This window comes from Larkinella rosea (assembly GCF_003858635.1).
Classification (GTDB): Bacteria; Bacteroidota; Bacteroidia; order Cytophagales; family Spirosomataceae; genus Larkinella; species Larkinella rosea.
This window is the reverse complement of the sequence record NZ_RQJO01000008.1, coordinates 173014-230684: the sequence shown is the minus strand read 5'-3', so window position 1 is coordinate 230684 and position 57671 is coordinate 173014. Positions and strand designations below refer to the sequence as shown.

At 51.6% G+C, this 57671-nt stretch carries 45 protein-coding genes and 1 pseudogene (2 of these 46 only partly in view); 20 read left to right on the top strand and 26 right to left on the bottom strand.

All coding sequences use genetic code 11. The features are described 5' to 3' along the window. Nucleotides 1–896, top strand: the 3' portion of a protein-coding gene (locus EHT25_RS09795; RefSeq protein ID WP_124873925.1) for a DUF3078 domain-containing protein. The gene continues 1 nt to the left of window position 1, outside the view; 896 of the gene's 897 nt are visible here — the last part of the coding sequence; its start codon straddles the left edge of the window (only 2 of its three bases are visible, at nt 1–2); its stop codon occupies nt 894–896. 25 nt (nt 897–921) lie between these two features. Here EHT25_RS09795 and EHT25_RS09790 read toward each other — a convergent pair whose 3' ends face one another. After that, nucleotides 922–2778, bottom strand: coding sequence for a tetratricopeptide repeat-containing sensor histidine kinase (locus EHT25_RS09790; protein ID WP_124873923.1), 1857 nt, complete (start codon nt 2776–2778; stop codon nt 922–924). Between the two features lie 38 nt (nt 2779–2816). Continuing rightward, complete coding sequence (locus EHT25_RS09785) at nt 2817–3599, bottom strand: LytR/AlgR family response regulator transcription factor (RefSeq protein WP_124873921.1); 783 nt, start codon at nt 3597–3599, stop codon at nt 2817–2819. Between the two features lie 210 nt (nt 3600–3809). On the opposite strand from EHT25_RS09785, the gene EHT25_RS09780 reads away from it, so the two are divergent. Further along, on the top strand, nt 3810–4187 hold the full coding sequence (locus tag EHT25_RS09780) for a LytR/AlgR family response regulator transcription factor (RefSeq protein WP_124873919.1): 378 nt from the start codon (nt 3810–3812) through the stop codon (nt 4185–4187). A gap of 85 nt (nt 4188–4272) precedes the next feature. Further along, nucleotides 4273–4629, top strand: coding sequence for a LytTR family transcriptional regulator DNA-binding domain-containing protein (locus tag EHT25_RS09775; RefSeq protein ID WP_124873917.1), 357 nt, complete (start codon nt 4273–4275; stop codon nt 4627–4629). 75 nt (nt 4630–4704) lie between these two features. Here EHT25_RS09775 and EHT25_RS09770 read toward each other — a convergent pair whose 3' ends face one another. Continuing rightward, nucleotides 4705–5643: a DUF8428 domain-containing protein gene (locus tag EHT25_RS09770; protein WP_124873915.1), complete on the bottom strand. Its 939-nt coding sequence runs from the start codon at nt 5641–5643 to the stop codon at nt 4705–4707. Nucleotides 5644–5937: 294 nt separating this feature from the next. On the opposite strand from EHT25_RS09770, the gene EHT25_RS09765 reads away from it, so the two are divergent. Together EHT25_RS09765 and EHT25_RS09760 are read left to right on the top strand one after the other, a co-directional pair. After that, nucleotides 5938–6792 carry an Fpg/Nei family DNA glycosylase gene (locus EHT25_RS09765; protein ID WP_124873913.1) on the top strand — a complete coding sequence of 285 codons (855 nt, stop codon included), beginning with the start codon at nt 5938–5940 and terminating at the stop codon, nt 6790–6792. Nucleotides 6793–6900: 108 nt separating this feature from the next. After that, entirely contained in the window at nt 6901–8091 is a 1191-nt protein-coding gene (locus tag EHT25_RS09760) for an acyltransferase family protein (protein WP_374756156.1), read from the top strand. Nucleotides 8092–8171: 80 nt separating this feature from the next. Here EHT25_RS09760 and EHT25_RS09755 read toward each other — a convergent pair whose 3' ends face one another. The 5 genes from EHT25_RS09755 to EHT25_RS09735 all read right to left on the bottom strand — a co-directional run bounded on the left by EHT25_RS09755 (nt 8172) and on the right by EHT25_RS09735 (nt 16146). Further along, nucleotides 8172–8957, bottom strand: a complete 786-nt coding sequence (locus EHT25_RS09755) for an SDR family NAD(P)-dependent oxidoreductase (protein ID WP_124873911.1) — start codon at nt 8955–8957, stop codon at nt 8172–8174. Between the two features lie 27 nt (nt 8958–8984). After that, on the bottom strand, nt 8985–9866 hold the full coding sequence (locus tag EHT25_RS09750) for a phytanoyl-CoA dioxygenase family protein (RefSeq protein ID WP_124873909.1): 882 nt from the start codon (nt 9864–9866) through the stop codon (nt 8985–8987). A gap of 457 nt (nt 9867–10323) precedes the next feature. Beyond that, a complete protein-coding gene (locus tag EHT25_RS09745) occupies nt 10324–11058 on the bottom strand; it encodes a DUF3823 domain-containing protein (protein WP_124873907.1) in 735 nt (244 codons plus the stop codon). Nucleotides 11059–11071: 13 nt separating this feature from the next. Then, nucleotides 11072–12862 carry a RagB/SusD family nutrient uptake outer membrane protein gene (locus EHT25_RS09740; RefSeq protein WP_124873905.1) on the bottom strand — a complete coding sequence of 597 codons (1791 nt, stop codon included), beginning with the start codon at nt 12860–12862 and terminating at the stop codon, nt 11072–11074. Nucleotides 12863–12870: 8 nt separating this feature from the next. Beyond that, nucleotides 12871–16146: a SusC/RagA family TonB-linked outer membrane protein gene (locus EHT25_RS09735; RefSeq protein WP_185731325.1), complete on the bottom strand. Its 3276-nt coding sequence runs from the start codon at nt 16144–16146 to the stop codon at nt 12871–12873. A 233-nt stretch (nt 16147–16379) separates the two neighbouring features. On the opposite strand from EHT25_RS09735, the gene EHT25_RS09730 reads away from it, so the two are divergent. The 5 genes from EHT25_RS09730 (at nt 16380) to EHT25_RS09710 (ending at nt 26355) form a co-directional block, all read left to right on the top strand. After that, nucleotides 16380–19040, top strand: coding sequence for a Kelch repeat-containing protein (locus EHT25_RS09730; protein WP_124873901.1), 2661 nt, complete (start codon nt 16380–16382; stop codon nt 19038–19040). Between the two features lie 650 nt (nt 19041–19690). Then, complete coding sequence (locus tag EHT25_RS09725; protein WP_124873899.1) at nt 19691–20125, top strand: rRNA adenine methyltransferase; 435 nt, start codon at nt 19691–19693, stop codon at nt 20123–20125. 112 nt (nt 20126–20237) lie between these two features. Continuing rightward, nucleotides 20238–22712 carry a glycoside hydrolase family 95 protein gene (locus EHT25_RS09720; RefSeq protein WP_124873897.1) on the top strand — a complete coding sequence of 825 codons (2475 nt, stop codon included), beginning with the start codon at nt 20238–20240 and terminating at the stop codon, nt 22710–22712. A gap of 27 nt (nt 22713–22739) precedes the next feature. Then, nucleotides 22740–24980: a DUF7133 domain-containing protein gene (locus EHT25_RS09715; RefSeq protein WP_124873895.1), complete on the top strand. Its 2241-nt coding sequence runs from the start codon at nt 22740–22742 to the stop codon at nt 24978–24980. Nucleotides 24981–25068: 88 nt separating this feature from the next. Beyond that, entirely contained in the window at nt 25069–26355 is a 1287-nt protein-coding gene (locus EHT25_RS09710) for a glycoside hydrolase family 99 protein (protein ID WP_124873893.1), read from the top strand. An 8-nt stretch (nt 26356–26363) separates the two neighbouring features. On the opposite strand, the gene EHT25_RS09705 is transcribed toward EHT25_RS09710, so the two are convergent. The 3 genes and pseudogenes from EHT25_RS09705 to EHT25_RS09695 form a co-directional block, all read right to left on the bottom strand. Further along, a complete protein-coding gene (locus EHT25_RS09705; RefSeq protein ID WP_124873891.1) occupies nt 26364–27056 on the bottom strand; it encodes a class I SAM-dependent methyltransferase in 693 nt (230 codons plus the stop codon). 176 nt (nt 27057–27232) lie between these two features. Continuing rightward, nucleotides 27233–27748, bottom strand: coding sequence for a hypothetical protein (locus EHT25_RS09700; RefSeq protein ID WP_124873889.1), 516 nt, complete (start codon nt 27746–27748; stop codon nt 27233–27235). 3 nt (nt 27749–27751) lie between these two features. Next, nucleotides 27752–29008 (bottom strand): annotated as a pseudogene (locus tag EHT25_RS09695) (TCR/Tet family MFS transporter); the annotation flags it as partial. Between the two features lie 66 nt (nt 29009–29074). On the opposite strand from EHT25_RS09695, the gene EHT25_RS09690 reads away from it, so the two are divergent. Further along, nucleotides 29075–29941 (top strand): aldose 1-epimerase family protein, encoded by an 867-nt coding sequence (locus tag EHT25_RS09690; RefSeq protein ID WP_124873885.1) that lies wholly within the window; start codon nt 29075–29077, stop codon nt 29939–29941. 86 nt (nt 29942–30027) lie between these two features. Here the strand turns inward: EHT25_RS09690 and EHT25_RS09685 are convergent, their stop codons facing one another. From EHT25_RS09685 to EHT25_RS09675, 3 genes are all read right to left on the bottom strand, one after another. Further along, a complete protein-coding gene (locus EHT25_RS09685) occupies nt 30028–30867 on the bottom strand; it encodes an OmpA/MotB family protein (RefSeq protein WP_124873883.1) in 840 nt (279 codons plus the stop codon). A 133-nt stretch (nt 30868–31000) separates the two neighbouring features. Beyond that, nucleotides 31001–32197, bottom strand: a complete 1197-nt coding sequence (lhgD, locus tag EHT25_RS09680; RefSeq protein ID WP_124873881.1) for an L-2-hydroxyglutarate dehydrogenase — start codon at nt 32195–32197, stop codon at nt 31001–31003. Between the two features lie 4 nt (nt 32198–32201). After that, complete coding sequence (locus EHT25_RS09675) at nt 32202–33401, bottom strand: anhydro-N-acetylmuramic acid kinase (protein WP_124873879.1); 1200 nt, start codon at nt 33399–33401, stop codon at nt 32202–32204. Between the two features lie 80 nt (nt 33402–33481). Here EHT25_RS09675 and EHT25_RS09670 point away from each other — a divergent pair, with 80 nt between their 5' ends. The 3 genes from EHT25_RS09670 (at nt 33482) to EHT25_RS09660 (ending at nt 36734) form a co-directional block, all read left to right on the top strand. Further along, on the top strand, nt 33482–34363 hold the full coding sequence (locus EHT25_RS09670; protein ID WP_124873877.1) for a fructosamine kinase family protein: 882 nt from the start codon (nt 33482–33484) through the stop codon (nt 34361–34363). Between the two features lie 129 nt (nt 34364–34492). Then, entirely contained in the window at nt 34493–35890 is a 1398-nt protein-coding gene (locus EHT25_RS09665) for a DEAD/DEAH box helicase (RefSeq protein WP_124873875.1), read from the top strand. Nucleotides 35891–35960: 70 nt separating this feature from the next. Continuing rightward, nucleotides 35961–36734 carry a tetratricopeptide repeat protein gene (locus EHT25_RS09660; protein WP_124873873.1) on the top strand — a complete coding sequence of 258 codons (774 nt, stop codon included), beginning with the start codon at nt 35961–35963 and terminating at the stop codon, nt 36732–36734. A gap of 67 nt (nt 36735–36801) precedes the next feature. Here EHT25_RS09660 and EHT25_RS09655 read toward each other — a convergent pair whose 3' ends face one another. The 6 genes from EHT25_RS09655 to EHT25_RS09630 form a co-directional block, all read right to left on the bottom strand. Beyond that, complete coding sequence (locus EHT25_RS09655; protein ID WP_124873871.1) at nt 36802–37500, bottom strand: DUF2306 domain-containing protein; 699 nt, start codon at nt 37498–37500, stop codon at nt 36802–36804. Between the two features lie 150 nt (nt 37501–37650). Beyond that, nucleotides 37651–38550 carry a LytR/AlgR family response regulator transcription factor gene (locus EHT25_RS09650; protein ID WP_124873869.1) on the bottom strand — a complete coding sequence of 300 codons (900 nt, stop codon included), beginning with the start codon at nt 38548–38550 and terminating at the stop codon, nt 37651–37653. Between the two features lie 54 nt (nt 38551–38604). Continuing rightward, nucleotides 38605–39225, bottom strand: a complete 621-nt coding sequence (locus EHT25_RS09645; RefSeq protein WP_124873867.1) for a rhomboid family intramembrane serine protease — start codon at nt 39223–39225, stop codon at nt 38605–38607. 42 nt (nt 39226–39267) lie between these two features. Beyond that, entirely contained in the window at nt 39268–40251 is a 984-nt protein-coding gene (locus EHT25_RS09640; protein ID WP_124873865.1) for a polyprenyl synthetase family protein, read from the bottom strand. Nucleotides 40252–40292: 41 nt separating this feature from the next. Further along, nucleotides 40293–41219: a tRNA (adenosine(37)-N6)-dimethylallyltransferase MiaA gene (gene miaA, locus EHT25_RS09635; protein ID WP_124873863.1), complete on the bottom strand. Its 927-nt coding sequence runs from the start codon at nt 41217–41219 to the stop codon at nt 40293–40295. 104 nt (nt 41220–41323) lie between these two features. Next, nucleotides 41324–42073, bottom strand: a complete 750-nt coding sequence (locus tag EHT25_RS09630) for a hypothetical protein (protein ID WP_124873861.1) — start codon at nt 42071–42073, stop codon at nt 41324–41326. Nucleotides 42074–42386: 313 nt separating this feature from the next. Between EHT25_RS09630 and EHT25_RS09625 the strand changes: the two genes are divergently transcribed. The 5 genes from EHT25_RS09625 to EHT25_RS09605 are packed head-to-tail and all read left to right on the top strand — an operon-like array spanning nt 42387 to nt 50643. Further along, nucleotides 42387–43124 (top strand): hypothetical protein, encoded by a 738-nt coding sequence (locus EHT25_RS09625; RefSeq protein ID WP_124873859.1) that lies wholly within the window; start codon nt 42387–42389, stop codon nt 43122–43124. Next, nucleotides 43121–45895: a TonB-dependent receptor gene (locus tag EHT25_RS09620; RefSeq protein ID WP_124873857.1), complete on the top strand. Its 2775-nt coding sequence runs from the start codon at nt 43121–43123 to the stop codon at nt 45893–45895. Before EHT25_RS09625 ends, EHT25_RS09620 begins: the two co-directional genes overlap by 4 nt. 5 nt (nt 45896–45900) lie before the next feature. Beyond that, the gene (locus EHT25_RS09615; RefSeq protein ID WP_124873855.1) at nt 45901–47043 is read left to right on the top strand and encodes a DUF4249 domain-containing protein; all 1143 of its coding nucleotides are present in this window, start codon (nt 45901–45903) and stop codon (nt 47041–47043) included. Between the two features lie 37 nt (nt 47044–47080). Further along, the gene (locus EHT25_RS09610) at nt 47081–48235 is read left to right on the top strand and encodes a DUF4249 domain-containing protein (protein WP_221622263.1); all 1155 of its coding nucleotides are present in this window, start codon (nt 47081–47083) and stop codon (nt 48233–48235) included. Between the two features lie 23 nt (nt 48236–48258). After that, the gene (locus EHT25_RS09605) at nt 48259–50643 is read left to right on the top strand and encodes a hypothetical protein (RefSeq protein WP_229311489.1); all 2385 of its coding nucleotides are present in this window, start codon (nt 48259–48261) and stop codon (nt 50641–50643) included. Here the strand turns inward: EHT25_RS09605 and EHT25_RS09600 are convergent. Beyond that, nucleotides 50636–51454 carry a hypothetical protein gene (locus EHT25_RS09600; protein WP_124873849.1) on the bottom strand — a complete coding sequence of 273 codons (819 nt, stop codon included), beginning with the start codon at nt 51452–51454 and terminating at the stop codon, nt 50636–50638. The genes EHT25_RS09605 and EHT25_RS09600 overlap by 8 nt on opposite strands. Beyond that, nucleotides 51454–51996 carry a hypothetical protein gene (locus EHT25_RS09595; RefSeq protein ID WP_124873847.1) on the bottom strand — a complete coding sequence of 181 codons (543 nt, stop codon included), beginning with the start codon at nt 51994–51996 and terminating at the stop codon, nt 51454–51456. The genes EHT25_RS09600 and EHT25_RS09595 overlap by 1 nt, the downstream gene beginning before the upstream one ends. Before the next feature lie 125 nt (nt 51997–52121). Between EHT25_RS09595 and EHT25_RS09590 the strand changes: the two genes are divergently transcribed. Then, complete coding sequence (locus EHT25_RS09590) at nt 52122–53750, top strand: CehA/McbA family metallohydrolase (RefSeq protein ID WP_124873845.1); 1629 nt, start codon at nt 52122–52124, stop codon at nt 53748–53750. 76 nt (nt 53751–53826) lie between these two features. On the opposite strand, the gene EHT25_RS09585 is transcribed toward EHT25_RS09590, so the two are convergent. The 4 genes from EHT25_RS09585 to EHT25_RS09570 form a co-directional block, all read right to left on the bottom strand. Continuing rightward, a complete protein-coding gene (locus EHT25_RS09585; RefSeq protein WP_124873843.1) occupies nt 53827–54393 on the bottom strand; it encodes an NADPH-dependent FMN reductase in 567 nt (188 codons plus the stop codon). 45 nt (nt 54394–54438) lie between these two features. Continuing rightward, nucleotides 54439–54876 (bottom strand): nucleoside deaminase, encoded by a 438-nt coding sequence (locus EHT25_RS09580; RefSeq protein ID WP_124873841.1) that lies wholly within the window; start codon nt 54874–54876, stop codon nt 54439–54441. Between the two features lie 43 nt (nt 54877–54919). Beyond that, complete coding sequence (gene rnr, locus EHT25_RS09575; RefSeq protein WP_124873839.1) at nt 54920–57298, bottom strand: ribonuclease R; 2379 nt, start codon at nt 57296–57298, stop codon at nt 54920–54922. Between the two features lie 141 nt (nt 57299–57439). Then, nucleotides 57440–57671, bottom strand: the 3' portion of a protein-coding gene (locus tag EHT25_RS09570; RefSeq protein ID WP_124873837.1) for a ribonuclease H-like domain-containing protein. 500 nt of this gene lie beyond the right edge of the window; 232 of the gene's 732 nt are visible here — the last part of the coding sequence; its start codon lies off the right edge, out of view; it ends in the stop codon at nt 57440–57442.

The window sequence follows — 57671 nt, the reverse complement described above, 5'->3', positions numbered from 1 at the left end:
TGAAAAAATCGGCGTTTATCCTGTTTTTCATTTGCGGGAGTATTTTGTCAATGGCCCAAAAACCAACCCGGCTCGACTCCATTAAGGTTGTCCCACTCGATACAGTTTACTGGAAACGCACAGCTCAGTTTGGTATTAACCTCAACCAGGGTTCGTTTAGCAGCAACTGGAAAGGCGGTGGGGTTAACTCCGTTGCGCTGGGTGCTTTTTTGAACGCCAAGTCGGACTACATGCAGCGACGTTTTAACTGGACCAGCGAAATACAGTTGCAGTATGGAATGCTGAAAAATCAGGGGCAGGGCGCTCGCAAAAGTGTCGACCGGATTTTTCTGGACACCAAGGTGGGGCATCGCTTAAACCCGGTTTGGCTTGCTTTTGGGAACCTCAACTTTCAGTCGCAGTTTGCAACCGGCTACCGGTATGAGACCCTGACCAGCGGAGGAGAACGATCCGTGTTGATTTCTAACTTTTTCGCACCCGCTTACCTGACCGAGTCGGTAGGTCTGGAATACAAACCGACAACATATTTTAACCTGCAATTTGGCCTGGGGACAATTCGGCAAACGTTCGTAACCGACGACTCGATTTCGATCGGCGAACCGACGCGCTATGGGGTAGAGCCCGGTAAAACCGTACGGAATGAATTTGCTTTCCAGCTCATCGCCAATTTGGACAAGAACATCGCCGAAAATCTGAACCTCAAAGCGCGTTACCAGCTTTTTGCCAACTACGCCACCCTGAACGCTATCGACCACCGGCTCGATGTGTCGTTGACCGCCAAAATCAACAAGTACGTCAATGTCAATTTAACCGGCATTTTGCTTTACGATAAAGATCAGGACAACGCAATTCAGTACAGCCAGGGGCTGGCAATCGGTTTCCTGTATTCATTCTAAGCGAAAATCGCCCGGTTTTGCCCGGTCAGGCAGCTTCCGAAAGGTACAAAGGCGGGATGACGAGTCGATAGCAGGTGCCGTTTCTGTTGCTGACTTCCAGCTGGCCGCCCGTCTGTTCGCTGAGTGACTTGATCAGCCGCTGCCCGAACGAATTATTGGGTCGCTCCCACCGCTGTAGATCGATGCCGGAGCCGTTATCCTGTACTTCAAGCGTCAGTCTAGGACGGACCACGTTCGGGTCTTCGGTATAATCGGCCGACAGCCGAATGCGGAGAAAGGGCCGCGAAACGTTTTCGTAGGCATATTTGAAGGCATTGGTCAGAATTTCATTTAGAATAAGTCCCAGTAAAATCGATAAATCGACATCGAGTTCCTCCTGCTCGATGAGCAATTCCCGATCAAACGAATTTTTATCGTACCCATAGGCAATTAGCAGACCGTTGAAAAGATCCGTGATGTATTCGCGGATGTTGATAGACGACACATTGTCGGTCATATAAAGCCGCTGGTGAATCAGCGCCATCGCTTCGACGCGCTGCTGCCCGGCCCGAACGGCCTGCACGGCGCTTTCGTCTTCGAGCCGTTTCGACTGCAACCGCAGCAGACTGGATACGATGGCCAGATTGTTTTTGACGCGGTGATTTAACTCCCGCAACAGGTTTTTCAACTGCCTGGATTGTTCGGTAATTTTCTCGTTGCTTTCCGATATCACGCGATTACTCTTCGTCAGCCGACCGTTTGTCTTTTGGATGGTGCGGTATTGCCAGAGCAAAATTCCCAAAAGAGCCACCACAATTGTCAGACCTCCACTTAGCCAGGCCAATTGCTGCGCTTTCCGGCTATTTTCTTCGTCGAGCTTCCGGATTTGATTCTCTTTTTCCCGCGCCTGATAACGGCTTTCGGCCATGATCAACTGGCGGTTTTTTTCAGCATTTAGGGTGCTGTCGTGGTATACGGCTTTCCGGCGGGAATACGCCAGCGCCTGATCGTATTTTCCCCGTTTTTCGTAGATACGGGTTAAAATGTCAAAGATTTCTTCTTTGATTTTATGCTGCTCCGGACCGGTTTCAGCCCATTTCAGGGCTAATTTGGCATAATCCTCAGCCTCATCCAGGCGATCGAGGAAGATGAGCGTATTGGGAAGATTTACGTAAACGTACCCTTTCAGGTATTCGTCCTTATTTTTTTCGGCGTACTCAAGGCATTCGCGGTAAATCTTCTCCGACTCTTTATATAACCCGGCATTTTTGAACTCAATGGCCCGATTGAAATAAATCCACATGTAATCTTCCCCGTTGGCTTTGTAAATCTCAACCGCTTTTTTATTGTAATCCAGCGCTTTATCTGAATTATGGCGGGAGTCTTCCAGATTGGCGAGTTCGGAATAGACGTCGGCTTTCAAAACGTCCAGCTTATTTTGCTCGGCCATTTTAAGCGCCAAACCGTAATAATATTCTGCCTGTTTCAAGTCATTGACCAAAAAATAAGTCTGTCCGATTCGACTCATGATGTTAACCCGCTGCTTCACGGCAGGAATGCCCTTGAGGTAATCGAGCGCTTTTTGAAAGTAATTCAGTGCCTGCGCAAAATTACCCTGGTCAATTTCAAGGCGCCCGAACGTGATGTACACCCGGCTAATGTATTTCTCATTTTTTGCATTTTCGGCAATGGAAAGGGCCTCATTCAATGCCTGTTGTGAATCGCCAACCCGGCCTCTGCGCGTCATTTCGTCGGCAAAATCCTGGTATTCAGCAATTCGGATTGTGTCTGGTTTATGAGCCAGCTGTGCCTTCAGGCTGTCAAAAGCGGTGAGTGCGGTCAGTTGGGCGTAGGTAGATTGCCGTACAAGGAAACTTGCCCAGAGAAGAAAAAGCCATTTCATGAATCGCAAAATAACGCCAGGCGCCAAAACCGGTTTGGTTACCAGATCTGAAATTGTTGAATAAACGCGTGCTTGTATTGTCGGCCCAGCGGAACAACATGCTTGCCCACCGTTATCTCACGGTCGGTAAATCCTTCCACTTTTTTGATATGAACCGCAAAAGACCGGTGTACCCGGGTCAGTTGCATTTCACTTAAACGTTCCAGCAATGTGCTGATTGTTAACCGGATCGCGTATTTCCGGTCATTGGTAACGATCGTCGTGTAAGCACCGTCAGCTTCCAGAATCAGGATGTCTTCCAGCAAAATTTTAACAAACTGATAGTTGTGTTTTATAAAAATAAGATTGTCGATGCGCAGGATGGTTTCCCGCGAAGGAGCATCTTTTTCCAGAATACTGTTAATGTCGGCGGGTTCCTCAGGAGGCACCGGATCAGTCTTATGACTAAAATTATGGAGCGCTAATTCCATCGCAATCCGAAGATTGCTGATGATGATCGGCTTGGTTAAATAAGCCGCCGGAAGGGTTTGTTTGGCGCGATCGAGCGTGGCTTTATCAGACAAAGCAGTGGTATAAATAACCGGAACAGGACGGATTGCCTGAATCTGCCCAATCGTTTCGATACCGTCCCAGTCGCCTTTCAACTGAATATCGCACACCACCAGATCAACGCGCTGGGTTTTGAATAATTCCAATGCTTTGCGCCCACTACCGGCAATACCGACGACATAATAGCCTTCGTCTTCGAGGGTATCGGACAAATCCATGGCGAGAACAGCCTCGTCTTCAATGACTAAAATGTGGATTTGATCCCTTTCCATACCATTACTAACAGATTGGTAAATTACCAGTTAATAACTAATATAAAAAGGTATACATATTCTTTTTATTCCCTTACCAAAAACCGTCGTTCGAATACCAAGATCGGTCGTTAGTAACCATTTCATAATATCTTTTTTGTAAATGAGGCATATTTATACAATTATTCAATAAGTGCCTGTATTTGTATCCCTTACCCAGAAATTGAGTGTATGTTAATTCCTACTTCCACATCAACGGGGTCAACAGCCTCTGATTCAGCACTGCAACTGTATTTCCGGGGTTCCCGGCAGCACGTATTTCAAACTTCGGACTTAGTCTGTTTGCAGGGAGACGGTAACTATACCTGGTTACATTGGCGCAATCGCCCGTCCATTATCATGCCCAAAACACTGAAGCAACTGGCCATCAAACTGCCCGCCGACGACTTCATCCGGGTACACCGTAACAGCATCGTAAACTGCCAGTATGTCGACCGATTGGAACGCTTAAAAACCGGTCTGGGCGCCATTCATTTGACCAACGGAACCGTAGTGCCGGTCTCCCGACGTCGCTGGGAGGAAATTTCAGAGTTATTAAGTAATGCATGAAACGTGAATAAACGGACATTAGGCCTTTTCTTATCCGAAGGTTAATGCGCAGGATGTAACTATTTCTCTGTCAGAATCGTATCCCATGTTAACTCGTAAGAAACCTATCTGTAACGAATCCATTGACCTGCAAAGTATATTTTACCTTCATTGTGAAAGATCGCAGACGTGGGTTATTAGTTTTGATAACGATTCCCTTCAGTGCGTCCCCGTTACGGAGTCGCTGAATACCTGGGAAAAACAATTGCCTCATTTCTGGCGCATCAACGAAAGCTATCTGATCAATCCAGCCATCATCTACCGGTTTTATCCGGCCGAAATACCCCACTTTCCACTGCCGCTGGTCGAACTGATTTCCGGTCGTGTACTGGCCGTTAGTCGTCAGAAAACGAAGACGATTCTCCAGAAATGGAATCGCGTACAAAAATCATTGATTTCCTAACCAAGCCATTTATAGCATAAAAAAGGCGCGATACCGTTGGGTATCGCGCCTTTTTTATGGTGTGTTTCCAGTGTCTTACTTGATGGCAAACGAACCTTCGCCGATCCGGAAGCCTTCCGAGTAAAACTCAATCGTGTATTTACCCGCTTTGTAGGGAACCGTACCCCGGTTATAGGTTAGTTCAACGTTCTGGTTGTTGTTCGTAAACGGAACGGTTTGCTTCACGGTATAGATCTGCTCCTGCCCATTAACCTGGAACGTACCTGAGCCATTGGCCATGTCGGAAACAACAGCACCCGACGGGTCAAGCACCCGGACAAATACTTCTTTTTCTTCCTGCTTCGTTAGCGGGTTTTCGGGCAGCATGTAAACCACTTTCAGTTTATCAACCCGTTTTGCTTTTACTTCATCTTCCGTAGCATCACGTTGTTTGCCTTTCGCGTTCAGCGCAAATACACGAACATTCTGAGCTTTCAGCGCGGCTGCCCGAGTTACTTTGTCCGACAAATCTTTATTGACGGTTGAAATAGTGGAAACCGAATCCTGCAGAGATTGCTTTTCGGTTTGCAGCGTCGTGTTAGCGTCTGTCAGCGACTGGTTGTTCGTAACCAACACCTGATTTTCGTTTTTCAACTGTGCAATCAGGGTATCTTTTTCGACCAGATAAGCTTCGTATTGCTTGATTTTAGCTTCATACTTCGCGATTGAAATGCGTTGCCCTTTCCGGAGACTTGCTTTGTCACGCTCCAGGTCTGCTTTCACACGCTCTAAATCAGTGATATCACCACCCAGTTTTTTTACTTCAGCAATTTTAGCGTCCAGAGCCGTTGAGATCGAATCCAATCGGGTTCGGGTAGTTGCTAACTCCTCTACGCGGGTGGCAATCGTTGCTTCCTGATTTTTACCCACTTCTTTCTGTTCGTATAACAGATAACTGGACACACCGGCCAGAATGGTCATAATAACTAAGGCTGCGACGAGCGCTCCGTTTGCTTTTGGCTTATTGTTTTCCATAACTACTTTGTGCGGTTTGAAATGAATTAGACAGAATTAACTAGAAATAAACAAGTAAATTATTGTCATTCAATCATGTTAGGGTTAAAAAAAGACAAATTAAACCGAATATATTGTAACCATAACGGGAGGTTCTATGAGGTTAGTGTATCGGAAAATAATTTTTACAAAAACCCGACTTTTAGAATTCTGCCACCTGGGTTGCCGCCTGCTCCATTATTTATAACCAGTTTTGGGCAAAAAATGTTATATAAAATACTAAAATACCTGTAAAAAGTCCCTAATTCCCAACTTATGCCCGAATTACCCGAAGTCGAAATTTACCGCCGTTATCTCGAAGCTTCCTCCCTGGAGCAACCCATCGACGCCATCGAAGTAGAGGATCCGAAACTACTGACAACCGATTTTACTACACTCCACGAAACCCTCGTCGGTCGCTGGTTTACCGGTACGCAACGGATTGGCAAAAACCTCTTCGTGCTGACCGACGGGCCGGGCGAATCAATCAAACCGGTTATTCTCCACATGCATTTTGGCATGACGGGCGATCTGGACTATTACCATTCATCACTCGATCGGCCCAGGTATGCCCGCATCGTTTTTCACTTCCGAAACGGCTTCAATTTGGGTTTCATCTGCCCGCGAAAATTCGAGCGAATTGGCTTAATCGATAACATAGATACTTATTTAAAACGAAAAAAGATTGGCAAAGACGGGCTGGAGATTAGTTTTTCTGAGCTAACGGGCCAACTCCGGCGTAAAAAAGCCCAAATAAAACCGGTTTTGATGGACCAGAGCACCGTGGCCGGTTTGGGCAACTGGATTGTCGATGAAGTACTTTTTCAGGCTCAAATTCATCCCGAAAACCGCACCGAACAACTGACCGACGCAGCGATTCGCCGAATTCACGAAGCCATCCAACTGGTGTTGACCACCGCCATCCGCCACGAAGCCGCCTACCGTGATTTTCCACCCGGTTTCCTGATCCATGTCCGGGAGTGGGACAATTCGCCATACGACGACGTGGAAGCGCACAAATTCTGCCCCCGCTGCGGAACCCGGATCGAGAAAATCGAGGTCGGCGGCCGAACAACGTATTTCTGCCCGAACGATCAACGTATCCACGGACCGGCAGGCACTCCCGTTTAGTCCTTGTTTTTTGGTAACGTCTCCGTATTTCATTAAAAAACACGGACTAAAGTCCGTGGGTACGTCAGAAAAATTGCTTTTCTTGCGGTTTCCTAATCCTGAACCACCTTGGCTACCGTACTACCTGAATTTCGTGCCGGTCGACTGATGTCGATGGACGCGTACCGCGGCTTTGTTATGTTTTTAATGGCCGCCGAAATCCTTCACTACGGCCGAATCTCGGAAGCGCTGCCCGAAAGCGCATTCTGGCGCTTTATGGACCATCATCAGAGCCACGTCGAATGGTTTGGCTGTACGCTCCACGATTTGATTCAACCGTCGTTTTCGTTTCTGGTTGGCGTTGCACTCCCCTATTCCATTGCCAGCCAACAGGCCAAAGAAAAATCGTTTAGCCAGTTGTTCGCCAAAACACTCCGGCGCTCGCTGATCCTGATTCTACTTGGTATTTTCCTGCGGTCGGTGGGCCGTGAACAAATCAATTTCACCTTTGAAGACACGCTGACGCAAATCGGGCTCGGATATCCCTTTCTGTTTTTACTGGGCTTTCGCCCCACCCGAACGGTTTGGATCGCGCTGGGAGCCATTCTGGTCGGCTACTGGCTCGCCTTTGTGCTCTATCCGCTCCCCGGCCCCGGTTTTTCGTACGAAGCGGTGGGCGTTCCGGCCGACTGGCCGTATCACAAAACCGGTATTGCGGCTCATTTCAATAAAAACAGCAACCTGGCCTGGGCGTTCGACACCTGGTTTCTGAATCTGTTTCCACGCGCCAAAACGTTCCTTTTCAACGGTGGAGGCTATGCAACCCTGAGTTTTATTCCAACGTTGGGAACGATGGTGCTGGGCCTGCAGGCCGGGCGCTGGTTGCGGGCGGGTTTGCCATATACCGAACTCCTGAAGCGGTTTTTGATTGCTGGGGCAATCGGGCTGGCTGCGGGCTGGCTGTTAACGATCACCGGCATCAGTCCGTCGATCAAGCGAATCTGGACACCCGGCTGGGTATTGTTCAGCGGTGGCTGGTGTTTTTTCCTGTTATCGTTCTTCTACTATATAATAGATGTGCGGCAATGGCGCGGCTGGGCGTTTCCGTTCGTAGTCATCGGAATGAATTCCATTGCTATTTACTGCCTGGTTCACCTGATCGACCATTTCATCATCAACTTCCTCAAGACGATTTTGGGGCAACACGTGTTCGAACAATTCGGGCCGTATGAACCCCTCGCCAGCGGAGGGGCTGCCCTGCTGATTTTCTGGCTGATTCTATACTGGATGTATAAGAAGAAAATTTTTATTCGGGTATAAGATCGGTTTATGGTAGTCGGTTTTCCGTTTTCGGTGGCTAGCGCAAGAAGACTAACGCGTCAGCTACCGAAAACCGTAAACTAATTATCCTTCGGCTCGTAAATATCGCCGACTACTTTTTCGATAAACGCTTTGGGGATTACCCGCGGGAGAAAAGCGCCCACCTGGTTGATAAAACCGGGAATGATTTCCGAATCACCCCGAAATACCCCCTTTACGGCAATTTTAGCGACGGCTTCCGGACTCATGTTGACCTTCGCTGCGGTTTTCCTGATCGACTCCCCCATGCGGGCGCGATTCACAAAGTCGGTATCGGTGCTTCCCGGGCTCAGGCAACTGACGGACAGATTGGAATTTCGGAGTTCGTGGCGCAGTCCGCGCGTGAAAGAAACCACAAACGCTTTCGAAGCTGCGTAAATCGACACATACGGAACAGTCTGGTAAGCCGTGGTACTGCCCACGTTCAGTAAATACGCCTTCGACTGCTGTTTCAGAATCGGAATAAACGCGTACGAAATTTCGACCAGTGCCTTGATATTGACATTAATCAATTCCAGCTGTTCGGCAATCGGAATCTGCTCGAACGAACCGTTCAGACCAAAACCGGCGTTGTTGACCACCACCGTCAAGTCCTTCCGAAACTGTTCATACCACGATTGAATCGTCTGCGCTACCTCCGGTTGCGACAAATCGAGCGTCAGCGTGTACGTAAAAATACCGTATTGTTCCTCCAGACGGCGGGCCGTCCGAAGGAGTTCGTATTCGTCGATGTCGATCAGAAACAGATCGTATTTGCGTTGGGCCAGCTCACCGGCAATAGCGCGTCCGATGCCTTTGGCAGCACCCGTTATCAAAGCAGAAGGCATAATTTTTCAGGTTGTATGGAGGAGAACTTAGCCCAGCAAACGACTCCAACTCAGGTTTCTCAGAGCAAACCGGTCGCTGTGTTCGGCCTGAGCCGCATCCCGTTTTTGTTTCAAACCGGCCAATTTATGGTAAAAAGGCGTTGGACTATCCGCATTTTTCGGCTGATAAGCGCCCGTAATAAACGGAATGTACATCACCCGGCGACGGCTCTGCGCCCCAACGACGGGCGATTGCTGAACCCGGTGCCACAATCGCCCGTCGTGAATCGTTAAATCACCCGCTTCGATGTTAAAGCCAACCTCGGCCGGGTCGGGTTCGTTATCGATGAAGTATTTCTTCTTGAAGAACAGGCCAATCAGGCCCTGCGTATGAGTGCCCGCCAGAACGCGCAAACCGCCATTTTCGATCGGGCAATCGTCCAGATGCAAACCAACGTTCAGCATCGGCTGAATGCGCGAACCCATAAACAGATCGCGCGGGCTGTCGGTATGCCAGCCCAGTTGCTTGAACTGACTAAAGGGCGAGTTGACGTAATGATTGACTACCAAACCGTCTTTTTCGTTTTCGCCAATCCGGCCTTCGTAAGGGCCGAGTAGTTCCAGTAAAACCGGAAAGCGCGGATCTTTCAAAAATTCGCTCAGCACTTTGCTGTACTGTGACGTGAAGGCCAGCCGCTGAATCAAGGTGCGACCGGTTTCGTCGAATCCGAATTTCAGCGGAATGCCGTTTACTTTTTTGACGTCAGTAGTTAGAAATTCCTTTTGCACGTTCTGAATTTCCCGCAGAAACAGCGCGACAGTCTCTTTTTCGACAAACTGTTTAAATTGAATAATCCCGTGTTTTTGGAAGAATACGCGTTGTTCGTCGGTCAGGTTGTTTTCGAAATGAAATGGGGCAAACGATTTCATAAGCCAATAGCGTTACTGGTTGTTAAACTCGTATCAGGAAGTGAAAATTGTGGGGTATACAATACCGGGCGTGCCGACCCTCCCGGCCGAAACGTCATAAGTCCCTGAAAAAGGAATGGGAAGAATAGAAGGTATGCCTTAGCGGCAACAACAGCAGCAACAAAGAGGAGCAATCAGACGGAGATCGAACAGAATCATAGTCGATGGAATTAATATCTATCCGTTGGATAAACTGATTTTGTGGATACAAAGGAAAACCGTTTCTTCGGCAATGTCAATAGTATACTTAAACTATTTATTCTATTAATTAAATAGTTTAAAATAACATACTGATTAGGAGATACTTATATGGTGATAGAAAGTATAGAATATAAAACCTGCTTATCTGTTTGATAAAAAATACCCCTGACCTTTGTTGATCAGGGGTATAACGGGTTTAGGAAAAATCAAACTTGGCTTACCGCACCGTAGCTTTCACAACCGGGCTGTAATTGTATTTGGCAACGGCGGTTGTACGAACCCCGACCCGGAAATAATACTCCCCCTTCGGCAAATGCGTCTCGGACCATTTGAACGTAAACGTCCGGGGAGCGCCCACAATGCTGGCATCGGTTACGCTGCTCGCAATATCCTGCCGCCAGAGATTGATAAAATACCCCGACGCATTGGAGCTAATACTTTCATCGACTTTCGAATAATTGTTGATCATGAAAATGATCTGGGATATTTTGGTCGTCGTATTGGCCGCCGGTTTTGTTATCGTATACGTAAATGTACTATCGGTTACATTAGCCGTAACCCGATAGAACGGCGTCACCTTGAAATTTACTTCCTTGCGATCACCGTTGCCAAGGTCGACCATCACCGAATCGGCGGGTTGGTACAGAAAAGCGCCGTCGCGCGGGAGGGCTTTGTACGTACCCGCAAAAAACTGCGTGGCCGAAAATTCGCCGTTGGCTTTCAGTTCAATATCGGTGGTGCCGGGATTTGGATACTTCACCTTGTCCCACTGAATAAACCGCACCGTGCCACCACCGGGCTGCCGGAGTTCGAGCGGCTGACCGTTTTCGGCATCCGTAATTTTTCCGTAAACGCCCGCATCCGGGGCCACAAAATTATCCCAGTTCTTGCAGCCACTGAGGGCACCAATCAGCAGAATGGGAAGGAGAAATGCTAATTTGATCGATTTCATACGTATACGGTTTTTAGTAACCTGGGTTTCCGTTTCCTAATAATGAGCCCGCTTTGCTACGTTCAGACGAAGGGATTTGGAAGTAGTAGTCTTTGAGCTGGTAGGTTTTGCCACCGCCGTTTGGTGTTCTTTCAAAGACGTAATCTTTGGCGTTCGCGTCGTAATAGATGTAAAGTCCGCTCGGAATCCAGCCGCTGAATTCGGTGGTAAGGGTGCGCCATCTTCTCAAATCCCAGAAGGTGCGGTTTTCGAAAGCCAGTTCTACATTGCGTTCGTTCCGGATTTTGCTACGGTCGATGGTTGTCAGTTTGGCAATGCCCGCGCGGGTACGCAATTGATTGACGGCATCGAGGGCTTCGGCGGCCGGTTTTCCCAGTTCAAACGAAGCCTCCGCAAAATTGAGCAGCACTTCGCCCAGGCGCATGTCCAGCCAGTCGGTTTCCGAACTCCAGTCCACGCATAAATTGGCGGGCCGGGCCGGATCAAGCCACTTTTTCAGCCAGAACACGCTCGCGCCGTTGTTGGAGTTCCCGGTCGCGCGCACCGAATTGGCGGTCGGATTGGCTACAATCTGTTTCTTATCGATGTCGAAATACTGATTGAGCGCCGTGCCGTTGTATTTTACCCCATTGTAAATCACCCCCCGCTGGCCGGTAATCTCGACACCTTTGAATGAACTGCCCGTCGAAATGACCGAACCGAAAAACCGGGGATCTTTATTTTTGAAAACATCCTGCGGATTGGCGTAATGGACGTAGGCTCCGGGCGTCCCGATGTTCAGCGTTCCGGGTGTCCCATCCATGTACTCAAACCGCTCAACCATATCCAGCGTTGGCGTCAGGCGGTTGGCGTAACCGATCGGCGAGCGAATGGCTTCCGGCAACGCCATCAGATCCTGCGAGTGCGTCCGGCGGGTCGATTCATAATCCCAGCCTTTGCAGAAAATAGCTTCTGAATTACCCTGTAATTCAAAAAACAGCATCTGAAAATTCAGCGCTTTATCAGTCGGGTATTTATTGAAAAGGCTGTATTTCCCGCCGTCAATAATCGCCTTTGACGCATCGTAAGCCGCTTGCAGATAAGGTGTTGCCTTCGACGGATCGATGCCCACCAAACCGTCCAGCTGAACCGTTCCGAATTTGGCGATGGAACCGGCATGCAGCATCGAACGCGAAAGCAGCGCCAGCGCCACGTACTTGTTGGCGCGTCCATACACACTGGAAACCGGTAGGTTAGCCACGGCAAAATCCAGATCGGATTTCACCAGATCCCAGACTTCAGCTTCTTTGCTGCGCGGCAGGTTCAGGGATTGCGTATTGCTGTCGTCGACCTGTTGGGGTTCCAGCAAAATCGGCACTCCACCCCAGTATTTGACCAGTTCCTGGTAATAATACGCCCGTACAAACCGGGCTTCGGCGACGTACGCGTTTTTGGTGGCTTCGGGGAGGGCTACCGTCGCAATTTCCTTGATAAACGTGTTCACGTTCCGAACCGCCCGGTAGAGTTTCCCCCAGTTTTCGTCGTTGTTGGCGGCATTGGTCGAGTTGGTGGTTTCCCAGGTCCAGTTGGCGGTGTACCCATCGCCGTTGGCCGGAAATTCGCCAAACCGCCCGTTGCAGAAGCTGAAATCCTCAATGGGCAAGTCCTTGTATAAAGTAGCGAAGTAGGCTTCCACGGCCTCCGGACTGTTGTACACCTGTTCGGCGGTCAACAGGTCAACCGGTTTTTTATCCAGAAAACTATCGTTGCAGGCCGACAAACCGACCGTCAACAGCAAGGCAAGGTATGTTTTGATATTCTTCATTTTGGATTTCAAAAAGAAAGTTGGAGACCCAGGTTTACGTTCATGGTCAGCGGATAGTTGTAACTGTACAGCCGGTCATCCGTGTATTCCGGGTCCACGAAGTCGAGTCCTTTCGAAAAAGTAAACAGGTTGTAACCGTTTCCGAAGACGCGTAATCCTTTGATGTGGGCTTTGCTCAACAGCGTTTTCGGCAGACTGTAACCGACTTCCAGGCTTTTCACACGCAGGTACGTGGCATCGAACCGCCAGAATTCGTTGCTTTTGTAGTTCTGCCGCTGGCCGGTCGACGGATATTTCCCCGGAATCCACTCACTGGTGGCATCCACGATATCGGAGCGGTGCCAGCGGTCATTGAAGGCGCTGATCGGGTTGGCCGTAGCAAAATAGAACGGTCGCGACAATTGATCCTGATAGGCTACCTGATACATGGTGGCGCCCTGCAACAGCATCGAAATGTCGAAGCCTTTCCACGAAACGGTAATGTTTGTACCGAAATAAATGGCCGGTTTGCTCTGTCCGCGCCCGATGACGGTTTCGTCGAGGTTGTTGATGATCCCGTCGCCGTTCAGGTCCACGTACCGAATGTCACCGGGCAGGATCGTGCGGTTTCCGGCGCCGTCCATAATGGGCCAGTTCCGGATTTCCTCGAGGCTCGTAAATTGTCCATCGGTTTTGTAACCCCACACCACGTCGTTGAACCGTCCGGCGTTGCGGTTTCGCCAGAAATCATAGTCGCTGTTGGCGGGCGTTTCTTCACGGTAACGGTATTGTGTCCGGGCGTAACTCATGTTGGCCGAAATCGAGTAATTAATATCCCGGAACTTGTTACGGTGGCCCAGAACAAGCTCAAAGCCCTGCGTACGATCCTGATTCAGATTGACTTGCGGCAGGTTGACGCCGTACGTCGCCGGAATGGTCGAGATGCGGTCGCCTAATAAACCGTCGCGATCCCGGCGGAACACATCGGCTTCGAACGTCAGCAAATTGTTCCAGAGTGAGCCTTCCAGACCAAAATTGGTGGTCGTCGAGGTATACCAGGTAATGTTCGGGTTCGCCGAGTTTTTGAAACCCAGCCCGCCTACGAAGGTCGTTCCAAACTGATAACCGCTGCTCGGATATGTATAACCGGTCAGGAACTGGAACGACGCGCCCGCAATGCCATCGTCGCCCAGCACACCGTACGACCCGCGCAGTTTCAGATTGGAAACGAAGGGCAGGTTGTTGCGAACAAAGACCTCTTCGGAAAGCCGCCAGCCCGCCGAGAAATACGGGAAAAAGCCCCAGCGGCTGTTTTTCGGAAAACTCGATGAGCCGTCGTAGCGAAAACCGGCTTCGATCAGGTACTTTCCGGCGTAATCGTAATTCACTTTGCCGACGTAACTCATGTTGGCGCTCGAACTGTACCCGGATCCAATGGCATCGGTTTTGCGGCTCCCGGCTGCGAGCTGATCAACGGCGTCGATGATAAACTGCGTGGAAGCGTTGTTGCTGTTGTTCACCCGGTCGATCTGCTCGTACAGGCCCAGAGCACCGATATTGTGTTTTCCGAAGCTGTTCTGGTAATTGAACGACAACTGGAGATCGTTGCGTTTTCCCTGCCCAAACGCTTCGCTGATGCGTGAGGGAGCTAAATGCAAATACGGTTTTTGGTAATACGTCTGCGTGGCCGCGTCGAACAGGTATTCGTACTGGTTGTATTTTTTGGTGAATTGCTTCCGGAAATTGTAATTCACATCGTACGCATACTGCGCCTTAACGCTCAGCCCCTTCACGAACGGAACCACGTATCCCAACTGAAAAGTGGAGGTCAGGAATTTTTCGTCGTTCCGGTTATAGCCGCTGTAGGCTTCCGAAAAATCGGCAACGGGATGGCTCAGCGCACTGAGCGGTTGCCGCAGGTAAGCCGGGTCGTTGTTGGAATAGAGCGGTTCGGTGGGGTCCCACTGCCAAGTGTTTTTCAGCAAAGACCACATGGCCTGGCTCGGCTCCCGGCTGATCGAGTTGATCAACGCGATGTTCGCGCCCATCGTCAGCCCTTTGGTCAGTTCAGCGTCGACATTGAGCCGGAGGTTGTATTTTTTCCCCATCAAAATATCGGAATTGAACAAACCGCCCTCGCCAAAAAAACCGGCGGAGGCAAAATACCGCAGCTTTTCCGTCCCGCCGTTGATGGTCAGGTTGTGCTGCTGCTGCGACGCCCGATCGCGCAAAACCGCCTTCAAAAAATCGGTGCTTGTGGCCTTGCCGCTCTCAAAATCGGCCAGTTGTGCGGCCGAATACTTGGGTGGTGTTAGCTCAGCGCGGTTGCTGATGTTGTTGTTGACCTGCTGTTCGTTGTACAGGGTAGCGTATTGAAAAGCGTTTGACAAAGCCGGGTAGCGGGTGATAATCTGCTGCCCCACGTGCGTCGTGTAATTGACCTGCACCTTGCCCTGGCTGCCTTTCTTGGTCGTTACCAGCACCACGCCGTTGGCCGCTTTGACGCCATAAATGGCTGCCGTCGCATCTTTCAGGATCGAAACGCTTTCGATTTCGTTCGGGTCCAGCCGATCAAAACCGGCCTTGTCCCGTTGCACGCCATCCACGATGATCAGCGGTCCGCCGGTCTGGTTGCCATTGATGTCGTTCGGATCGGTGTAACTAAATCCGCGAATATCGATTTGGGAGTCGTATTTACCGGGCTGGCTCGACAACTGCACCACCCGAACGCCCGGCGCCCGGCCAGTCAGCGTGTTGGTTACGTCGTTGTTGGAGTTGATCACCAGCTCTTTACTGGCAACGGTCGCAATGGCACCGGTGACGTTTACTTTTCGCTGCGTGCCGTAACCGACCACTACGACTTCGCCCAGCGCCTGCGCGTCTTCCTTCAGCGTCACGTCAAGCGAACTGCGGTTTTCGACACTCACTTCGTAGGAAAGGTAGCCGACAAACGAATAGACCAGTGTGGTGGGTCCGTTCGGGATGCTGAGCGAATAAACCCCTTTTTCGTTGGTGGTTGTTCCGCGCGTGGTGCCTTTGATGACGATGTTCACGCCCGGCAAAACCGCCCCTTTTTCGTCGGAAACTTTCCCCGTAACCGTGCGGTCCTGCAATTTGCCTGCCGTTGCACCGGTTTGCGAATAAGCCGGTTTGATCACCGAAACCGGTGGCAGATTGGCCCGGTGGGCCAGCAGTTCCTGCGCCTGAGCGGGCAGCGTTGCCGACAAGCCGCTGAGCAGGAACACCCGCGCAAGGTGCCCGAAAGGCCCGCACACGGTTTTTAAGTCAGATAAATTTTTTTGCATAAACCCTGATTTTGTTGGATTAAACATGGGGCGAAGAACGCCGTCAGGGCTTAAAAAAATCTTAATAATTGCTTAATTAAGAGGGCTTCTATCTGCGTTTTATCAATTTTATTATGGTTTTTTTCTAATTTACTTCAGCGGGTTGAGCACTTCGCTGGCTTTGACAGAAGGGGAATATTGGATAACTTAGGGGCATTGGGAACGCCATTCGTCCCGAAAAAATAAGCCGTACAATGAAAGGCGACGCTCAAATAGTCAACCAATACCGACTGGCGGGCGGGACAACCCGAATAATGGAGGGCTTTAACCGATCACGATCCAGCTTTTTACGACGTTCCTTCTTTTTTACGGTAATCGCCCTGCTGTCGGCGACGGTTTCGCTTCGGGCTCAGTCCTACGGGTTGCGGTTTGTGGGTCAGGAAGAAATGCAGGACAACCGGACGTCGCTGGATCTGGCACCCGAAAAACCACTGTGCCTCGACGGCAATCTTGAACTGTCATTTGATCTATCGCTGACGGGCGGCTACAAAACGTATTTCGGCTACATTTTCCGGATGATTCAGGACGATGCGCAGAACCTCGATCTGCTTTACGACCAGAAATCACTGAATTTTAAAATGATTATTGGCGAGCGGTTTTCGCAATCCGTGATTAAAATCGACTCGGCGCATTTATACCACCACTGGAATCACTTTAAACTTCAACTGGATTTGAAAAGCCAGGCGATGCGCGTTTATGTGAACGACAGGCTGGTGATCACGGATAAAATCCATTTTAAAGAGCGGAGTTGTTTTAAATTGTTTTTCGGTGGAAATGAATTTAATCGATTCAAATCGAAAGACGTGCCGCCGATGAATCTGAAAGATATAATCCTGTCTGAAAATGACGAACCGGTTTACCACTGGCCGTTGAACGAAGTCGGGGGAATAACCGCTAAAGATGATATTTCCGGCCGAATTGCTACCGTTAAAAATCCGGTCTGGATCAAATCGCTGCACAACGAATGGAAATTAACGGACCAATTATCGCTGAAAGGCCGGACGAGCGTCGCCTTTGATCCAAAGTCCGAAACCGTGTACGTGATTGGCTCGAATGCGTTGTATCAATACGCCGTTCGCAACCGACAAGGCTCGGTGCAATTGCACAAAAACCCACCCCAGAGCTTCTTTCTGGGCAGCCAAGCCATTTACAATCCGTATACTGCCCGCCTGTACGACTATTTTGTAGACCAGAAAGCGGTTTCAGTGTATGACCCGGTTTCGCGCAGCTGGACCGCCGAAACCATTACGCCCAGTCCTATCAAGGTAACGGAATACTGGCACGCCAATCAGTTTATTTCCAGCACTGATTCTGCATTGTATATTCTGGGTGGCTACGGCCAGTTAACATATAAAAACCGCATTCATCGGTATCGGTTTGCGACCAGGCAATGGGAAACCGTTCCGACAATTGATAACGTATACACACCTCGTTACCTTGCCGCTTTGGGTGTCAATCCTTCTGCTGATACGGCTTATCTGATCGGCGGTTATGGCAGTCTGACGGGCGAACAAATGCTCAATCCCAAGAGTAATTACGATCTTCTGGAATACCGGGTGAAGGACAATACATTCCGGAAAATCTACGAATTAAACGTTCCAAAATCGGATTTTGCGTTTGCTAATTCCCTCGTGATCGATCCGAAAGCGAAGGTTTTTTATGGACTTATTTTCCCTAATCAGCAGTTTAAATCGCAACTCCAATTGATTCGCGGCTCGTTGTCAGAACCAAGGTATGAGTTGGTGGGCCATTCCATTCCGTACCAATTCCACGATATTCACTCGTATTCGGACCTGTATTATTGCCCGATTAGCCAGAAGCTGATTGCGGTGGTGCTCTATCGCAATGAACCGAACAACACGACGGACGTAAAGCTGTATTCGATTTCGTTTCCGCCGAATACGCTGGAGACGCATTCGGTTCCGGATCAGCAATCGTCGGTTAACTACGGCTTACTGGGATTGGCGTTTTTGGGTGTAGGCGTGCTCGTATTTCTGTATTACCGTAAAAATAAAAACCGCCGGGGTGGAAGCCGAAAGAAGGCCGAAATGGCCGTCGGACTTCCCGAAGAAAAACCGCTGCCAACGCCGGAAAATCGCCCGGCAGCCCGCGCTTTGCAAACCGAGCCAACGCCGAAAGCGAGCATTTTCTTTTTCGGTAATTTTCAGGTGCTCGACCACGACGGCTGCGACATCACCAAGTCGTTTACGCCCCTGCTGAAAGAGCTTTTTCTGCTGCTGGCGCTCAACAGCATCGACAAGCAGCGCGGGGTTCCGTCCGAAAAACTCAACGAAATTCTGTGGCCCGACAAGTCCGGGCGCGACGCGGGCAATAACCGCTCGGTCAATATCGCCAAACTGCGCACTATTCTGGATAAAGTCGGTTTTTGTTCACTCTCCAAAGAGTCGGGTTACTGGAAAGTGGAGTTCGATTTCAGTCAGCTTTACGTCGATTACGAGCGCTACATGGCGATTATCAACCACAAATCTGCCCTGACGAAACAAACCATTTTCGAGCTGGGCGAAATCACCAAGCGAGGTTCTTTTTTACTGAATACCGAATACTACTGGCTGGACGATTTCAAAGCCGACAGTTCCAACAAAATCATTAATACGTTCCTGCAATACGCGGAAAAACTGAACATTAGTGACGATCCGGAATTTCTGATCGAACTCACCAACTTCATTTTTTATTACGATCCCGTCAACGAAGACGCCATTATTCTAAAGTGTAAGGCGCTGTCGCTCATGGGCAAACACACACTGGCCAAGAACACGTTCGAGAAATTTACCCGCGACTACAAAGCCATTTACGGCGAAGAATACGAGCAGCCTTTCTCGGCCATTATCGACTAGGACAGTTCAACGGTTTTGGGGCTTTTTTTTGTATTCCGGGTAAAACACCCGAATCTCCCTAAGCCCAAAATTTCTTACTATCTTTTGCTGAAATCTGCCGATTTTCCAGCCCGTTAAGTATTTATTAAGATTTTCTTAAGATGGCTACACGTAATTTGTACCCGATAAATCCAGAAAAATATCGGATTTTTCAAAACGATTCCAACCCCTTTTTTCATGCCTATTCCTGGGCTGATCAAGTCGTTGAACCGGAACGTATTTCTGTCTCGACAAGATCGAGTATCTGTTCAACCCGCTTATGGCCAAGGGCGTAATTGTACGTTCTGGCAAAAAACAACGCAACGACGGAGATCGAAATCTGGATTTGCGCCAACCTGAACAAGATCATCTGGCGGGGCGTCAATTACTGGGAAAGCGAGGACCGACGGCTGTTTTTTGTCTCAACAATACACCGTGTTTGCGTTGCCGGAAAAGTGACAGGAACACAGATTAGACGGAGTTTGTGCCGCAACTGATTCATAACCGCTCCGGAATAATCAATAGCTGGTTGGTTTTGGTCTGTAATTATAGTTTCGTAAAGAGCATAATCGTCTATATATCAAATGATTAAACCAAAATTTAAACCTTAAACGTTTTCTTAACTGACATCCATGCCGTTCGATCCCGACAATAAAATCGTGCAATTGTGTGCGGAAGGAATGAATCACGAGGGCGAGCCTGAAAAAGCATGTCAATTCTTTCAGCGGGCCTGGGCAGAAGCCATTACTCCTTTTGAAAAGTTTGTTGCCGCCCATTACGTGGCCCGTCAGCAACCGAGCGTGGCCGACAAGTTGAAATGGGACGAAACCGCGCTCCGGCTGGCTCTGCTGGAAGAAACTGAAACGTCCCGGGAAGCCTATCCGTCCCTTTATTTGAATGTGGGGAAAGGGTATGAAGATTTGCGGGATTTTGATCGGGCCCGAGAACATTACCAACTGGCGCAGTCTTTTGCGGATCGTTTGCCGGATGAGGGCTACGGAAAAATGATCCGATCGGGCATCCGAAATGGGCTGGAAAGAACGAAAGACCCGTTGGAAAGGCGGTAGGTAAACCCGTTCTGCTCCTTTTATTCCCGGTAGGCTAACCGGTTTTGCGGAAAGCTTTTCTGCAGCGAAAACCGTTCGCAAACCGTTACTCATTTTTTGGTTAATAAACCCCATGAAAATCGTAGTCATCAGCCTGTTTCTGTTCGGCTTTACCTTGATCGGTCACGCGCAGCCACCGGCTTCCCTGAAACTTTGGTACAACAAACCCGCCGGTAAAACCTGGACGGATGCCCTGCCCGTCGGCAATGGGCGGCTGGGCGGTATGGTCTACGGGAATCCGGAGCAGGAAATCATCAAACTGAACGAATCGTCGGTCTGGTCGGGGGGGCCAAACCGCAACGACAATCCCGACGCGCTGGCGGCTTTACCGACCATCCGGAAGCTGATTTTTGAAGGAAAACACGCCGAAGCCCAGAAACTGGCGGCCGAGAAAGTCGAGTCTAAAAAGGCACAGGGCATGATGTTCCAGCCCGTCGGCAACCTGAATCTGGCGTTCGCCGGTCATGAATCCTTCACCGATTATTACCGGGAACTGGATCTGGAGCGGGCCGTTTCGACCACGTCTTATACCGTTGCGGGTGTTAAATATACCCGGCAGGTGCTTGCTTCCGTACCCGATCAGGTCATTGCCGTTCGGCTGACGGCCAGCCAGCCGGGCAAATTGACCTTCACGGCTTTTCTGAACAGTCCGCAAAAAACCGAACGCCAGACCGAGGGCACGAACAAGCTGGTTTTAACGGGCATGACCAGCGACCACGAAGGTGTTAAAGGGCAGGTGCGGTTCAAGGCGCACGTCAGGGTGTTGCCGGAAGGTGGTCGGCTCAGCCGCAACGATACGTCGGTGGTGGTAACGGGCGCGAATGCCGCTACGCTTTATGTGTCGATCGGGACCAATTTTGTGGATTACAAAACCCTGACGGCCAATCCGCAAGCCAAAGCCGAAGAACCGCTAAACCGGGTGATTTCGCGACCTTTCAATACGGTTTTGAAAGATCACGTCGTGGCTTATCAAACGTACTTTAACCGGGTGAAACTGGATTTGGGCACAACCGATGCCGCCAAATTACCCACCGACGAGCGAATCCGGCAGTTTGCCTCCGGCAACGATCCGCAACTGGTTTCGCTGTATTTCCAGTTTGGGCGGTATTTGCTGATTTCCTGCTCGCAACCCGGACGTAACGGCGTAGGGGGGCAGCCTGCGACCTTGCAGGGCATCTGGAATCAGCAAATGAATCCGCCCTGGGACAGCAAATACACGATTAACATCAACACCGAAATGAATTACTGGCCCGCGGAGGTCACGAACCTGACTGAACTGCACGAGCCGCTGATTCAGATGGTCAAGGATTTATCGCAAACCGGGCAGGAAACCGCCAGAACCATGTACGGCGCAGGCGGCTGGGTGGCCCACCACAACACCGATTTGTGGCGGATTACCGGGCTGGTCGATCCGGTTTTCTATGCCATGTGGCCGATGAGTGGCGCCTGGCTGAGCCAGCATGCCTGGGAGAAATACCGGTATTCCGGCGATAAAACCTATCTGAAATCGGTTTATCCGGCCATCAAGGGAGCCGCTCAATTCTTCGTCGATTTTCTGATCGAAGAACCGACGCACCACTGGCTGGTCGTGAGCCCCAGTATGTCGCCCGAAAACGCGCCGACCAGCCGCCCGAACGTCACGATTGGCGCGGGACATACGATGGATAATCAACTGGTTTTCGACATTTTCACGGCGGCCCTGCGGTCGGCAGAAGCCCTGAATACGGATGCGGATTTTGTCAAAATTCTGAAAGAAAAACGCGCCCGGCTGGCCCCGATGCAGGTCGGCCAGTTTGGGCAGTTGCAGGAATGGCTGGAAGACCTCGACAACCCGAAAGACCAACACCGCCACATTTCGCACCTGTACGGTTTGTACCCGTCTGGGCAACTGTCGGCCTACCGCACGCCCGAACTGTTCAGCGCGGCCCGCACCTCGCTCGAACATCGGGGCGACGTTTCAACGGGCTGGTCGATGGGCTGGAAAGTAAACTGGTGGGCGCGGCTCCTCGACGGAAACCGGGCGTATAAACTCATCACTGACCAGCTTTCGCCCGTCAATGCGCCCGGCAAAAAAGGCGGGGGCGGCACCTACACCAACCTGTTCGACGCACATCCGCCGTTCCAGATCGACGGAAACTTTGGCTGTACGGCGGGCGTGGCCGAAATGCTGCTGCAAAGCCACGACGGAACCGTTCACCTGCTGCCCGCCCTGCCCGACGTCTGGAAGGATGGCAAAGTCAGCGGTTTGCGGGCACGGGGCGGTTTTGAACTGGTATCGATGGAATGGAAAGACGGCAAAATTGCGAAATTGACCATTAAGTCGAACCAAGGGGGGAACTGCCGGATTCGGGTTCCGAATATCCTGAAAGCGAACGGAGTAGCACTAAAAACCGCTCAGGGTACCAATCCGAATCCGTTTTACCAGCCCGAAGAAACCGCCAAACCCTTGATTTCATCCCAGGCCACACTCAACCCGCTGCCGCTGAAGGAAACCTTCGTGTATGATTTCCCGACGCAAAGCGGAAAAAGCTATCAATTGACGTTGTAGTCGCCATGACATTTGTCTTCTAAACCCATGAAAAAAACAATCTGGCTCAGCAGTGTGCTGGCCGCGTCGTTGCTGGCCGTTACCTGTCAGGTAGCCCGGCAAAATGCCCCAAATTCCGTCCAAACCGCTACGAGCCAATCCGAACAAACCGTACCGGCGTTTACTGAGAATCCGTCACCGGCTCATTTAACGCCCGAACAAAGCCTGAAATCGTTTCGGTTACCGAAAGGCTATCACCTCGAACTGGTGGCCAGCGAACCGATGATTCACGAACCGGTGGCGGTGGCCTGGGATGGCAACGCCCGCATGTACGTGGTGGAAATGAACACCTACATGCAGGATGTGGACGGCTCCCACGAACATGATCCGACGAGCCGGGTGATGCTGCTGGAGGATACCAACAACGATGGAAAAATGGACAAAAGCTCCGTTTTTATCGATAAACTGCTGTTACCCCGCATGTTGCTGTGCGTCGGTCACGAGTTGCTGGTCAACGAAACCGATACCTACGACATTTACAGCTACAAGGACACGAACGGCGACGGCGTGGCCGATCAGAAAAAACCGGTTTTTAATCCGGGCAAAAAAGCCCCCGGCAACCTGGAACACCAGCGCAGCGGTCTGGACTGGAACCTCGACAACTGGATTTACGTGACCGTCGACCCGGTGCGGTTTCGGTATACCGGTGGCGTATTGAAAGCCGATACGATTCCCAGCGGTTCCGGTGGTCAGTGGGGGTTGACGCACGACAATTACGGGCGGCTGTATTTCTCGTCGGCGGGGGGCGAAGTTCCGGCCCTGGGTTTCCAGATCAATCCGATCTACGGGCGGATGGAATTCAGCGATCAGTACAGCCAGGAATTCAACGCCGTCTGGCCGATCATCAAAACGCCGGACGTGCAGGGTGGGGTGCAGCGCATTCGTCCGGCGGATACCACTCTGAACCATTTCACGGCCAGTTGCGGGCAGGTGGTTTTTCGGGGCGATCGGCTGCCGACGGATTTGTCGGGCGATTTGCTGATCTCGGAACCGGTCGGTCGGCTGATCCGCCGGGCGAAAGTCGGCAATGTAGCGGGCAAAACGACACTCGAAAACGCGTACCAGAAAGAAGAATTCATTGCGTCGACCGACATGAATTTCCGGGTCGTCAACATGTATACCGGTCCGGACGGTTGTCTGTATCTGGTCGATATGCACCGGGGTATTATTCAGGAAGGTAACTGGACGCGCCCGGACAGTTACCTGCGGCCCCAGATTACACGTTTGGGACTGGACAAAAATATTCAGCACGGACGGATTTACCGGCTGGTTCACGACGGACTCAAACCCGGCCCGAAACCGCAGATGCTCGACGAAACCAGTGCCAAACTGGTCAGCTACCTCGATCACGCGAACGGCTGGTGGCGCGATAACGCCCAGAAAGAGCTGATTGTCCGGAACGACCAAACCGTGGTTCCCACCCTGAAAACCATCGCAACGGGCCAGAAACCGGCTTCGGACCTGGGCCGGATTCATGCGTTGTGGACGCTGGAAGGGTTGAATGCACTGGATAAAACCATTGTGCTGAAAGCGTTGACGGACGAAGATGCGCAGGTCAGAAAAACCGCTGTTCGGCTCAGTGAACCGTATCTGAAACAAAACGATGCGACTCTGCTGGCCCGGCTGGGTGATTTGAAAACCGATCCGAGTTTCGACGTCCGCACGCAATTGGTTCTTTCATTATCGTACAGCCCGGATTCAAAAGCCAGAACGCTGGCGCAGGAAATCATTACGCTGGCACCCGGCAATGAAATGGTGGCCCGTGCGCAGCGAAGCCTGGACAAAAATGAAGACGTTAAGAAGTTTGGACGGCGACTCGGCAGCCTCGACGAAATCGATCGGAAGCTGGTGCTGAACGGTTCGACAATTTATAAGTCGCTGTGTACGACCTGCCACGGGCCGGATGGCAAAGGACTGGAAAGCAAAGCCGCTCCTCCGCTGGTGGATTCGAAACGCGTTCGGAACCGCAATAAAGACATCGCGATCCGCATTTTACTGCACGGCTTGTCCGGCCCGATCGACGGCCAAACGTACCCGGACGTGATGCCCGCGATGGGCGCCAACGACGACGAGTGGCTGGCTTCCGTGCTGAGTTACATCCGCTACGAATTTGGATCGAATCAGGGCGTTGGCGTACGACCCGCCGATGTCAAAGCCGTTCGGGAGCAAACTGCCGGACGCTCGAAGGCTTGGACGCTGGACGAGCTCATAAAACCGGATCAGAAATGAAAAACCGCTTATTGAATCCTAACGGATAATTTTTAACCCGCAGAAGCTGACAAACCAAGCCTGACACACACGATTTTACTTGAATTCCATGAAAAAGCTCATTTTCCTGGCCGGGATTTTATTGGCCTTACTTTCCGGTTTCGACGCCCAAAGTCAGACTGTCGAAGTTAAATACGACGAAACCGGCTGCCTGTACACTAGCTACAAGGGTCTGGTTATGGCCGGTTATCAGGGCTGGTTTTCGGCTCAGGGCGATGCGTCCGACCGCGGCTGGCACCACTATCAGAAACGCGGAAAATTCGAACCCGGTTTTGCGTCGATCGACTTCTGGCCCGATGTAAAGGACTACCCGACCACTTACCCGACGGCTTTCAACTACGCTAACGGCGAAACCGCATCAGTGTATAGTCCGTACGACGAAACCAGCGTCGACCTGCATTTCAAATGGATGAAAGAGTACGGCATCGACGGGGTTTTTATGCAGCGGTTTTTGTCCGAAATCAAGTCGGAAAAAGGCAAGCGGCATTTCAACAAAGTGCTGGCCAACGCCCTGAAAGCGGCTAAAAAGCACAAACGGGCCATCTCCATCATGTACGACCTCAGCGGTTCGACCTCGGCGGATATGGATTTGCTGGCGAACGACTGGAGCGAGTTGCAACAGCTTTTTGCGCTGTTTAATAACAAGGAAAATCCGACCTATCTGCGGCACAACGGAAAACCACTGCTGGCGATTTGGGGTGTCGGTTTTAACGACAACCGCCGGTACACCGTGGCCGATATTCAGGGATTGATGGAGAAAGTGAAAGGACCGACGAAGAAAACGGCGGTTTTGCTGGGCGTGCCGTATTACTGGCGAACGATGACGAAGGATACCGAACCGTCGGAACTGCTGCATCCGCTCATCAAAAGTGCCGACATCATTATGCCCTGGGCCGTTGGGCGGTATAATCCCAACACCTACGCGACGGTTTCGGGAAATACGCTGGCGGGCGATATTGATTGGTGCAAAACCAATCAAGTCGATTACGTGCCGCTGGTTTTTCCGGGATTCAGTTGGGGAAACCTCAAAAACAGTCCCAACGTCTACAACCAGATTCCGCGTTTGAAAGGCGATTTTCTGTGGCAGCAGGTGGCGGGGGCTCACCAGGCCGGGGCGCAAAGTCTGTACGTGGCGATGTTCGACGAAGTGGACGAAGGAACGGCCATTTTCAAGACGAAACGGGAAAATGAGTTACCGCTGAACGGCGACGGCAAATTTGTGGGCATCGAACCCGGGCTGGATTCCGATTATTACCTCTGGCTGACGGGCCAGGCTACCAGCTGGTTCCACGGCAAAAAGGGCTATTCGCCCCAAAAACCGGTCCGGAAAAAGTAGAAGGATTGTTACGAAAACTCGTAGAAACTCCGGCTGGCGGCTTCCACCAGCGACGCATACGACGCGTCGTGCAGTTTGCGCATCAGAAAACCGTGTTCGCGCAGGTAATGCAGGTTAAATTTCCGCATCAGGCGGTGGTAAGGAACTTCGGGGCTTTCGACGTGCTTAATGACGTAATTCGGAAAATACCCGTAAACCTCTTCCGGAGCGATGCTGTAGGGTGCCGCGTTCATTTCCGGCGCATATTCCAGCGTGTTCAGAAAATATTCCGTTCCGGGAGAGGTCAGCTCTTCCATTTTTTGCAGGTACCCGACCCGCATGGGAAGCGGTAACGCAGCCAACGAAGCCCGGTCGTAAACGAGGTCAATCTCTCCGGCTTCCTCGGGCGTTAGTGCGAACAGATCTTTGCAAAAGATGGTCAGATTGTTCGAGATATACCGCTCCCCGACTTTTTCATACGCAAGCTGGTTTTCCGCAAAGAATTGCAGGATAACGCCTTCGACCTTTTCCACGCCCACAACGCGTTCCGCAAATTGGCTGAAATACACCAGATCCAGCGACCGACCGCAGAGCGGCACCAGAATCGATTTTTCCATTAACGCAAAGGGCGTCAGGTGTTTCAGCACGTACGGATGAACGTCCTGGCGGTGGAAGCGGCTGTTTGTCTCTTCCCACGATTCGGCCCAGGCTTGCTTTTCCATGTAGTACTTGTTGTTGTTCTTTGTTGTTCAGTAGTTGTTGTTGCTGTGTCTTTCGACGCTACAAAGTTGGCAGATCGAACCGCGTTTTGGTAGAGGAAATTTACGGTTTCTTAAAAACAGGTACTTCTACGTATACCGCCAGGATCGTATTGGAATAAATGATCTATGCCAGTCACTTATTCCGCCACCTCAATCTTCAAAATCCGGTTGTCGACGGTTCCGTCGGTAATGATGGGTTCGTCGTAATAATGCACGCGCATCCGCATGCCGTCGCGGATGGGTACCCGAACAGCGTCGTTGTTCTGAAAACCGGCGGCACTACCTCCGCCCGTAATGTAGTAGCCAAACTTGACGGAGTTAACCGTAAATCCTTCGTAGTGATAGTCGTGCCATTTGTTGCTGGCATCTTTGTCGCGCCATTTTTTCTCCCAGTAGCCGGTTACGATGCCCTCGGTTTTCAGGCAATCGTTGGATTCCAGCTTCTTTTTCAGCCGGGTATAATCCCAATAGGGCAGCGCAACGGCTACGGCGGTGAAGACGCAGAAAACCGTCAGCAGGATTTTCCGGTGTTTCCAGGTCCGAAAAAAAAGAAAAACCACCAGCGTGGCGGTCGCCAGGCCGGCTGCAATGTAGGCCATGAGCCATTCTTCGTAGCCTTTGGCTGCGATGTCGTAAACCGTATGGTAATGCATAGGTTAAAGGCCGGAAGTCGATTCTTCCGTTTTGGGTACCATCGAATGATCTGTTCCCAAGGCCTTCGCAATTAAAATGACGCCAAGCAGCGTCAACACGGCGCCCATCAGAAAGGGCGCGCCCGGAAAATACACCGGCGCTTCGGGTTTCGTAAAATACGCAAACAAGTTGGTCATTAACAAGGGCCCCACAATGGACGTCATGCTCGCCAGACTCGTCAGCGCTCCCTGCAATTCGCCCTGTTCGTTGGGCGGAACGTGCGTCGAAATAATGCCCTGCACGGCCGGGCCGGCCAAACCACCCAGCGCATACGGAATCATGAAGGCAAACATCATCCAGCCCTGGCTCGCAAACGCAAACAGCGTAAAACCGATGATGGAGCAGGTCAACCCCGTAAAAACCGCCCGTTTCTGACCCAGTTTCGGAATGGCCACCCGAATCAGACCGCCCTGCACAATGGCGACCGTCAGGCCAATGAACCCGAGCGAATACCCTACCCAGGCTTCGTTCCAGTGGAATTTTTCGATAACGTAGTACGTCCAGACCGATTGGGGCGCCTGACCGGCAATGTAGAGCAACACCATCGTGCTGACCAGCCCGACGATAGCCGGATAACGTCTCAGGCGTTTCAGCGAACCCACCGGATTGGCCCGTTTCCAGTCGAACGCCCGGCGGTTTTCCAGCGACAGCGATTCCGGGAGGATGAAATAACCGTAGATGAAATTCAGCAGCGAAAGTCCGGCCGAAATCATGAACGGAACCCGGCTGCCGTACTGGCTGAAAATCCCGCCGATAATCGGCCCCACGATGAAGCCCAGTCCAAAAGCGGCTCCGACCAGACCAAAATTCTGCGCCCGTTTTTCCGGCGGACTGACGTCGGCAATGTACGCGGCTGCGGTCGTGAAACTGGCTCCGCAAACCCCGGCAACAAACCGCGCGACAAACAACCAGGCGATGGTGGGCGCAAACGCACAAAACACGTAATCGGCGCCCAGGCCGAAAAGTGAAATGAGCAGCACCGGTCGTCGGCCGAAGCGGTCGCTCAAACCGCCCAGAATAGGTGCAAACACGAATTGCATGATGGCATAGGAAAACGTGAGCCAGCCGCCGTACTGTGATGCCTCGCTGAGATCTCCGCCGGTCAGTTCTTCAATGAGTCGGGGAACAATCGGGGCAATAACCCCAATACCGGTGCAGTCGATGAGAATGGTAATGAAGATAAACGTCAGCGCCCGGTTGCGTTGTGGAGCCATGCGGTAAAATTTTGCCCAAAGTTACGGCTTTCTGCCCATTTTTGTCATTAAGTTGCGGAAACCATTTCAGACATGACCATACTCGAAAACGACTTTATCACCGTAGCCATTCGCCCGAAAGGTGCCGAACTGACTTCTATTTATAACAAACAGACGGGGATCGAACACCTCTGGCAGGCCGATCCGGCGGTCTGGCCCTGGCACGCGCCGAATTTATTTCCGGTAGTAGGCGGCTGTCTCAACAATCAGATCATCGTCGACGGAAAACCGTATCCGATGGAGCGGCACGGTTTTGCCCGCCATTCCGAATTTACGGTGGTGGAAGCCACACCAACGAAGGCGGTTTTTTCGCTGCAAGCCAACGAGAAAACACGTGCGGTTTTTCCTTACCGGTTTGAGTTGCAGATCGAATATTTAATTGAAAATCAAGTGCTGACGATTATTTACCGGGTGATCAATCAGGAAGACCAGCGGATGTATTTTTCGGTGGGTGCGCACCCGGCTTTTGCCGTGCCGTTTCTGCCGAACGAGAACTACGAAGATTATTACCTGGAATTCCAGAAGGAAGAACCGCTGGAACGCCATATGTTGTCGCCCCAGGGCTATTTTACGGGCGAAACCCAGCCGATTTTGACCGTCGACCGGCAACTGCCTTTGGTCAAAGATTTATTCAAAGACGACGCGCTGGTATTCAAAAATCCGGAGTCGCGGAGCGTGACGATCCGGAGCCGCAATCATGACCATGCCGTAACGGTCAGTTTTCCGGCCTTCCCGTATTTCGGTCTGTGGAATAAACCGGGGGCTTCGTTTGTCTGCATCGAACCCTGGCTGGGCTGCGCCGACAGCGAAGGAACGCCCGTGCCGTTCGAAGAAAAAGAAGCCATTCAGCACGCGGAACCGAACGGTTTTTTTGAAACCGGTTTTACGATTGGCGTATAAAAAAGTGGCCGGTGAGAAATTTCCCACCGGCCACTCCAGAAGTATGTTTGGCGGCAACGCGAAACCCCGCGCCTTACGCCCTATGCTTATTTCTTCTCCGTCAGCAGGTTGAAGAACTCGTCCAGCTTCGGCAACAGCACGATTTCGGTCCGGCGGTTGGTCTGACGACCGGCTTCGGTCGTGTTATCCGCTTTCGGAATATATTCAGAACGTCCACCAGCCGTCAAACGAGACGGAGCCACGCTAAACTGCGTTTGCAGCGTCCGAACCACCGAAGTTGCCCGCATAACGCTCAAATCCCAGTTGTCTTTCAGGAATTGCGTCGAGATTGGGTACACATCCGTGTGCCCTTCTACCAGCACATCGAGGTTGCTGTGATCGTTGATCACCTGGGCTACTTTACCCAAAACCGTCTCCGCTTGCTTGTTGACGACGTAGCTGGCCGAAGGGAACAGCAGTTTGTCGGAAATCGAAACGTATACCACACCTTTCTTCACCTCCACCTGTACATCGCTGTCGTTGATGTCAGAAAGTGACCGTTTCAGGTTTTTCACTAACAACAGGTTGATCGAATCCCGGCGTTGTGCCGAAGAAGATACATTCGAGAGCGTTTCCAGGGAACGACGGATGCTTTCGGCACCGGCTTTGCTGACAATCGACAGATCGGCCATCCGATCCAGGATGTTCGTGTTGGTCTTTTTCAGGTAATCCAGCTGGCTCTGTAAATCAGAAATCTGGTTGTTTTTGGTGAGCAACTCTGCGTCTTTTGTGCCGATCGTACTTTGTAGACTGGCCGTCTTTTTGGCGCAATCTTCCAATTCAATTTTTACTTTGTCATGAACGGTTTGCAATTCAGCTAGTCGCTTTTTGCTTTTGCAAGAGGTAATTACGGTTAAGAGGGCAATGGCAAACAGGAAATTTTTCATATTTTTTGTTAGGGATAATAAAATTATTTAGGGTTAACGCTAAAGCTCTGCAAGTTACGAAGCAAATGACCAAGGTAACAAGTGGATTTTTACATTATTTCTATTTTTAAGGTTTTTCTAATTATCCGGCCTTTCAAAACCGGCTCAGCGCTTTTTCCGACACGGTCAACCCAATTGACAGTGATGAAGTTGCGGCTGGTGAGGGCGCGTTGCAGACGTTGATGGCCCGCTCAGTTTCCAGAATGGCAAAGTCGTCGAGTAAACCGCCCGTGCGGTCGCAGGCCTGAGCCCGAACGCCCGAACCGCCTTCCACGAGATCGTCTTCCTGAATTTCCGGAATCAGTTCCTGCAACGCCTTGGTAAAAGCCGATTTCGAAAACGACCGGTACATTTCGCCCAGACCGGTTTCCCAGTATTTGGCGGCCACTTTCTGAAAACCGGACCAACTCAGCGTTTCGTACATTTCTTTCAGATTAATATCCGATTTCCGGTAGCCTTCCCGCTGAAACGCCAGCACCGCATTCGGCCCGGCTTCGATGCCACCGTGTACCATCCGCGTAAAGTGAACGCCCAAAAACGGAAAATTGGGGTCCGGAACGGGATAAATGAGGTTTCGGACCAGGTATTGTTTCTCGGGCCGGATTTTGAAATACTCCCCCCGAAACGGAATGATCCGCAGATTGATCGGGTCTCGTTGCGTCAGTTGGGCAATTTTGTCGGAATACAATCCGGCGCAGTTGATCACCAGTTTGGTTTCGTAGGTCGCTTGATCGGTCAGCACCACCGAGAGCGTATTGCCGGTCGTGATCTGCGTCACTTTCTCGCCCAACCGGATCTCGCCACCCAGTTCCCGGAATTTCCCGGCGTATTTCTCGCAGACCTGCACGTAGTCGATGATGCCCGTTTGCGGCACCCACATGCCTTCAACACCCCGCACGTGCGGTTCGATTTCGTGCATTTCGGCCTGCGTCAGTTTTTTCAACCCTTCCAGTCCGTTCTGCCGGCCGCGTTCGTAAAGGTTATTGAGCTGTGGTATCTCTTCCGGTTTGGTCGCTACCACAATCTTCCCGCAAAGTTCGTAGGGAACGTTTTCTTTTTCGCAGAACTCGAGCAGCATCCAGTAGCCGCGAATGCAGTTGGTGGCTTTCAGACTCCCCGGTTTGTAGTATAATCCCGAGTGAATGACGCCACTGTTGTGACCGGTCTGGTGGGCTGCCAGCCGGTTTTCTTTTTCCAGAACCGTTACCGAAAGGCCGGGGCGTTGCCGCTTGATTTGCAGGGCCGTCGCCAGCCCCACAATGCCGCCCCCGATGATGATGATGTCAGTCATGTTTTTAATTCGGAAAAGATATTTTACCCATCGAAACCGTCGGAACGCCCTGCCGGTTTCCGAACGAGGTATGCCCGCCCGCAACGGCTTCGTTGGCCAGAACGGCAAATAAAATGGCTTCTTTGGCATCGCCGGAAAGACCCAGTTCGTCGGTATTGGCAAAGCGAAAACCGGGTAGCAGTTCCTGAATGGCGCCGGTCAAAACCGGGTTGTGCATGCCGCCCCCGCTCCGGTAAACCGTGTAGTCTTCCCCCGGTTTGATCACTTTCCGGATCGCTTCCACGATGGTTTCGGCACTGAACCGGGTCAGGGTCGCCAGCAAATCTTCGGGCGTCAGGTCAACGTCGGTTCCGCTGCGTTGCCGGGCCTGCGCCACATAATCCGGGTTAAAAACTTCGGGACCGGTGGTTTTGGGGAAGGGTGCCGTAAAAAACGGGTGCTCTTTCAAGGCCTGTAACAAGGCCGGATGCACCGTTCCGCGGGCGGCAATCTGTCCGTTGGCGTCGTAGGGCTGGTTGAAAAGCTGTCGCGCAAAGGCATCAATGAGCGTATTGCCGGGACCCGTGTCGGTCGTAAAAACCTCCTCGGCGTTCAGATTTCCCGGCAGATAAGTAAAATTGGCAATGCCGCCCATGTTGAGCATCAGCCGGTTTTCGTCTTTCTTCGAAAAAATAAAATAATCGCCGTAAACCGCCAGCGGAGCACCTTCGCCCCCTTTGGCAATGTGTTTCTGGCGGAAATCACTCAACGTAATGATACCCGTTGTCACCGCAACGTGGTCGCCGTCACCGATTTGGAGCGTCGCATTTGGAAAATCAGCGAGCCGGTGCTGGCTTTTGGGCGCGTGAAAAACCGTCTGGCCGTGACTGGCCACGAGGTCGACGTCGGCAGGTGTCAGGTTCCAGCGTTGCAGACAATCCGTGACCATTTGGCCGTGAATCCGTCCAATCCAGGCATTGAGCAGACACAGATGTTGAAAATCAATTTCTTTTTTGGCAAAAACTTTCCGTATTTCCGCCTTCAGGTTGTCGGAATACGGTACGGTTTCAAAATGGGTCAACGCAACGTCGGTTTGGGGGCCACTGTCTTTAATGCGACAGAGTGCCACGTCCAGACCGTCCATGGAGGTGCCCGACATCAGTCCGATGATCCGACGTTCCGGGCGTTGCGCCAGTTCATAGAGGTGTTGTATCTGGATATTCATAGCTGGGGATGAGGTGGGCAAAAGTACCAACTGGAAACTGTAAATCGAAACGTAAACCACGACAACCGAAACCATAACGCGTGATGTGGCTGGGAGAAGAACAGTTTGATTTTTTTGAAGGGCTCCTTTTCCAGACCCTGGGCCGGTCGGTCGAAGTGCTGGAAGCCCGGTTTTTGATGGGTGGTAACGTCAGCACGGCTGCGCAGGTTTTTTCGTCGGAAGGGCTGTTTTTTGTTAAATGGAACCCCGACGAGCGCACTGATATGTTCGAGTGGGAAGCCTGCGGGCTCGATCTGCTCCGCTCTACCGAAGCGATTTACATTCCCGAAGTGCATGGCTACGGAAAATACCGCGATAAATCCTATCTGGTGCTGGAATACATCGATCCGGTGGTGGCTAAAACCGACTACTGGGAATCATTCGGACAGTCGCTGGCGTTGTTACATTCACACACCCAATCCAAATACGGCCTGAGCTTTGATAATTACATCGGATCGCTGCCGCAAAGCAACACATTAACAGACAACGGGATCACGTTTTACATCGAACAGCGACTCCAGCCGCTGGCCGGAATGGCCCTTTACAAAGGACTTATTTCAAAGGAGATGTACGATCAGTTTCAAAAATTATATCAGCGTCTCCCCGATTTACTACCGGTTGAACGACCGGCTTTGTTACACGGCGATCTGTGGTCGGGCAATGTGATGGTGAACGAAAAGGGCGATGCCGCCCTCATCGATCCGGCGGTTTATTATGGTTTGCGCGAAGCTGAACTGGCATTTACTACGCTTTTCGGCGGTTTTGACGAGCGGTTTTACGATGCCTACGACGAAGCGTTTCCGCTGGAAGACGGTTTTCAGGAACGGGTCCCGATTTATAATCTGTATCCGCTGCTGGTACACCTGAATCTGTTCGGAACCGGTTATTTAAGCGGTATTGAGCGGGTGTTGAAACGTTTCTAGACTATGATATTTATGATTTAAAATGATGACGGTGATTGTATTATGGTGCGGATGATTTTTTGAAACGTCAACCAGATCATTTCATCGTCAGGATCATATCTATCACCGTCATCATTTTAAATCATAACTATCATAGTGAGCTCTTTCGAAGATTTTAAGCTCAACCGACAGCTCCTGAACGCCGTCGAAGAGGCTGGGTATACACAACCGACGCCCATTCAGCAGCAGGCGATTCCGCTGGCGATGGCGGGGCACGACGTGTTGGGCATTGCCCAGACCGGTACCGGCAAAACGGCGGCTTATCTGCTGCCGCTGCTCATGAAAATCAAGTATGCGCAGGGGCAGCATCCGCGGGCGCTGATTCTGGCGCCGACGCGCGAACTGGCGATGCAGATCGACAAAGCGATCACGGAACTGGCGAAATACACCGACATCCGGCACGTAGCGATCTACGGCGGAATTGGCCCCAAAATGCAGATTGAAGCCATTCAGAAAGGCGTTGATATTCTGGTAGCCACGCCGGGGCGGTTTTCCGATCTGTATTCGCGGGGCGAAATTGTGGTGAAGTTGCTGAACACCATGATCCTGGACGAAGCGGACAAAATCATGGACATGGGTTTCATGCCCCAGATTCGGAAGATTCTGGAAGTTATTCCGGTCAAGCGGCAGAACATGCTGTTCTCGGCCACGTTCCCGCCCAAAGTCGAAGAACTTTCCTACGAATTTCTGGAATTTCCGATGCGCGTCGAGGTAACGCCCCAGGCATCGACGGCGGACATGGTGACACAGAAAATCTATGCCGTTCCCAATTTCCGGACTAAAATCGACCTGCTGGCGTATTTGATGAGCTTTGAAGCCGCCAACCGGGTCATTGTCTTCGCGCGATCCAAGGAAACCGCCAACAACATCTATAAATTTTTAGCCCGCAAAATTATTGCCGACGACCGAATCCGGGTTCTGCACGCCAACAAAGGCCAGAATACGCGGATCAATGCGATGGAAGCTTTTAAGGAAGGCAATATTCGCGTGCTGGTGACCACCGACGTAACCGCCCGGGGCATTGATGTCAACCAGGTCAGCCACGTCATTAATTTCGATGTCCCGCTGATTTACGAAGATTACGTCCACCGAATTGGCCGCACGGGCCGCGCCAACCACACCGGCGAAGCCATCACGTTTGTGACGATGCCGGAGGAATACCACGTCCGGCAGATCGAGAAAATCATTCGGATGCAGATTCCGCGCGAACCCATCCCCGAAGCGGTTCCGGTTACCGAAACACCGTTTGAGGAGCAGCAGGAATTTTTGAAAGAGATTGACGATCAGCGCAAAAAAGCAGATCCAACTTTTAAAGGCGCATTTCACGAGAAAAAAGGAGTGCCCGTCAAAGGCAAAAAAACTCCCGCATCCGCCCGAAGTACATCCGCATCTCCCCGCAGCACGTCGACCCGCGGAAAATCAGCCCAAAGTCCGACGACCCGCAGCGGCAAACCCAAAACCGGTTCGCTCCGTCGCCGGAAGACGTAACCGTTTTTCATTTTTTTGTACTAAATTAGATGCCCTTACGTTTTATAGGGGCTAGTACGTTGAACGTCACATGAATAATCGGACAAAAGGAATACGGTTTTTCGGTCTGTTGCTTTGCCTTCCATTGGGCGTAGCTGCGCAGACTGGGTCACTGGTAAGTTCGGCCCGGAAGATCGAAGCCGGTAAAAATGATACTGTTGTGGAGGTTTCGAAAGAGACCAACCCTGCTGCTATAAACCCGATGGTGACGCCTTTGTTTGGAGAAAAGGCAAAATCAACCGAACATATTGCCTGGGAAGTACGGTTTTTAAACGAATGTGACCAGAGTTTTGCCAACCGGACCGAAGCCAGCCAGTTCTTCTCGACCCGCGCCTGGGAATACCTGACAGAAGGGAAACTGGATACGGCGACCTACCGCTTCAACCTGGCCTGGCTCCTGAACGACAAAAATTCCGATACCTACTGGGGTCTTGGGGTCATCAGCTACCAGCAGGGCAAAACGCCCGAAGCCATTCGGCTCCTGAAAAAAGGACTGGAAGTGGCGGACAGTAATGCCGTTCTGATGACTGATCTGGCGACGGTCGAACTCAAGCAATACAAGGAAAACAAAGACAACGAACTGCTCGAAGACGCCATTGCCGTGCTCAACAAAGCGTTGAAGTACGACGAAACGAACGCCAATACATTCATGCGGTTGTCGTGGGCGAATTATGCGAAAGGCGATTATGCCGCAGCCTGGGAGAATCTGCACAAAGGCCGTACACTGGACTTGGCTTCGGTTGACTTCGTTTACCTGCAGGAACTCCGCGAGAAAATGCCCGACCCCAAAGGATTTTTCAAATAACGCATGTACCCACGGACTTTAGTCCGTGTTTTTGTTGTCTCCCCAAATTATAGAACAAAAACACGGACTAAAGTCCGTGGGTACGTGGCTGCATGTAATACCGGATCGTGCGGCCGATCAACATGCCGCCGATGATGCCCGGCAGCGTCCAGGCGGCAATATCCACCATGAAATGATGATCCGGTAAATACCGGGTGTTGACCACGGCAAAAGCCGTCAGCGTGGCAATATACGAACCGCACATCCGGGTGATATGCCCGAAAAACCACTCCATTTTACCATATCGTGCTTTTTCCGGATTCCGGATTAAAGTAACGTCGTACCAGGCATTGGAAAACAGGAGTCCGGCGAAGAAGAAATACAGCATCCCGAAAACGGAGATACTCCCCGTCGTCAGCCACCCGAAAACCGCCTGAATGCCCAGCCCGAACATCACCAGCGAAGCGCCCAACGCCAGATAAGCCGCCAGCCGATCCGTTACCGTAAACTGACTTTGCGCTTTTTTCAGCCGGAGAATGCGCCGACCCGAAAAGCAGAAGTAAAAGCTCAGAATAGCAATAAACAGCAAAAACAATGAACTGGGTTTAAAGAAAACCAGGTAAACGGCCGTCAGGCAGACAATGGCCATACACCCGTAAAATACCAGACCGGTCTGCTTGTGGAGACGGCTTCCTTTTTTGGAAACCATCGGGATAATACCCACCAGCAGGGCGAGAAAACCGGCAGCGATGTGGGTAATCAGCGTAATTTTGAGCAGGATATTCATGACCGAAAGCATTTGGCTGTGTTCAATTCGTTGGAACAAACCTACGCGAAGCCTGAAAACCGGTCAAATCAAAGGGCTGTGTAGCAACACTTTGGGACGTTTAGCACCGTTCGGGACGTTTGGCAAAGGGGTTGGGACGTTTGACAAACCTTAGAACAACGCTTTCAACTGGGCAACCAGCGTGTCGTTGTATTTCCGGGCCACCGGAAGCTGAAGCTGCCCGTTGTGCAGATGCAGTTTGTAGCCCTGCGCGTTGCCCGTCACTTTCTCCACTTTTTCCAGATTGACGATGTACGACCGGTGGCACCGGACAATCGGATTGCGGGCAATCGCATTGCGGTTATTTTTGTTCGAATCAAGTTGACTTTCCAACCGGCTCAGGCTGCTCCGAAGCAGGGCTTTGACCGGTTCGTTGTTCTTCAGATAGACCACCGTCGAGTAATTGTCGCTGGATTCGATATAAAGCAGGTCGTTGGCCACGAAAGTCAGGCTGTCCTTTTCATTCTCGGCGGTGATCGTAATCGAATGCGGCTCCGGTTCATCGATCCGGTTTTGCGCCGGGTGTTCATGAATCGGTATTTCCCGGGCCAACTGACTGTATTTCTTAAGCCTGATGATGTAATTGACAATAACGGAGCCACCCACCGGGAAAATGCCGATCAGAAAGGTGACGACAACCATCCCGAACAATCCGAAGCCGCGAAAGGGTCGGCCGATCAACCAGTTGAGGTAGAAGTAGTTGGCAACGGCAATGAGCGTAATGTGCGTGGTTACCCAGAGAATTTCGCGCCCAACGGTCCAGCGTTCGTTGGTAAATCGGGTTGGCAACAAAACCGGCAGAAGCTGACTGAGACCAGCGGTGACGACAAACGAAATCAGACCAAAACCCAGAATTTTGACGGTTTTGTAAGGCGTTTGCCACCGGTTCAGGTCAAACGGTTGAAAAATCAGTAAAAACAGCCCCACAAATGCACCAATCCAGATCGCCTTCACCCACCGCCGACGCGCCGGTTCTTCACAAGGATAGGGTTGGTTTAGTAGATGCCACATGGTTTAAAGTTGACCATTGACCATCGTCAATAGTCAATGGTCAATGGTCAATTCTCAAAACAACCTCCAGTTTGCAATTTCCTGGACGAAAGTCGAAACAACGGGTGGGTACAGGAGAATAACGACAATAATTCCAAAAGCGGCCCCGTACAAGTGAGCATCGTGGTTGATGTGACCGCGTCCACGCCGGGATTCGTAGAAGGAATACGCCATATAAAGTGCCCCAAAAATAAAACCGGGTATGCCAATGACAGCCATGAGGTAAATTTTTTCGGTCGGCTGAAACATAATGGCACCGAACAGCAGAGCCGATACGCCCCCCGAGGCTCCCAATGAATTGTAATTCGAGTTATTGCGCTGCCGGATTAGCGTGGGAATATCGGAAACCACAATCGCAACCAGGTAAAAAATTAGCAAATAGATCGGTCCCGATTCACCGAAAAGGATGCTAAAAACCCGCTCGAGCAATGTCCCGAAAAAATAAAGCGTGAACATATTAAAGAGCAGGTGACTCATGTCGGCGTGGATAAAACCGGAGGTCAGCAACCGATACCACTGCCCGCGCCGGAGTACTTTTTGCGGATTCAGAATGGTGCTTACTAGGAATGATTCGTTGCGCCAGGCATAGAGACTAACGAGTACGGTTATAACGATAATGGCAAGCGTAACGCTCATATCAATTGGGATCGGTTAAGTGGGTACTGTGTGTGGATCAGGTCAGCTTTCCCGCCCAATGAGTTGCTCGGTAAAATCCAGCAACAGCGCCTTGCGGGCCGGATCGGTAGCAACCTGTTCGAAGTTGGCAAAACCACGGGTAAAATAGTCATTGATGCGGTTTTCGGTCAATTGCCGGATGCCCAACTGGTCGTAAATACCGGTTACAGCCCGGACTTTTTCCTGTTTGTCAAAGTCCGTTACCCGCAGCCAGCCGATCAATTCGTCTTTCAACGGGCCACTCGCCTGTTGCAGGGCTTCGATCAATAAAAACGTTTTTTTATTGGCAATAATATCCCCGCCCACCTGTTTCCCGAATTTCGCCGGATCGCCGTAAACGTCCAGCAAATCGTCTTTTAGCTGAAATCCCAGGCCGATGTCAATGCCGCCTTCGCGGAGTAATTGGCTGTTTTCGTCGTCGGCACCGGCAATAATGGCCCCCATTTCGAGCGCAAAACCGAGCAAAACCGAGGTTTTCAGCTTGATCATCTCGATGTATTCCGCTTCCGTGACGTCCCAGCGGGTTTCAAAGTTCATGTCGAGTTGCTGGCCTTCGCAAACTTCGGCGGCTGTGCGATTGAAGCGAGTCAGCACTTTTTTCAGATACGGGGTTTCTACATCCAGCAGCAGTTCGTAGGCATTGACCAGCATGACATCGCCGGAGAGAATGGCGATGTTGTGGTTCCATTTTTCGTGCACCGTCGGCTGGCCCCGGCGCAGGGGCGCCTGATCCATGATGTCGTCGTGCATGAGCGTAAAATTATGAAAAACCTCTACCGCCACGGCGGGTTTGAGCGCTTTCTGCCAGTTGTCACCGAAGAGGTAGGCAGCCATGAGGGTGAGCAGCGGCCGCATGCGTTTGCCGCCCAGGTTCATGATGTAACTGATGGGATCGTATAATTCGGCGGGTTGCTGGCCGTAATCGGTTTGTTGAATCTCCTGATGAAGCGCTTCTAAAAAAACAAGCGGGTTTGTTGGTTGGGTCATGCCCCAAAAATACAGAAAACTGACGGATTCGGAGTTACGAGTTAAAAGTTAAGCGCTAAAGTGTCTGTAACAATGTCCATTAAGTGAGTAAGTGGCTTCCGGCCGTCGAGCCAGTGGATGACGAAACCATCGCGTTCCATCTTGCGGAAAAACGTCATCTGGCGTTTGGCAAACTGGTGAATGGCGGTTTCCAGTCGGGCGGTCATAGTCGGATAATCCAGTTCGCCGTTCAGGTATTGGGTAATGAATTTATACTCCAGGCCGTAAAAAATCAGCTTTTCCGCCGGAATCCCGCTTGCCAATAATCGCTGCACTTCCTCGATCATACCGTTCTGAAGCCGTTGCTGCAACCGATCGGAGATCCGCTGCCGACGCATTTCGACGGGCAAATCAATTCCGAAAATAACCGCATCGGAGAGCAAAACCGGGCCGGGCAGCTCGATGGAGGGGCTTTCGGTCAGATAGGTTGCAATTTCAATCGCACGGATCAGGCGCTTGCGGGTGGAGGTGTCGGCCAAAACCGCATAATCGGACGGGGTTTGCCGAAAACGGTCAAGCAGCTCCTCACCGGTGTAATTTTGCAGCTCCGCCCGCAGCTCCTCATTAACCGGGATGGCGGTATACCGATGTCCTTTCAACACGGCTTCGAGATACAAACCGGTTCCACCGCAAAGGATCGGAACCCGGCCCCGCTCCAGAATCTGGTCATAAACGGCGTTGAAATCCTGCTGAAACTGGTAGAGGTTATACTCCGCCCCGGCATCGACAATATTGATTAAATGATACGGAATGAATTGATTGTCAACTTGGTATTCATCCAGATCTTTTCCGGTTCCGATGTCCATGCTACGGTACACCTGCCGGGAATCCACGCTGATGATTTCACCATTGAGCCGCTGGGCCACCTGCACGGCCAGCCGCGTTTTGCCGCTCGCAGTCGGCCCCAGAATGACGACGGTTTTTGGCATAAGGTAGTTCTCTGAACTGGGATTAGGGAATATTCTTGAACTGGGATTACGCGGATTAAAGGATTAACAGGATATAAAGAGTAAGATTGCGGCAGCCATCTTCGTTAATCATTTAATCTGCGTAATCCCAGTTCAGATATTTTCACAAACTTAACACTCCCCGCATTATAAACCGGGATGTAACCGTTGGCGGGCAGCTCGTTTTCCGTTAAACCGTCGGGCAGGCGGCTGGGATAGTGACGGATCCATTTGCCGGGCCGCACCCAGAAACGGTTGGGAGCGGTTTCTTCCAATCGCGTAAAGCCCAGTTTTTCGTAACTCCGGCCGTTCGACCAGTCGCGGTCGGCGTAGGTCATGATGTCGTCGGGCCGAACGTCAGTCGTGAAGGCTTTCAGGAGTTTATCCAAACCACCCACTACCGTGACATTCAGCCGATTGGAAAACCGCACCAGCTCCACCGAGCGATGCGAAACACCATTCCGAATGACCTGACGGGGATAACTGAACGTGGCCACGGCCACCAGCAACTCCGTTGCCTCAGTGGGTTCGATGGCAAAACCGCTCGACAGAACCCGGAAATACCGGGCGGGCAGAAACAGCCCGTATTTGTATTTCGAGTGCGTCACGACCTGTAAATGATTCTCCTGCAAAAACCGCCCCGCCGTGGGTTTATCGATGCGTCGAACCTGCGTCAACCGGGCCGGAATCCGTTCGGAAAAGCCCGCCATCGCCCGGAGCCGCGATACGACAATGGCCGGCTGACTTCGCCAGACATCCTCCCAGAGGTGAATCAGTTGCAGGTTACCGGCCAAAAAACGGTCGGTAAGGTACTGAAAAAAAAACGGCACATCCATCCGATGCCGAACGATTTCATACGTCTCAAAATCGATACAATGGAGAATAATTGATGTGTTTGCAACGCAAAGCAGCCTGAACGGCGTCTCTCCGTTCGTTTCAAACGGCTTAAGCGCAAGTTCGCTGGAAAAAAGCTCCTGAAAATCAGCAGGAAATTTAGATGTTACGGTTTCCAACGGATTGGTGCAAAAAATTGTCTATACGACTAAAGTACGACCGGAATTAACGGGAAAAATCGGAAAAAATAGTATACTTGCTAAGTTAATCTGGTTTAAATACAATCTAAACGCCCGGATTGGTTACCCTTACCTGATGAATCGTATAATAGTACTGGTTATCCTGATAGCCATGAGTGCGGTTTGCCCGGTTTTCGGGCAAAATGCTTCCGCAGATAGTTCGTTCCGGGAACAAGCCGTCCGCTATGCCCACACCCGCTACGTTTATTCCACCGCCGACCAGGCGCGGTTGTACAATGGCGCAGAATATGTCGGGCACCTGCCAAGCATCAAAGGGTATCCCTACGTCGATTCGCTCTGGCGGGTCGGAACCGTGACGTACGACGGTGTAACGTACGAAAATATCCGATTGCTTTACGACCTGGTCGACGATGTGGTGGTGGTACCGCACATTGACAGCGTATACCGCATTCAGTTACAGGGCATCAAAATCAGCCGGTTTTCGATTCCCAACCACACCTTCGTTCGCATCGTGCGCGACACGGCCCACAACGTCGGACTCCGCACCGGTTTTTACGACCAGCTCTACGACGGCCGGTCGAAAGTGCTGGCCCGGCGGATCAAAACCATCAACACGGAACTGGTGCAAAATGCCGTCAAAGAAGAATACTTGTCGGTAACCTATTACTACATCGGGAAAAATGGCCTTTTCTATCCGGTTAAATCCAAACGGTCGGTATTGAACCTGTTTGCCGATCAGAAAAAAGTCCTCCGAAAATACCTCCGCGAAAACCGCATCAAGTTCGCCAAAGACCGCGAAGCCGCGATTGTCAAACTTGCCCAACAGTACGACGAAGCAACCCGATCGTTATGACGAATTTCTACCGCACCTTATTTCTCTTCTCCTGTTTTGTGCTTTCGCTGACCACCACTTTCGGCCAGCAGACCGCCGAGAAACCAATTCGCGGGCCGTTTACCAACGTGTCGTTTGTGGAGTTTGTGCGCGAGGTTGAAAGCCAGAGCAGCTACCGGTTTTTTTATAACCTCCGCGATGTCGACAGCATTCGGGTCAATTACCAGAACACCAACCAATTGTTACCGGCGGTTTTGCGGCAGGTGCTCGAAGGCACGAGTCTGTTTTACGCCATCGACACCAAAAAGCAGGTTTTCATTACGCCCGAACGCGCCATCCGGACGGATTTGCCGATCGGTTTTTTTGACCGGGGAGGCAGCACGTCGACCGAGCCTGACACCACGATTGTCGATTACCTGGCGGAGAAAGAAAAACGGCGGATTACGCTCGAAACCCGACTGTTCAACATTGGCCGACCCACCAATCCGATCCGGCCCGGCAATGCGAATCTGGCGGGGCACATTCGCAATGCGGCCTCCGGTGAGCCGGTGATTGGCGTGGCGGTTTACATCGAAAAACCGCGCATCGGTGTCGTCACCGATCAGTTTGGCTATTACTCGATTACGCTGCCGCGCGGACGGCACGAACTCAAGGTGCGCAGCATCGGCATGAAGGATACGAAGCGGCAGGTGATGCTGTATTCCGACGGCAAGCTGGAAATTGAGATGGAAGACGACGTGATTGCGCTGAAAGAAGTGCTGATCGAAGCTGAGAAGGACGTGAACGTGTCGGGTTTGCAGATGGGGTTGGAACGGCTCGACATCCGGACGCTGAAACAGGTGCCCACGGCCTTTGGTGAAGCCGATCTGCTGAAAGTGGTGCTAACGCTGCCGGGCGTAAAATCGGTGGGCGAAAGCAGCGTGGGGCTGAACGTGCGGGGCGGCTCAACCGACCAGAACCTGATTCTCTATAACGACGCGACGGTTTACAATCCGTCGCACCTGTTCGGTTTCTTTTCGGCCTTCAATCCCGACATGATCAAGAGTGTTGAGCTGTATAAAAGCGGGATTCCGTCGCGGTATGGCGGGCGGTTGTCGTCGGTGCTGGAAGTGACCACGCGCGATGGCAACAAGAAAAAACTGGAAGGCTCGGGCGGTATTGGCGTTCTGACGGGCCGTCTGACGCTCGAAGGGCCGATTATCAAGGAAAAATCGTCGTTTCTGATTGGCGTGCGGTCGACTTATTCCGACTGGCTGCTGAAAAGCCTGAACAACAAATCGTTCAAAAACAGCCGGGCGAATTTCTACGATCTGAATGCGCACGTTACCCACGAATTCAACGAAAAAAATACGCTGTACCTGACCGGTTATTACAGCCAGGACGCATTCCGGCTCAACAGCGATACGGTTTACAATTACAACAACCTGAATGCGACGCTGAAGTGGAAACACATTTTCAACACGAAGCTATACAGCGTTTTTACAGCCACCACGAGCCGTTACGGCTATTCGGTTTCGAGCGAAGAAAACCCGGTTAATGCCTACAAACTGAAGTTTCAGGTCGATCAATCGACGTTTAAAACTGATTTTAACTACTATCCGACGGCCAAACACACGATTGATTTTGGCATCAGCACCAGTCTCTACAACCTGCATCCGGGAACATTCGAGCCGTTAGGCGAAAAATCACTCGTCCGGCCGGACCAGGTTTCGAACGAAAAAGCGCTCGAAAGTGCGCTGTACATTGGCGACCGGTTTGATATTTCGCCCCGGTTTTCGATCAGCTTCGGGTTGCGGTATTCCCTGTTCAATTACCTCGGACCGAAAGATATTTACGTCTATCCGAATGGTTCGCCCCGAACGGAAGCCAACATCCAGGATACGCTTTCGTACGGTGCCGGGAAGAACATACAAACCTACCATGGACCGGAATACCGCATTTCGGCACGCTACGCCTTTACGCCCGACGCGTCGATCAAGGTCAGTTTCAACCGGATGCGGCAATATCTGCACATGCTTTCGAACACCGCAGCCATTGCGCCAACGGCCACCTGGAAGCTGAGTGATCCGAATATTTTGCCCCAGATCGGCGATCAGTTTTCGCTCGGTCTCTACAAGAATTTGCGAAACAACACCATCGAAACCTCCGTCGAAGGCTATTATAAAACGATGGATAACGTGCTGGATTTCCGGAGCGGAGCCGTTTTGATCATGAATCACCACCCGGAAACGGAGGTCGTTCGGGCCAATGGCATTGCCTATGGCGTTGAATTTCTGATTAAAAAACTGACCGGGCGGTTTAACGGCTGGCTGAGTTACACCTATTCCCGCACGTTTTTACGCATCGACAAAAGCGTACCGCAGGAAATCATCAACAAGGGTGAGTATTATCCGAGCAACTTCGATAAACCACACGACGTGACCTGGGTCGGCAATTACCGCATCAACCGCCGGTTTAGCATTTCGCTCAATTTTACGTACAGCACCGGGCGGCCCATCACCTTGCCGCTGGCGAAATACGAATTGGCCGGTTCGCAGCGGGTCTATTATTCCGAACGAAACCAGTACCGCATTCCGGATTATTACCGCACCGACCTGTCGCTCAACATCGAAGGCAATCACAAGGTCAAGAAGCTGGCCCACAGCTCCTGGACGGTGGCAGTTTACAACCTGACCGGTCGACGAAATCCGTATTCGGTTTATTTCAATTCAGTCGGCGGAATCGTTCGGGGTTACAAACTGTCCATATTTGGGCAGGCGATCCCGACGGTTACGTACAATTTCAAATTTTGAGCGTAATGAAAAAATACCTCGCTATACTGGTTTCATTGATCATCGGGAGTTGTGTCGATCCCTACCGGCCACCCGCGATTTCGGCCCCGAATACCTACCTGGTCGTCGACGGTTTTTTGAACGGTGCGGGCACCAGTTCCATTCGCCTGACCCGGACGCAAAATCTGTCGGATGGCAAGAAACCGACCGTCGAAACCAAAGCTACGGTGAAGGTGGAAGGCGAAAAAGGCGGAAGCCAGACCTTTGTCGACAAGGGTGACGGAACCTACACGCTGGAAAATGGAAATTTGCAGTTCGGCCAGAAATACCGGGTGAGCATCAAAACGGCCGCCGGGCGAAACTACCAATCGGATTACGTCGTCATTAAAAAAACGCCCAAAATTGACGAAGTAAGCTGGAAGGTTCTTCAGAACGAGGGCATCCAGTTTTACGTCAGCACCCACGACGAAACGAACAGCACCAAATATTACCGCTGGGAATACGAAGAAACCTGGGAGTTCTATTCCGCTTTTTATTCCCGCGTCGAATACCTAAAAAAGGCGTTTGTGACCCGGATGGACGACATCAACCATTGCTGGGGCTCCTTAAAATCGAGCGGTATTTTTGTGGGTTCAACGACGCAATTGACGCAGGATGTGATCAATAAAGCGCCGTTGTTGTTTGTGTCCAGAACCGCATCCAATCGACTCAAATACCGCTATAGCTTACTGGTCAAACAATACGCCCAAACCGCCGAGTCGTTCGAATACTGGCAGAATCTGAAGAAAAATACCGAAAGTCTGGGTTCCATTTTCGATCCGCAGCCGTTTCAGGTCATCGGAAATATTCATGGCATCACCGACCCGACCGAATCCGTCGTCGGTTACCTGAGCGGTTATTCGGTGGAAGAAAAACGGATTTTTGTTAACTCCAGCGAATTGCCGACCGAGTGGAACGTGCCGAGCATGTATGAGTCCTGCCTGCCCGATACGGCGCCGATCAATGCAACGCGGGAGAAGCCGTCAGCGGCTCAACAGGCGGAATCGGGCGCCATCCCCATCGACGAGATTTTTTCGCCCTTTGGGGCCATTATCGCCTATCGGATGAGTTCAGCGTATTGTGTCGATTGTCGAACGGCGGGCAGCAATGTCAGGCCGAGTTTCTGGTAAAATTGTCGGGAAAGGGGGTGTGATTGCTGCGTCAGTTATGGTTGGAATTGGAAATAACGTCATTCGGGTTGTCCTGGTCGTCCTGTTCCTGGCCGGGAGCTGCGTCGATCCGTATCGTCCACCGGAAATTTCGGCACCCAACAAGTTTCTGGTGGTCGACGGCTTTCTGAATGGCTTGGGAATCAGCACCGTGCGATTGTCACGTACGCAAAATCTGACGGAAAATAAAAAACCGCCGGTCGAAACCCGGGCCATCGTTCAGGTGGAAGATGAAAAAGGCACAGGCCACACCTTTGTTGACCAAGGCGACGGAACGTATACGCTGGAGCAGGGCCGTTTGCAGATGGGGCAGACATACCGGCTGAAAATTCAAACAGCCGCCGGGCGGAACTATGCGTCGGATTACGTGACGATTAAACGAACACCCCCGATCGACGACCTGAGCTGGAAAGCACGGGAGGATGGCGTGCAGTTTTACGTCAGCACCCACGACGAAACGAACAACACCCGGTATTACCGCTGGGAATACGAAGAAACCTGGGAGTATTATTCGGCTTATTATTCCCAGTTTAAATACCTGAAAACCCAGTTTTTATATCGGGAAGACAATATTAATCACTGCTGGCGGACCGACAAATCAAATAGTGTTTCGGTCGCTACGTCGGACAAACTGTCGCAGGATGTTATTGCCCGGTTTCCGCTGACCTTTGTTTCCGCTTCGGCGTCCAACCGGCTGAAAGTTCGGTACAGCATCCTGGTCAAACAGTATGCATTAACGGCGGAAGCGTTCGACTACTGGCAGAATCTGAAAAAAAACACCGAAATGCTGGGATCGCTGTTCGATCCGCAGCCGTTTCAGGCCGCTGGCAATATTCACGGCATCACCGATCCTGACGAGCCGGTGGTGGGGTATTTAAACAGTCATTCGATGGAAGAAAAGCGTGTTTTCATCGAATCGTCCGAATTGCCGTCCTGGCGAATTCCGAATGGGTACGAAGCCTGTGAGGCCGATACCTATCTGCTGAAGCCACCACCAACCGAAGTGTCGGCCGTGGCGATGGGAGAAGCCGGTTTTATTCCGATTGATGCGGTTTTGAATTCGATCGGAAATGTACACGGCTACCGGATGGCATCTCCGGCCTGCGTCGATTGCCGAGTCGTCGGCACCAATGTCAAACCGAGTTTTTGGTAATTGTGAACCTTACTATGACCCGAATGAAACGTTTTTTTCTGCTTGGCCCGGTTTTTCTGCTCCTGTTGCAGGTGAGTATTCGACCGGTTTGGGCGCAGGTTGATCCGCAGAAGCAACTCGAAGCGTACCGAAACCGGGCGTTGCAGGAAAAACTGTTCGTTCACATCGACCGAACGTTCTACGTTGCCGGGGAGCTGATGTGGTTCAAGATCAATTACGTCGATGGCTCGTTTCATAAACCGCTGTCGCTGAGCAAAGTCACGTACCTGGAAGTGCTCGACAAGGAAAACCGCCCGGTTTTGCAAACGAAAGTGGCCATGGCCGCCGGTGGCGGATACGGTTCGTTGTTTCTCCCAACGACTTTAGCATCCGGAAATTACCTCGTTCGGGCCTATACGAACTGGATGAAAAATTTCAGCCCCGATTATTTCTTTGAAAAAACGGTTACGATTGTCAACACGTTTCGCAAACTGGAGTTGCCCGCGCTGAAAGATTCGCTGACGGTCGATGTCCAGTTTTTTCCCGAAGGCGGTAATCTGGTTCGGAAACTGACCAGTACGGTGGGGTTCAAAACCGTCGGCAGCCGCGGGAAAGGCGTTGATTTGCGGGGTGCGATTGTCGATCAGACCAACGATACGGTGGTTCGGTTCAAACCGCTGAAGTTTGGCATGGGTCGTTTTGAATTTACGCCCGCCGAAGGCCAACAATACCGGGCGGTTTTGACCGACGCGAACGGAAAAGTGATGATACGCCCCTTTCCGGCCATTCAGGAGCAGGGTTACACGATGCAGGTGACAGAAGCGGGAAACGGACAGCTTCGGATTTCGGTCAACTCAACCACCAACGCAGCCACGGTTTATTTGCTGGCCCACACGCGGCTGGCGTCCATTCAGGCCGAACAGCAATCGATTCGCGACAACCGGGCTTCGTTCACTATCGACAAAAAAACACTGGGCGAAGGCATTTCGCACCTGACGGTTTTCGACGCCAGCCGGAAACCGGTTTGCGAACGGCTGTATTTCAAACGGCCGGAGCGCCGACTCGCCATCGACACCAGGTTCACCAGTGGCGCCTTATCGACCCGCGAAAAAGCCGTGGTTGAATTGACGGCGCAGGACGAAACCGGCAAAGCCGCACTCGCCGATCTTTCCGTAGCGATTTACCGGCTCGATTCGCTGCAACCAGCCGAATCCGGTGATATTCAGACGTATCTGTTAATGACTTCCGATTTGCGGGGTGCGGTCGAATCGCCGGACTATTACTTTTCGGCCAGCGGATCAGAAGTTGCCGAAGCCACCGACAACCTGATGCTGACACAAGGTTGGCGCCGGTTTCGCTGGGAGAATGTGCAGCAGCTCAATCAACCGCAGGACGAGTATTTACCCGAAGTGAACGGCCATTTTATTCGCGGGAAAATCGTTCATTCCGGCACGGGAATGCCCGGACGCGGGCTTAGTTCGTATCTGTCGGTACCGGGAAAACACATTTTGCTGTATGGTTCGCGCTCGGATTCGGAAGGGCGGATTCACTTTGAAACGAAGGATTTTTACGGCCCCAAAGACCTCGTCGCGCAGCTCAATCCGAAAGACAGCATCTTCCGGATTGAATTGCAGAACCCGTTTTTTGAGCGGTTTGCATCATCACGACTACCGATTTTCGATTTTTCGCCCGCGCTGAAAGATCCGCTGCTGAACCGCAGTATTTCGATGCAGGCCCAGAACGCCTACTACCGCGGGAATCTGAGCCGATATCAGCCACCCAAAGTCGATAGCATTCCGTTTTACGGCGTTGCAAACGAAAAATACCTGCTCGACGATTTCACCCGGTTTCCGGTGATGGAGGAGATTTTTCGCGAATACGTTCCGGGCGTCATGGCCCGCAAGCGCCGGGATGGCTACACGATCAGCGTGCTGGATGTGCAGCACAAACTGTTTTTTGACGCCAGCCCGATGGCGCTGCTCGACGGCGTTCCGATTTTCAGCATGGATCGGGTGATGGAAATTGACCCGCGAAAAGTGCAGAAGCTGGAAGTCATGACCCGGCGTTACATCGTTGGGCCGCTGGTTTTCGATGGACTCATCAGTTTTACGACCTACAAAGGCGATCTGGCGGGCTATCGACCCGATGCCAAAGCGTTGCTGGCCGACTACGAAGGCTTGCAGGTTCCGCGCGATTTCTACGTTCCGCGTTACGACACGCCCCAAAAATCGGGGAGTCGATTACCGGATCTGCGCAATCTGCTGCACTGGGCGCCGTCCGTGAAACTCAATGATCAGGGCAAGGCTCAACTGGAATTTTATACGTCGGACGAGGACGGAACCTACCGGTTTGTCATCAACGGAATCGCGGTCGACGGCCGGACCGGAGGCAAACAGGGGACGTTTGAGGTGACGAAGGTGATTAAGTGATCAGCTCGTTCAGCTTTTCGCGCTCCGACCAGTCGATTTTTTCGGAACCGGTATTTTCCAGCAGATGATTGATGAAGGTCGCGATGCGGGTGGGAACGTATCCGGCCGCCGTGTTGTCGATCAGCGAAATTTTCTTTTTCACAAACCGCCCCACCACCGACTTCTCCGCCAGCTCGAACAGAAAGTTGGTTTTGGTAATGCTGTTGTTGAAAAAATAAGGGTTGCTGCCGGTGATGTAATTGATCAGGATCAGCTTTGACGACGACTGCTTGACGACGGCGTGCATCCGGATTTGTTTCTTATCGTCCAGGTAAGCGCCCAGTTCCATTTTTTCCTTCGGAAAAACCGCCTGCAGGTATTCGTTCGCCGACCGCCGGAATTGCTCCTTGGTTTCACGCTCCTCGGGTTCGACGAACTCGATTTCGGACATGCTCACCATAGCCGCAATGAAATTGGATAGGTCGAAAACCAGCGACGGAACCGCAATGGGTGTAATGGTTTTTTTGTAGAAATACGCTTTCTGACTCGGCCCCTTTATTTCCTTGATACCGAAGGCGTTGAAATAATGATGGGCAATTTTCCGGTACACATCGTCTTCCAGGTTGTACGCGTTTTCGTAAAAACCGCTGTCGATCCAGCCGCCGTCGGAAACGATGTACTCGTCATCTTTGTAGGACAGAAAAACGGAAATGAATTTCTGCGTTGTCGTCGTGTAAGGCGTAATGATTTCCAGCGATTTACCCCGCTCCTTAAACGTCCAAAGCTGGCCGAATGCGTTTTTTATATCGTTATAAATCTCCTCGAATACCATCACAAAAACAAAACCGTTGAATTGGGGTCTTTTTGGGTTACGTGCAGCGGCAGCGCATTAGGCAGAATGCGGATGAGCGGTATTTCGTCGTCGCGCAGGTTCAGCCTCGCTTCCTGACAAAAATACAGCATACTGCGGTTTATGTCATCCTCGGGTGTCCCCATTTTAAACGTAACGTTGGCACCCTGCTGATTGTATTGACTGAAGTGCGGGGTGGTCACGCGTTGTTCAGCCAGCGGAATGGTTTCATCGGCATTTCGATGCGCACAACCGTCGCTTTGAAACTGAAAAAATGGTTCCTCGCTCAGTTCGGCGCATTGCAGTTCGAACCGGAAAAAGTCGTGATCGTTGCTTTTCACCCGAACCGACAGCGTGATTTCCGCGTCCAGATCACTGTGCGAAACGGCCACTTTCCCCTCCAGAAACGTCGGCTGACCGGTCACTTTAACTACATCGACCGTATCCCGGAGAACGTATTTATGTTCCCGCAGCAGTTTTCGGTAAAAACCGTATTTGCTCCGAATCGTTGGTACTACTGACATTACGACTGAAATTTGAGAAAAAGCGGACTTGTAAGTACGCAAAAGAAATTGAGAAAGCGGAGTATTTGAAGAAAAATACTGAGTTTTAGCCCAGAAAATGATCGCTGGTTCTTTCGTCTGGAGAAATGGATAATCTACCGGTTTTTTGTTGGAATCACTGGCGTTGGCTACAAGCGCTCACCGGCTTTTTCCTGGGCCTGTTTGCTGCTATTTCGGTGGAGGCACAACCCGTTAAACCCGGCCAGGTCGCTATCGAAATAACCACGACAACTGGCTCCAAACCAACCCCGGTTCGGGTACGGCTGACGCAGCAGGGTCGGGTCGTTAAACGGCTGCCGACGGAAGCCATTGGCGTCATGTACGGGTTGTGGGACCACGCCGACGGTTTTGGCTTTCAGCCCGATAGTTCGTTTTACGTCGATGGGCGCTTTCGGCTGGCCTTGCCGCCGGGCACCTATCAGTTATCGCTTTCGAAAGGCCCGGAATTTATTGATCAGCAGCACCAACTGGTTGTTCGATCCGGTCAAACGCAGCGGAAAGCATTTCGGCTGGCGCGCTGGATCGACATGGCAGCCCGGGGCTGGTACTCGACCGACGGCCATATTCACATCCGGCGTTCCCCGCGCGAAGACCCCCTGCTGATGAACTGGCTACAGGCTGAGGATGTTCGGGTGGGCGTGTTGCTGCGCATGGGCGATTTCTGGGAAACCTATTATCCGCAGTATGCGTACGGCGAAAAAGGCGTTTACCGCCGGGATAATTACCTCCTTGTTTCGGGTCAGGAAGACCCGCGAACGCCCGAAATCGGTCACGCGCTCGGCTACGGCGCTTCCGATAAGGTGCGGTTTTCGAAGGAATACTACCATTACGATACGGTTTTTGACAAACTGCACGAACTGGGGGGACTTGCCGGGTACGCCCACCACGCCGAAACGTTTCACGGCTACCGGGGATTGACGCTCGACGGGCTGCGGGACAAAGTTGATGTGCTCGAAATTTTGCAGTATTGTGTGGATGCCAATCCGTTGCGCACCGAACACTATTACCATTTGCTGGATCTGGGCTTTCCGGTGACAGCCACGGCAGGCTCCGATTTTCCCTGGTGCGGGCAGGACCACGACCACGGTTCGCCGGAACATTCGGCCCGGATCGGCAACGCCCGGTTTTACGTGTTCACCGAAAAACCGCTCACGAATCAGTCGTGGAAGGAAGGCTTAAAAGCCGGACATACCGTGGTAACCAGCGGACCAATGCTCGATTTTCGCGTGAACAACGCCCGGCCGGGCGATCGTTTCGACGTTAAAAAACACACGAAACTCGTCATTTCGGCAACGGCTTTTGGTCATTCCAAACAGGTTCCGCTGGAACGAATCGAACTGGTTGGCCACGGAAAGGTGCTGGCCAGCGTCACCAAAAACCAGCCGGGACAGTCGGTTAATCAATTAACGATCAAGCTGAATCTGGATACACTAACGCACGGCATCTGGCTGGCGGTCCGGTGTTTTGCCGGTTCGCAACAGGCGGCCCACACGACACCCATTTATGTCACCGTCGATGGAAGCGGTTTTCACAATCCCGAAACCGCCGACCGCTACCTGAAGCTGAGCGAAAGCTATTTGCGGGAAATTGAACAGGAACTGGAAAAAGAAAGCTCAAACCCGGAATTTCAGCTGTGGCATTACAAAAAAGGCCTGAAAACCCGGATTGCCGAAACACGGGAGGTGATCGAGGGCTTGAAGAAGAGGTTAAAATAGAAGTGAGAAATGAGACAAGAGAATAAAGACACAATCGCGATCAGTGGTCTTTATTCTCTTGTCTCCCCTCTCTTGTCTATTGATTCCGAACCACCAGCATGCCTTTCGTCCAGCGAACCAACTCGTTGAGCATGGTCTGAGCGGATCGGTGACTGGTTTCATTGGGCTGAAATTCGGATTCGTCGTTGATAAACTGATCGAAGAAGGGGAAATTCACCGCTTCAAAGAGCGGGACAATTTTCAGCGCGATCAGGTCGGATTTCAGTTGGACAGTTGCCCGGGTTCCGGCCGAAATCCCGCCGTAACTGACAATTCCAGCGGCTTTATAGGCCCATTCCTGCAACAGGAATTGCAGGGCGTTTTTCAGCGGAGCCGGGTATCCGTGATCGTATTCGGCCGTTACGAAAATGAAGGCATCGGCTTCATCAATTTTTGCACTCCATTTTTTGGTGTGCTCGTGCTCATACTGCTTCAGCCGCGGGTGAGCAGGCTCGTCCATAAACGGCAGGTTAATTTCGGCCAGATCCAGCACTTCAACGTTAAATTCGCCGTGCTTCCGGGCTAAATCAGCAATCCAGGCGGTGACCAGCGGCCCTTTGCGACTGGGCCGGACGGTCGAGTTAATAATTTTCAGGTTGTACATACGATTGGTTAAATTGGATTCGCAACGCGCGGCCACTCCGTGCGGCTACAATTCCCCAATGTCTTCGTTCCAAACCTCCGGTTTTTGAGCGATAAACAGGTTCATCATGTCGACGCATTCCGGCAGATCGAGGTCGATGACTTCGACGCCGTGTTGTTCCATGAACTCCCGCGCTCCGGCAAAGGTTCGCGACTCGCCCACAATCACCTTCGGAATTTTGAATTGCACGATCGTTCCGGCACACATGTAGCACGGCATGAGCGTGGAGTAAATCACGGTGTTGCGGAACGAGCCCACGCGCCCGGCGTTGTTGAGGCAATCCATTTCGCCGTGCAGAATCGGGTTGTTTTCCTGCACCCGCTTGTTGTGGCCCGATGCCACCAGTTCACCATTTTTCACCAGCGCCGAGCCGATGGGAATACCGCCCTCCGAGAGGCTTTTCCTTGCCTGCCGAATGGCTTCCTGCATGAATTCGTCGTTCATAATTTTATCTGAAATTCCCCCGGTTAAAACCCCGGGTAGTGATTCAACGCTTACGGCGCTCTTTACCGGATTTGGCGGTTTTTGCAGCCTTCTCTCGTTGACTTCCTGCCGAACCGGACCGTCGGGCTGCCCGGCTTTCACCGTCGTTGTTTTCCCGGCGCGTCAGGCGGTTTTTGAGCGAAAGTTTTACCGCTCCTTTGTCTTCGACCAGCCACAAATCCAGACTCCGCCGGGCCAGATTGGCTTCTTTCACACGTACTGTTACGGCATCGCCAAAGGCAAAAATCCGTTTGTTCCGTTTGCCGATCAGGCGGTAATTGTCCTTGTCGAATTCGTAGAAATCGTCGCCCAGATCGGTCATTCGCACCAAACCTTCCGCACTGGTTTCGGTGATTTCAACGAACAGCCCAAAATCCGTGACGCCCGTAATGATGCCGTTAAATTCCTGATCCTGATCCATCCGGTTCATGAATTCAACCTGCTTGTACTTGATGGACGCCCGTTCGGCTTCCACAGCCACGCGCTCGCGGTCGGACGAATGCTTGCATTTGGCTTCGTATTCCTCTTTGTCGACCGATTTACCGCCGTCCAGGTAATGCTGCAACAGCCGGTGAGCCATCATATCGGGATAGCGACGGATCGGCGACGTAAAGTGCGAATACCGCCGGAACGACAAGCCAAAGTGGCCAATGTCCTCGGTGCTGTAACGCGCCTTGGCCATCGTTCGGATAGCGAGTTGCTGCAAGGCGTTCTGCTCCGGCTGCCCTTCCAGGCTTTCCATCATCGTGTTGAACGACTTCGAGAGCTCTTTTTCGCTGTCAATTTTGAGTTTGTACCCAAACCGCCCGGCAAACGTGGCAAACGTCTTCAGTTTCTCGAAATCCGGCGAATCGTGTACCCGGTAAACCATTACGTTCGGGTGTTCTCCGCGCGACAGACCGTGGACAAATTCGGCCACCCGTTTGTTGGCGAGCAGCATAAATTCCTCGATCAGTTTGTGCGCATCTTTCCGGATTTTCGGATACACCGACAGCGGCACGCCATTTTCGTCGAGCTTGAATTTCACTTCCACGGTTTCAAAGTTGATGGCACCGTGCCGAAACCGCTCGTCGCGGAACTTGAAAGCGAGTTCGTTCAACAACCGCAATTCTTCCAAATAATCGCCCTGACCACGGTCGACAATGTCCTGCGCTTCTTCGTAGGCAAACCGGCGGTCGGAATGAATCACCGTGCGGCCAAACCATTCTTTTTTAATTTTGGCATCGGGCGTGATTTCAAAAACCGTCGAAAACGTCAGCTTATCTTCATTCGGACGCAGCGAACACAGGTTATTCGACAGCTTTTCGGGCAACATCGGCACCACGCGATCCACCAGATAAACTGAGGTGCCGCGTTTGAAAGCTTCGTCTTCCAGGGGAGTGCCGGGCTGGATGTAATGCGTGACGTCGGCGATGTGCACCCCGATTTCGTAGTTGCCGTTATCCAAATGCCGGATCGACAGCGCATCATCGAAATCTTTGGCGTCGTCGGGGTCAATCGTAAACGTGGTGATGCCGCGCATGTCGCGCCGTTTGCTGATTTCCTGCTCCGGTATTTTCTCGGAAATGGCTTCGGACTGCTGTTCGACGGCATCCGGGAAATGCACGGGCAAACCGAATTCGGCCAGAATCGCGTGCATTTCGGTATTGTTCTGTCCGGCCTGTCCCAAAACCGCCGTTACCTCGCCTTCGGGCCGTTGACGACCGTCGGGGAAGCGCGTGAGCTTCACAATGACTTTGTCGCCATCTTTGGCTGCGCCGAGTTTGTCTTTCGGAATATAAATCTCCTCGTAAATCTTCTTGCTGTCGGGAACCACCTGCCCGTAATTCGGCCAGGTCGAAATCCGGCCCACGATCTCCGAACGGCCGCGTTCGACAATGCCGACGACCTTGCCTTCGATCCGGCGGCTGCGGTTTTGCGACCCGCGCGAAAAACCGCCCGAATTCGACGATCCGCTCAAGCGCGTGACTTTCACCTTGTCGCCATCGATGGCTCCGTTCAGATCTTCGGTACTGACGTAAATATCCGTGTCACGGTCGCCATTGCCGACAAAGGCAAATCGCGGGTTTACGTGGTCGACGGTGCCTTCAATCGTGCGGTCGTTTTCGTTAAATTGATACGTTCCGTCGGGGTGGCGGGTCAGTTGGCTTTCGTCCACCAATTCGCCCAGCAGGCCGTGGGTAAGCAGTTTCGTTTTTCGGTCGGTGACGTCAAAATTCTCGAGTACGTCGGTTTGGGAAAAGGAATCTTTGCTGTTTATTTCAAAAAAAGCCACAATGTCGTTCTTCATTTCATCGAGAAATGAGTCGGCGGCCGGAACCGGGCGGTTCTGCGGGCTTCTGCGGCTGTGTTGTTCTCTTAGTTTATTTCGGTTATTTCTCATATTTTTCGTTTAAAAAGACGTTGGAGTTTGGAAGAGTTGTTTCGCAGAGTTTAGCGGAGAAAAAGGGAGTTACGCAGAGAAGGAATAAAACTCCGCTTAACTCGTTTTTTCTCCGCTAAACTCTGCGAAACAGCCACCTTTTCACTCCAATCGCGTGATGTGCTGGTCTTTCACCAGCGGGGCGCCCAGGAGTCGCAGGTACACCTGCACCAGCGTCACGATGGACGAGCGGGCGTATTCGCGCACTTTGGCCAGCCCCTGTTTCTGGTAATATACTAAACTGGTTTGGTCGCCCGTCAGTTCGAGCGGTTGGGTGGGCAGGTTCAGAACGGCGGCCAGTAAATCGAGCGGAACGTAATGGCGACTATCGCCA

Excerpts from the sequence above, each read along its gene's own strand:
- EHT25_RS09580 (WP_124873841.1), bottom strand. The coding sequence starts at position 54,876 with ATGAACGACGAATTCATGCAGGAAGCCATTCGGCAGGCAAGGAAAAGC.
- EHT25_RS09585 (WP_124873843.1), bottom strand. The coding sequence starts at position 54,393 with ATGTACAACCTGAAAATTATTAACTCGACCGTCCGGCCCAGTCGCAAA.
- EHT25_RS09600 (WP_124873849.1), bottom strand. The coding sequence starts at position 51,454 with ATGGTATTCGAGGAGATTTATAACGATATAAAAAACGCATTCGGCCAG.
- EHT25_RS09745 (WP_124873907.1), bottom strand. The coding sequence starts at position 11,058 with ATGAAATCGATCAAATTAGCATTTCTCCTTCCCATTCTGCTGATTGGT.
- EHT25_RS09700 (WP_124873889.1), bottom strand. The coding sequence starts at position 27,748 with ATGCATTACCATACGGTTTACGACATCGCAGCCAAAGGCTACGAAGAA.
- EHT25_RS09630 (WP_124873861.1), bottom strand. The coding sequence starts at position 42,073 with ATGGATGTGCCGTTTTTTTTTCAGTACCTTACCGACCGTTTTTTGGCC.
- EHT25_RS09710 (WP_124873893.1), top strand. The coding sequence starts at position 25,069 with ATGAAAAAGCTCATTTTCCTGGCCGGGATTTTATTGGCCTTACTTTCC.
- EHT25_RS09730 (WP_124873901.1), top strand. The coding sequence starts at position 16,380 with ATGAAAGGCGACGCTCAAATAGTCAACCAATACCGACTGGCGGGCGGG.
- rnr (WP_124873839.1), bottom strand. The coding sequence starts at position 57,298 with ATGAGAAATAACCGAAATAAACTAAGAGAACAACACAGCCGCAGAAGC.
- miaA (WP_124873863.1), bottom strand. The coding sequence starts at position 41,219 with ATGCCAAAAACCGTCGTCATTCTGGGGCCGACTGCGAGCGGCAAAACG.
- EHT25_RS09705 (WP_124873891.1), bottom strand. The coding sequence starts at position 27,056 with ATGGAAAAGCAAGCCTGGGCCGAATCGTGGGAAGAGACAAACAGCCGC.
- EHT25_RS09685 (WP_124873883.1), bottom strand. The coding sequence starts at position 30,867 with ATGAAAAATTTCCTGTTTGCCATTGCCCTCTTAACCGTAATTACCTCT.
- EHT25_RS09750 (WP_124873909.1), bottom strand. The coding sequence starts at position 9,866 with ATGAAATCGTTTGCCCCATTTCATTTCGAAAACAACCTGACCGACGAA.
- EHT25_RS09715 (WP_124873895.1), top strand. The coding sequence starts at position 22,740 with ATGAAAAAAACAATCTGGCTCAGCAGTGTGCTGGCCGCGTCGTTGCTG.
- EHT25_RS09595 (WP_124873847.1), bottom strand. The coding sequence starts at position 51,996 with ATGTCAGTAGTACCAACGATTCGGAGCAAATACGGTTTTTACCGAAAA.
- EHT25_RS09650 (WP_124873869.1), bottom strand. The coding sequence starts at position 38,550 with ATGTGGCATCTACTAAACCAACCCTATCCTTGTGAAGAACCGGCGCGT.
- EHT25_RS09785 (WP_124873921.1), bottom strand. The coding sequence starts at position 3,599 with ATGGAAAGGGATCAAATCCACATTTTAGTCATTGAAGACGAGGCTGTT.
- lhgD (WP_124873881.1), bottom strand. The coding sequence starts at position 32,197 with ATGACTGACATCATCATCATCGGGGGCGGCATTGTGGGGCTGGCGACG.
- EHT25_RS09755 (WP_124873911.1), bottom strand. The coding sequence starts at position 8,957 with ATGCCTTCTGCTTTGATAACGGGTGCTGCCAAAGGCATCGGACGCGCT.
- EHT25_RS09740 (WP_124873905.1), bottom strand. The coding sequence starts at position 12,862 with ATGAAGAATATCAAAACATACCTTGCCTTGCTGTTGACGGTCGGTTTG.
- EHT25_RS09720 (WP_124873897.1), top strand. The coding sequence starts at position 20,238 with ATGAAAATCGTAGTCATCAGCCTGTTTCTGTTCGGCTTTACCTTGATC.
- EHT25_RS09645 (WP_124873867.1), bottom strand. The coding sequence starts at position 39,225 with ATGAGCGTTACGCTTGCCATTATCGTTATAACCGTACTCGTTAGTCTC.
- EHT25_RS09660 (WP_124873873.1), top strand. The coding sequence starts at position 35,961 with ATGAATAATCGGACAAAAGGAATACGGTTTTTCGGTCTGTTGCTTTGC.
- EHT25_RS09735 (WP_185731325.1), bottom strand. The coding sequence starts at position 16,146 with ATGCAAAAAAATTTATCTGACTTAAAAACCGTGTGCGGGCCTTTCGGG.
- EHT25_RS09690 (WP_124873885.1), top strand. The coding sequence starts at position 29,075 with ATGACCATACTCGAAAACGACTTTATCACCGTAGCCATTCGCCCGAAA.
- EHT25_RS09615 (WP_124873855.1), top strand. The coding sequence starts at position 45,901 with ATGAAAAAATACCTCGCTATACTGGTTTCATTGATCATCGGGAGTTGT.
- EHT25_RS09620 (WP_124873857.1), top strand. The coding sequence starts at position 43,121 with ATGACGAATTTCTACCGCACCTTATTTCTCTTCTCCTGTTTTGTGCTT.
- EHT25_RS09610 (WP_221622263.1), top strand. The coding sequence starts at position 47,081 with ATGGTTGGAATTGGAAATAACGTCATTCGGGTTGTCCTGGTCGTCCTG.
- EHT25_RS09590 (WP_124873845.1), top strand. The coding sequence starts at position 52,122 with ATGGATAATCTACCGGTTTTTTGTTGGAATCACTGGCGTTGGCTACAA.
- EHT25_RS09770 (WP_124873915.1), bottom strand. The coding sequence starts at position 5,643 with ATGGAAAACAATAAGCCAAAAGCAAACGGAGCGCTCGTCGCAGCCTTA.
- EHT25_RS09655 (WP_124873871.1), bottom strand. The coding sequence starts at position 37,500 with ATGAATATCCTGCTCAAAATTACGCTGATTACCCACATCGCTGCCGGT.
- EHT25_RS09790 (WP_124873923.1), bottom strand. The coding sequence starts at position 2,778 with ATGAAATGGCTTTTTCTTCTCTGGGCAAGTTTCCTTGTACGGCAATCT.
- EHT25_RS09605 (WP_229311489.1), top strand. The coding sequence starts at position 48,259 with ATGAAACGTTTTTTTCTGCTTGGCCCGGTTTTTCTGCTCCTGTTGCAG.
- EHT25_RS09640 (WP_124873865.1), bottom strand. The coding sequence starts at position 40,251 with ATGACCCAACCAACAAACCCGCTTGTTTTTTTAGAAGCGCTTCATCAG.
- EHT25_RS09765 (WP_124873913.1), top strand. The coding sequence starts at position 5,938 with ATGCCCGAATTACCCGAAGTCGAAATTTACCGCCGTTATCTCGAAGCT.
- EHT25_RS09725 (WP_124873899.1), top strand. The coding sequence starts at position 19,691 with ATGCCGTTCGATCCCGACAATAAAATCGTGCAATTGTGTGCGGAAGGA.
- EHT25_RS09675 (WP_124873879.1), bottom strand. The coding sequence starts at position 33,401 with ATGAATATCCAGATACAACACCTCTATGAACTGGCGCAACGCCCGGAA.
- EHT25_RS09775 (WP_124873917.1), top strand. The coding sequence starts at position 4,273 with ATGTTAACTCGTAAGAAACCTATCTGTAACGAATCCATTGACCTGCAA.
- EHT25_RS09625 (WP_124873859.1), top strand. The coding sequence starts at position 42,387 with ATGAATCGTATAATAGTACTGGTTATCCTGATAGCCATGAGTGCGGTT.
- EHT25_RS09780 (WP_124873919.1), top strand. The coding sequence starts at position 3,810 with ATGTTAATTCCTACTTCCACATCAACGGGGTCAACAGCCTCTGATTCA.